Here is a 57,671-nt window from a genome sequence, read left to right on the forward strand (position 1 = left end):
TCCCGCGCGGTGTGCTTCCCCTTCTGGTGCTGCTGTTCTATCCGCGCTTCCCCGCCGCCAAGGCGGACCTGCTCCCGGATCGTCTTCATATGCTGAATCGCTTCTCGGTTTCCCACTGTCTTCACTCCTTGTTTCTCTACGCTACGCCCTCTTTGTTCATATGTCAAGATTATCAGACAATCAACATCTGATTTGCCGTCCTCCTTCCCCGAAGCCCCTCTTTATGAGGCCTTCAGGACCGGACCTTGAAATTTCGGGATTGACAACGGGGAAATATGATATATAATCCGTTTATCAGACAAACCAAATGACGGATAACCAGAGGTCCGGTTGCATGCACAACGCCTCTGGCTATTGAATACGAGGCAGCGGCTCAACACCCTGGCTGCCCGAAGATGAAAAATCACGGAGGATGAAACGATGAGTGCCTATCAAAGCCCCCTGCACGAAATGAGCCAGACAACCCCTACAGACTACTGGAACGATTCAAGCGCCACGGACGAATTGGAGTACGGGATACAGCACGGCGCGGTGGGGGCCACCACAAACCCTGTCATTGTGGTGGACGTCCTCAAAAAGAGCTTTTCCGACTGGGAAGGCCGCATCCGCGAGATCATCGGGGAACTCCCCACCGCCACCGAGGACGATATAGCCTGGAAACTGATCGATGAAATGGCCATAAAGGCGGCCAAATTGCTTGAACCTGTCTTCGAGAAGACCGGTGGAAAAAAAGGCCGCCTCTCCATGCAGACCAACGCCAAGTTCTATCGGGACGCCGAAGCGATGGTGAAGCAGTCCCTTCATTTTGCCCAGGTTATCCCGAATCTGAACGTGAAGATGCCCGTCACCGAGGCCGGTGTAAAAGCGATTGAAGAGGTCACCTATCACGGGATAAGCGTGAACGCCACGGTCTCTTTCACCGTTCCCCAGGCTCTTGCCGTGGCCGAAGCGGTTGAGCGGGGCCTGAAACGCCGCGAAGCCGAGGGACTGGACAACTCCAAAATGGCTCCCGTTTGTACCATCATGGTGGGGCGCACCGACGACTGGATGAAGGTTGTCACCAACAGGGAAAACATCATCGTGAACCCCGATTACCTGGAATGGGCCGGTGTCGCGGTCTTCAAGAACGCCTACCGGATCTACCAGGAAAAGGGCTACACCACCCGACTTCTGGCGGCTGCCTACCGAAACCACTACCACTGGTCCCAGTTCATCGGAGGCGACGTGGTTCTTACCATTCCCTGCAAGTGGGCCAAACGCTTTAACGGCTCCGACGTGACCGTGGAAGAGCGCATGAGCAAACCCGTGGATCCGGCGATCATCAAGGAACTTTCCTCAAAGATTGAAGATTTCCGCCGCGCCTACGAACCCGACGGGATGACCCCTGCCGAGTTTGACACCTACGGGGCAAACGTTCGCACCCTGCGACAGTTCATTGGCGGATATGCCGAGCTGTGTCAGATCATCCGGGATCTGATGATCCCGAACCCTGACAAATAACCTGACAAATACAAAGCCGGGAAGAGCCCAAGAGAATACGAGGAAAAGGACAGAATCATGAGCATAGTACAGGAAAAACTGGCCCGTGCGCGGGCAGCACAAAAGCAGATAGAACACTACTCCCAGGAAGAGATCGACGCCCTGGTGGCGGCGGCCGGCTGGGAGATCTACAAAACCGAGAGCGCCGAGGCCTGTGCCCGCCTTGCCCACGAGGAAACCGGCCTGGGAGTCTATGAAGACAAGCTCCTGAAGCACCAGAAAAAAATTCTGGGAACCCTGCGGGATCTTCACGGGGTAAAGTCCGTGGGCGTTCTTGAGGAAGATCCCGAAAAAGGTCTGATCAAGATCATCAAACCCGTGGGTGTGGTGGGAGCGTTGATCCCTGTGACCAACCCCACCTCCTCGGTGGGAGGAAACGGTTTGGCGATCCTGAAAAACCGCAACGCCGTTATCTTTGCTCCCCACCCCAAGGGTAAGGGATGCTCCGGCCTGGCGGCACAGAAGCTGCGCGACGGAATCCGGAAGGCTGGAGGCCCCGAAGATCTGGTTCAGTGGATCGAGGAGCCCACGGTGGATCTCACTCAGGAGCTGATGGAAGTGGTTGATCTGGTGGTTGCCACGGGCGGCCCCGGCATGGTGAAAGCCGCCTACTCCAGCGGAACCCCCGCCTACGGCGTGGGCGCAGGAAACGCCGTGGTGATCGTTGACGAGACAGCCGACAGAAAAGACGCTGCAAAAAAGATTGCCCTGGGCAAGACCTTTGATAACGCCACGAGTTGCTCCGCCGAGAACTCCCTGGTGATCGAGTCCTCGATCTACAGCGCCATGGTGGAAGAGCTGAAGCAGCAGGGTGGATACCTTTGCAACGCCGAGGAGAAGGCCAAGCTGAAAGCTGCCATGTGGCCCGACGGCCACACCCTGAACAGGGCCGTTGTCGCCCAAAGCGCCGGAAAAATCGCGAGTCTCGCCGGGTTCTCCGTTCCCGAGTCAACCCGGTTCATTATGGTGGAGGCCGGGAAGGTAGAACCCCAGGAACTCTTCGCCGGGGAGAAGCTCTCGGTGGTGATGACCCTCTGGAAATACAGCGGGTTTCCCCAGGCGATTCAGTTCGTTCAAGATATCACGGCTTTCTCCGGCTACGGTCACTCCTGCGGTATTCATACCACCCGGGATGACCGCATCATGGAGCTGGGCCTCCAGGCACCGGTAAGTCGTATCATGGTTCGCCAGGCCCAGAGCGCCGCCAACAGCGGAAACTACGATAACGGCATGCCCTTCTCTCTTACCCTGGGGTGCGGAACCTGGGGCGGCAACATGACCACGGAAAATATCGCCTACTGGCATTTCCGGAATGTCACCTGGGTGTCCAAGCCCATTCCCGCTGTTCTCCCCGACGAGGAGAAAATTTTCGGGAACCATTGGGCAACGCTGGGCCGATAGATTGTGCAGTATTTCCCGCAGGGCCTTTTCGGCAGGGCTCTGCGGGAACCTCCTGATCCCTACCCTGCCGTGCAGCAGGGTAGGGTTTTTTTTGGCCCTGACCATGGCCTTGACCATGGCCTCGCTCCAGGCGATCTGCGGTGGTCACGGTCAGAATTGTATGATAAAGTTTTATCGCGATTAGGTGTTTTGTATTCCTGCCGGCGGTTAATCGCTTACATTGATATTTTGGGGGATCCGATGGATTTGTACTCATCGACCGAGAACGCGCATATTTCGCAACAAACCGTTGTTGCCCAGGTTATGGCTCACCTCAAAGAAGTTATCGCCTCGGGAAAATACCGCCCCGGCGACCGCCTCCCCACGGAAAAAGAACTCTCCGAGATGCTCGGTGTGGGGCGATCTTCTGTTCGTGAGGCCATTAAGGTTTTTCAGCATCTTGGTGTTGTGGAGTCCCGGGCAGCAAAAGGGACATTTCTCCGGGAACGGGCAAACATCTCATCCGAAGCGATCGCCTGGGCTCTGCTCCTGGGGGATGATGACCTTCAGGACGTGATGGAACTGCGCGAAGCGATCGAAAGCGTCTGCTTTGCCCGCCTCACCCAGGAGCTTGCCAGCGGTTCCGATTCAGCCCGACAGGTGCTGAAAGCACTCCAGGAGCAAGTCTCCGTGATGGAACAGGCGGCGGCCACCAACCAGGTACAGGATCTGGTGGAGGCCGACTACCGTTTTCACGGCCACATTGTCCGGGCAGGCGGAAACCAGCTCTTCCGGGCGCTCTACTCCAGTCTCCACGCCTTTCTGAGTGAGGAGATCCGTTCGTCCTATACCGAGATGTCAGAACTTTCCGAGGCAGCCCGGGATCACGCCGAGATCGTGGAGGTCATCCAGAAGCGATCTCCCGAGCAATCCTGCCTGCGCCACCGGGAGCATTTCGAGCGCACCCGGAAGCTGCTCAAACTGAACGTATAGCGGCAGAAGCGCACCCCTCCTGTTCCGGCAGGAGTCCCTGAAGCCCCATGAGCTTCCGGGGCTCCATGGTGGTGATCGAGGAAACCCCCTGGCCGATTAAATCCTCCATGGTTTCCTTGTCGTTCACTGTCCAGACAGAAACCGGGAGAAACCGCCGGTGGGCGTAGTCCACCAGAAAGGGCTGGCACAGGCGGTGGTGAAGATTGATCCCGCAGCATCCTGCTTCGCGGGCGCTCCGGCAGGTTAATCGAGCGTAGGCCTCGTAATCCTCCATGGCTAGGGGAATGTCCTGGAGCTCCGAGGCGTTGAGCATCACCTGCAACCGGGGGAACTCCCCGGTGATCATCCTTGCCCACTCGGCGTTGCACCCCGTAAAGACCACACCATCCTCCAGGCTCCACGACGAGAGGAGCCTCCGAATATAGCCAAGGCTTCCGGGGTCTTTCAGATCAAGATTGACAAGACAGGACTTACCCTTTGCCAGAGAAAAGATCTCTTCCAGAGAAGGAAGCAACTCTGGCTCATCAGCCATGAAGGCCCGGGCCTCTTCGTAGGTGCAATCGGCAATGGAACGCCGATCGCCCCGGGAGTTGGTCAGCTCTTCATCGTGATGGAGCACGGGTATCCCGTCGCGACTGCTCCTGATGTCCACTTCTATCAGGTCAGCCCCCGCTTCTATTCCGGCAAGAAAGGACTCCGCCGTGTTTGCCCTGGTGTTCTCGCACCCTGTGTGGGCTGTAACCAGTACCCGCTGCGAATATTTCATAGAGACTGACCTCACTTCAAGCTCATGGAGAAACCCTGGGTTAGCTGCCGGTACACCAGGTTCGAAAAAACAAGAATCGGCAGCGACGCCATCAAACCAATCGCCATGAGTTCACCCCACTGGGTTGAGTACTCCCCGATATACCGCGAGATCACCACCGGCAGAGTGAGAAGCCGGGGCGTGCGTACAAAGAGCAGGGCAAAGAGAAACTCGTTCCAGGCGAGAATAAGACTGAAAATCGACGTGGCAATCACACCGGTTCTCACCAGGGGAGCCACAATAGAGACCAGAACCCTCCCCGGAGAAGCTCCATCGATCATCGCCGCTTCCTCGAACTCCAGGGGCAGGGACTTCAGAAAGCCGTAGATAATCCATATGGAGTAGGGAAGCGTATAGATCTGGAAGGCAATGATCAGCCCCGCCAGGGTGTTGATCAACCGCACCTGGTTAAAAACGGTAAAGAGCGGAACCGCCAGAACGATGGGAGGCAATATTCGAACCACCAGGACCCAGATCAGGAAGAGCCGGTTGATCTTCAGGGGAAACCTGAACCGCACCAGGGCGTAGGAAGCGAGAAAGGCCAGGACGATCGACGAAGCGGTTGAAGAGACTGCCACAACCACGGTGTTGTAGAAGTTCCGCCAGATCCCGGCAGAAAAGACGTTTCCGTAATTCTGCAGGGTCGGTGTTTGGGGGAAAAACGTGGGAATGGGGCTGATCACCTCCCGAGGGGTCTTCAGGGAGGTGTTCACCATCCAGTAGATTGGGGCAACAATGACTGCCAGAAAGGCCACCAGAGTGATCCAGAAGAGCGCTCTTTGCAGGTAGAAACGAAATCGGTACATCTCAGTCATCCTCCCGGAGCAGTTTTCGGACATAAAAGAGGGCAAGAAAGGAAACAAAGAAGAGCGTGATCACCGACGCTGCGCTGGCCCGCCCAAAGTTGAAAAAGGAGAAGCCCTCGCGGTAGATAAAGAAGGAGAGGGTCTGGGTCGCGTTGGCGGGCCCTCCGCCGGTTAATGCGTAGACCTTGTCAAAGAGCCGGAAGGTGTCCAGGGTTCTGAGCATGAGCACCAGCAGGATCTGTCCCGAAAGAATGGGCAGCGTTACCTTGAAAGCGATCTGGGAGGACCGGGCTCCGTCTATCCGAGCCGCCTCGAAGAGCTCCCTGGGAATGGAGCTCATGCCAGCCTGGATGATCAGGAAGGCAAAAGGGGTCCATTGCCAGATGTCCACCAGAATGATGGAAAAGAGGGCCATCTGTCTGTCCGTGAGCCATCCCACGGGGGCAACCCCCAGAATCCCCAAAAGATAGTTAAAGAGCCCTATCTCGTAGTGATAAAAGATCTGCCAGATAGCGCAGATCACCATGGTGGAGATGATCATGGGGAAGATGATCACCAGCGAAGCTGCCCGTTTTCCCCGGAAATCCCGGTAGAGCAAAAACGCAATAAGCACTCCCAGAAAAACTTCCAGAAAACTGGCCCCAAAGGTGAAAAGCACCGTATTCTGGAAGGATCGCTGAAAGAGTTCCTCGCCGATTATCCGGCTGTAATTTTCAAATCCGATAAACAGTCGCGATCCCGTGATAAAATCATACTCGTAGAAAGAATCGCGCAGAATTGTCCCGATTGGGTAGGTTGTCAAAAAAAGAATGATGATCAACGCCGGCGCAAAAATTGCGTAGAAAAAAGCGTTGTGGGCCAACCGATCTGTGTTTCTCATGGTCTGTCTATTCCTTTGGAAGTTCCTTTGGACGCCCCGGGAATCCTCTATGAAGGACCCGGTCGGGCTCCCCCGAAGAGGGGAGAGACCCCGGAGATCCTTTCCCGAGAAAGGAGACGCTCCGGGGTCAGGTATGAAAACGTTACCGCAGAATCTCCGTTACCCGCCGCTGGATCTGCTGCAGAGCCTCTTCGGCAGAAACCTCGCCCACCAGCGCACGCTGGAGATAATCACCGAAGGTGGTCTCTATCTGGGGCCAGTAGTCGGTTCTGGGACGTACGGATCCTGAGATCTGTCCCGCCAGCTGAGCCGGATACCAGGGATATTTTTCCTGGAGTCGGGAAATATGATGCACACTATGACGTGTGGGAGGAATCCCTGTCTCATCAGCCATCATTTCCTGCACGGGCGCACTGGTGAGATACTGGATAAAATCAAAGGCAGCATCGATGTTCCGGGAATCCCGGGGGATGCCCACCATCCAGGCACCGATCATGGACGAAGAGCCCTTGACCTGACCCGGATGAGCTGCGATCGAGACTTGTCCCACCACGTTCGACTGCTCGGGGTTTTCCAGATCTCCGATCCAGCCCGGCCAGACCTCGATAGCCATGGCACCGGCACCGGACATAAGCGCATCACGCACCTGGGTGGACTGGTAGGCGGTAACTCCGGCGGGAGCGTACTCGGCCAGCTCCAGAAAGAACTCCACCGCTGCCAGCGCTTCCGGCGTGTCAAAGGCAGGCTTTCCATCGACCAGAATATCGGCACCAAAGGCCCAGAAGAGCGGCAAGAACCCTGTCACGATGGGGTTGCCCTGGACACCGCGAAAGAGCACCGGCACGGTGTCGTCACCCTCGGCGGCAACACGCTGCGCGATATCAAGAACATCACTCCAGGTATCGATCGCGCTGTAGCCATAGCGTGCAGCAATATCGTGACGATAGGCAAAGAGAGCTACGTTTCCTACGTGAGGCAGGGCGTAGAGATCACCCGAGGGATGGGGATAGCGTCCCACGTTCACCATGTTCTCCACCAGATCGGGGTCGATCTCCAGACCCTTTTCCCGGTAGAGGGTGTCCAGATTCACAAGCCATCCTGCCTCCTGAATTCTGGGGAGGAAGGGGTCATCCACCAAAAGAACGTCGAACGCACCCGTTCCACCCCGAAGCTCGATAACAGTTTGCTCCATGAGCTCCGCCCCGGAGAGCTTGAGAATTTCAAAGCGCACATTCGGGTTCTGGCGGGTATACTCCTGCGTAGCAAGCTCCATGGCCGTTCCAAAGGCCCCGTCACGACCGGCAATAGTCAGGGTGGTAACCCCTTCTTCCCTCTTTCCGCCGGCAAAAACCGTTGCTGCACAAAGCATCAGCACAACCAGCACCAAACACATCCGTTTCATCACAGATACCTCCTCATGGATTGTTCCATATTGTAGGAAAATCCTACCATGACATAGTCAAGAACCCCAGAAAATACTTCCTGATTCTTAATAGCCTGATTTAGCGATATAACTATTAAACGTATATTAGCTTAATGACTATTTTCTTGCGTAATCCTTCGTATCGTGCTTCAATCTCTACATATGCGACATCACGCTGAAAAGAAACCCCAACGCCTGAAGCGTAAAGAGCTGGTTATGGGTGTCCTCTACCACTTCTCGGAGATCTTTGAATCCAGCGATGCTGAATCGATCTGGGATATCGCCATTCCCGTGGAGGATCTCTGCACCCATCTGAAAGACCGGTTCGGGGTTGAGTACAGCAGTAATCAGTGGGTATATACGCAACTGCGACGCTACGAGGACGAGATCGGAGCTCGGCTTTTTGAAAAGAAGGCCCGCCGCGATGTGAATACCTTCCGGGTTTCCCTCCACCGGGAGATGCTGGAGTTCATTCAAAAGCAACACCTCTACGTCCCTCAGAAGATCAAAGCCGCCCGGGGGGCTTACGACAAAATCCTCTCGACAATCCCTGCTCCGCAGGATACCTCCACAGGGGCCTCCTCCCGTGATATCTCGGTGCTTCTCGGGGCCGGGAGCACGGTGTATCATCTGGCAAGTATCTTCATCGACCATCAGCACAGCACCGACCGGACCTTCTCGCTGCACACCCATAATGCAGGGATTTTGCCCATGCTCCTGGGGCAGCACGTGGATCACCGAAAACTTTCAGTGGTAACCGCAGGTGGCGTTCTTGATCCGGTAACCCGCACAATTCTGGGGGACCCCGAGAAATCTTTCACCAGGAAGAGCTTTGATTTTATCGTGCAAGGCACCTCCCAGGTCTGGGGAGAGGATCTGTTTATCGAATCCCGTCAGGAGCAGCGGATCAAGCGGGCCATTCTTAACGATTTTGAGGGATGCAAAATCCTGGTGCTCACCAAACACGAGTTTCAGGACCATCCCATGCCCGGGGTGGAGCCCTACGGGAAGATCAGCGATTACGAGTACGTGATCGTGCCCCGCAGTATCCAGGATCACCCTCCAAAAAAACACGATCGGTGCTTTGAAGAATCTCTGGGCAAACTTGAACCGGAGATCATGAACTGGAATTACTGCATCCTCAAGGTCAAAAAGGATCACGAAAAAAACAGGGAGACAGCGGCAGGAACCGGGCTCCATGAAAAGACGTAAAATTTAGAATGACAAATGTCCAAACCCTGCTGTACAATAATATGTTCAGATAGTCTGATTATAATATACTTACGCGCGGAGGCCCTATGAACCATTATCTTGAAGAAGAAACCCCCATCGCGCAACGAACAGTAGTTGCGCAAGTCATGGCTCGGCTCAAAGACCTGATCGCCTCCGGACATTATCGGCCCGGCACCCGCATTCCCACAGAGAAGGATCTTGCCCAGATGTTCGGGGTGGGCCGGTCTTCAATCCGGGAGGCGATCAAGGTATTCCAGCACCTGGGGGTCCTGGAATCCCGCACCGCCAAGGGGACCTATGTCCGGGGGCGAGCCCACGTCTCGTCCGAGGCAATAACCTGGGCGTTGCTCCTGGGAGAGGACGATCTTCGCGATGTTCTGGAACTGCGCGAGGTGATAGAAAACATCTGCTTCAGCCGCTTGGGCGAATCCCTGACCAAGGCCGATCCAGGGGCGCTAAAAACCCTGGAGATGCTGGATCAGCAGATCCTCATCATGGAAGAGGCCGCAGAACACCACGAGATCAGCCGCATGGTGGAGGCCGACTACCGGTTCCACGAGCTGATTGTGGAGGCCGGCGGAAACAGGCTCTTCTGTGCCCTCTATGCAAGTCTCCACGCCTTCATGAGCGAGGAGATCCGGACCTCCTACATCAAGATGCAGGATCTTCACGAGGTTGCCCTGGATCATGCCGATATCGTGCGAACCCTTCGCCTGGAAGCTCCGGCAATAGCCCTCCGCCGCCATGGCCGCCACTTCAGAAGAATCAGAAAACTCCTGCACCTTCCTTCGACTGCCCCGGGAGGTTCCGCAGACCGGGCGCTTCCCGAGGCGACTGCACCCGAGGTAACTGCACCCGAGGCAGCGTCCCTGGAACCAACGGCTCTGGCAACATAAAGCCCCGACTGACCTCTCCGGCAATCTGTCCAGGAGGCTCGGGCCAGGTGTCCCTGTCCAGGCGGCTCTGTCCAGGCAGCTCTGTCCAGGCGGCCAAAAAAAACAGCGCCCCGGCCCGAGAGAGGCGGAGCGCTGCATTCCCATGGCCCCGGGATACACCCGGGGGGCAGGAATCTAGAAGAGTCGAACCTGCTTCAGGTGATCCTTCAGATCCTTGTGCGCAGCCTGAACGGTGGGACTCGCTGAAACTTCCGGAACCCCGACACGCCACCAGCTCTCGTACCCGTGAGTCATGGACTTCTCCGTGACTTTCACATCGATCAGAACGGGACCGTTCACCTTTTTTGATTCAGTCACGGCCTGGCGGAGCTCCTCCAGGGTGCTTACGCGATAGGCTGTAACGCCATATCCCTCGGCAATTTTGGCGTAGTCCACCTCCAGGTAGTCACCCAGGAGCTTTCCCTCCGGCCCCTGCCGCTTGCGCCACTCGTTGGCATAGCTGGAAATTCCCTGATTGGTCTGCAGGTTGTCGATTACCTGGAATCCGTGGTTATCAAAGAGCACCACCGTAAAGGGGACCTGCTCCTGCACAGCCGAGAGAAGCTCGCTGTGGAGCATGACAAACCCTCCATCTCCTACCAGGGAGTACACCCTCTGGTTCGGGAGCGCCAGCTGCGCACCGTAGGCTGCGTTGATCTCGTAGCCCATGCAGCTGAAGCCGTATTCCATGTGATAGGTATCCCGGTGACGGCATCGCCAGACCCGCTGCATATCTCCAGGAAGGCTTCCCGAGGCACTCACCACCACGTCCGAGGGATCCAGGAGCTTCTCGTTGAGTTCGCCCAGAACTCTGGTCTGACTGAGCCCCTGGGGATCTTCCTCGCTGTAGAGGCGGTCCACTTCCGTGGTCCAGGCCTCCCGGGCCTGGCTGACCTCGGTGGTGTAGGCGCTGCGGTATCGACGATCGCGAAGCTTCTGTGCAACCTGGTTCAGCACCTCCCGGGCATCGCCCACGAAGGACTCGGCGTCCATCTTGAAGGAATCGAAGGAGTTGATATTGATCGCTGCCACTTTGAGGTCCGGGTTCTGAAAAGCGATCTTGCTGGCCGTGGTGAAGTCCCCCAGGCGGGTTCCGACGGCGATGAGCAGATCGGCATCGCGGGCGATCACGTTTGCCGCCTCGCCTCCCGTTACACCGATACCGCCAAGGTTCCAGGCGTGATCCCAGGCGAGGGTACCCTTTCCTGCCTGGGTTTCCCCGAAGGGAAGGCCAAACTCTTCAGCGATCTTCCCGAAGGCCTCGCGGGCCTCGGAGTAGCGAACCCCGCCACCGCAGATCATGAGGGGTTTCTTGCTGCCTGCAACAAGATCGGTCAGTCGTTCCAGAGCGTTTTCCGGGAGCTGCGGCCGGTTCACCCGATGCACCCGCTTGCGGAAAAAGCTCTCGGGATAATCGTAGCTTTCAGCCTGGGTGTCCTGGGGGATTCCGATGGTGACAGCGCCGGTCTGGGCAGGGTCTGTGAGAACCCGCATGGCGTGAATGAGAGAACTCATGAGCTGCTCGGGACGCGATACGCGGTCCCAGAACTTGCTCACCGGTTTGAAGGCGTCGTTGGCGGTAACGTTCAGGTCGAACTCGTTCTCTACCTGCTGAAGAACAGGATCGGGCTGGCGGCACGCGTAGGTGTCGCCCGGCAAAAAGAGCACGGGAATGCGGTTTACCGTGGCCGTAGCGGCGGCGGTTACCATGTTGAGCGCTCCCGGACCTACCGAACTGGTTACTGCATAGATTTGCCGCCGGTTCTGCTGCTTGGCAAAGCCGATCGCCGCGTGGGCCATGGCCTGCTCGTTCTTTCCCTGGCGGAAAACCAGATTGTGCTCGGTTTCCACGATGGCTTCGCCTAATCCGACCACGTTTCCGTGCCCGAAAATTCCGAAAATTCCCTCGACAAACTTGTACTCCTGCCCGTCAGCTTCCAGATACTGGTTATCCAGAAAGCGCAAAAGCGCCTGGGCCATGGTCATGCGAACCGTTTTCATCGGCTTCTCCTTGGGGTATCGTTGAAATAGGGTGTTATTGTCCGTGTGTACCACGTCACCCGTATGTGCCGCATCACTTCTGTGCGGAACCTCTGCCGGTCCTTCTTCTGCACCGGTTCCTTCTCCCGACTGATCACGATCCCTGGTGATCCATCACCTCTTCAAGGGAGGCATCGGGCCAGATCGGGGCATCTCCATTCATCACCCAGGTGTGCTCTTCCTGAAAGATCCGGGAATCCGGCCCAAACCGGTCCTGGGGCAGATGGGGGATCATCCAGATGTAGTACATGGCGTAGCCCGGTGCCGCCGTCTGCGGATGAGGAACGTTGGAGTCGATCGTGACGGTGTCACCGTTGGTAACGCGATACACCTCGTCGCCCACTTGGGAAAAACCAAACCCCTGGGTGGGAAAAAACCGGTAGTGGTATACCTCGGGCTGGGCATGGACATGGGGGGGATAGCTGGACCATTTTCCGGGATAGTTGATCACCTCTCCCAGAACCATGCCGCTCTCGGGGGCCGTGGCCGCATCGAAGATGGTGCGAACCGTGCGGGTACTGGTATCCTGGAGCGTTCCCTCGCCGAAACGGTCCGAGCGGTATTCCCCGGGTTGCCAAAGGCGGGGAGCAAAGGCCTTTGTATTGCCCACGGACTGCAGGGCGATCTCGACGCCCTCGGGTCCCGCTGTAAGGGTTGCTTCGGCACCGGCGCAGAGATGAAGCGCCGAGGGGTCTTCGTCGAGGAGACTCCGGCGCGTACACTGGCTTGACCGGGCCGCCCCGCCCTCGCTCCAGGCGAAGGTTACGGTGCCTGTCATGAGCAGAAAGGCCCGTTCCCGGGGGTCGCTGTTTGTCCAGACTTCTCCGGGAGAGAGCCGCAGGATGGCGAAGTCCATCAGCATATCCTGATAGGGTCCGTCTTCTGCAATTATGTGATTCATGCCCGCAGATAACCGGGCTCCGCTTTGAATGATTGCCATGGTCTTTGCTCCTTGCTGGTGGTTACGCGCCCACACAGGCGCTATGGTAATATCAGATAGTCTGATATTACCATATAACCGGCACCAGTCAACCCCTGGCCTGCTTCCGGAGGCATGTCCGGGCCAGGGGCCGGGCACCACTCCGGGCACAGGGAGCCGGAACAGGCCGGCAGGACCGGGATATCCCGATCCTGCCTCCCTGCCGGGTTTGGTCCGGCAGATCTGCGCCGGGAGTTAGCGGACCTCGGAGATCTCCACCACCCGCTTCTCTTCCAGGGACTTCTTGGCGGCCATGGCCAGGTACATCGGCTCCAGGCCGTCGATACCGACCACGGGCGGAGTGGTTCCTTCGCGCAGAGCCTTCACAAAGGCCTCGGACTCGATCAGGAAGGATTCGTTGTACCGCTCCAGGAAGAACCAGAGGGGTTTCTCCTTGCGGCTTCCCTCGACACCGGTGATCTCGATGGTGGCAGGAAGGTCGTTTTCGGTGCGGGCCATCCCGGCAGATCCAAAGACCTCAACCCGCTGATCGTAGCCGTAGACAGCTTTCCGGCTGATGTCGATCACGGCGATCGCTCCGTTCTCGAGCCAGAGGGTCACCACGGCGGTATCGATATCACCGGCCTTCCCGATTTCGGGATCAACCAGCACAGCACCGGCGGCGGAAACGGCCTTTACCTCGGAACCCGAGAGAAACCGAACCATGTCCAGATCGTGGATCATCATGTCCAGGAAGATGCCGCCCGAAACCTTCACGTACTCCGCCGGGGGGGGCTCGGGATCACGGCTGGTTACCTTGATCATATGGAGATCACCCACTTTGTTGTCGAGAATGGCCTGTTTCACCGCTGCAAAGTTGTGATCAAAGCGGCGGTTAAAGCCGATCTGAAGGGTCACGCCCGCGTTCTTGGCAACTTCCAGAGCGTTCTTGACCTTTTCCACGTCCAGGTCGATCGGTTTCTCGCAGAAGATGTGCTTTCCTGCTTTTGCAGCATCCACCAGAAAATCGGCGTGGGTGTCGGTGCTGGAGCAGATGTATACTGCGTCCACCTTGTCGTGGTTCAGAACCTTTGCGGGGTCGGTGTAGCGCTCGGTGATACCCAGCTCATCGAGCCATTCTGTGGCGCGATCCACGTAGGGGTCTGCTACACACACCACTTCGACTCCCTGGACACGCTGGACCAGGTTTTTTGCGTGGACGTACCCGATCCGTCCTGTTCCAATCACACCAATACGAATAGAATCTTTTTTTTCTGCCATGTTTTCCTTCCTTTCGGCTTTATGGGTCTCATCGGCGTTCGCAGCCGGGGCTGCTTTCCCGAAGGATGAGCTGGGGCTGAAGCGCAACGTGTCGGGGCTGGTGGGCCCGGCCCCGACTTTTATCTTCGATCATCTCGATCAGACGCTCGCAGGTCATGAAGGCAACCTCTTCCGAGGGTTGCCGTACCGTGGTGAGCGAGGGGTGCAGGCTCTCTGCCAGAGGGATGTCGTCGTAGCCCACCACGGGAAGATCCCGGGGAACCGAGACCCCTTCAACGGTCAGGGCCTGCATTGCGCCGATCGCCATAAGATCGTTCATGGCAAAGAGGGCGTCGCACCGGTTTAGTTCTGCCTGGTGGGCCAGAACCAGACGAAACCCTCCCTTGATCGAGGGTTCGCCCGGGATGATCCGAATCTCCGCAGACGGTTCTGCCAGGGCCAGGGCTTTCTCCATTCCCCGCAGGCGCTGCTCGAACTCGAGCCCCAGGGCCGGATCCCCCAGGACGACGATCTTCCTGTGGCCACGGTTCAAAAAATGATCCCCCACCAGCATGCCGCCCTTCTCGTGATCCACATAGACCCAGTCCACGTCGGGACGGGGCTCGGGAGGCGGATAGTGAGAGAAGACGTAGGAGGTGCGCGTCTCCTGAAGGTAGTGCTCGGTCTCCCGCTCCAGGCAGGAGCCCATGATAATGAGACCGTCCACCTTTTTCCGCCGCACTATGCGCGTCACGTTGTCACTCCCGTCGAAACGGTTGCGCGCAAACCCCACGATGAGGTCGAGGCCGGCCCGTTCCAGGGCGCGCCGCAGGGCATTGTGGAGACCGCTATGGTAGAGTTGCATATGAAACTCGTCGTACTCGTCGGGAAGGATGACCCCGATGGTGCCCACGCTTTGAGTGACCATGCCCCGGGCCCCCGAGTTGAACTCGAACCCCCGGTCTTCGGCGATCGCCTTGATCCTGCGCCTGGTTGACTCCGCAACCAGGGGGCTGTCGTTGAGACTGCGGGAGACCGTGGAAACGCTGACCCGGGCAATCCTGGCGATATCCTTGATCGTCACCAGCTCTGCTCCGGGATGTTTCTCTCTTCGGGGTGCTTCACGATTGATCTGTTCATGGTCTACTCACGATACGTCACAGCTTAGGGCCGAATTCCCCGACAGTCAAGGAATTTTTTGCAAACGTTTCCAAAAAATTCCTTGCGCGTTCGGCTTCTTGGGCCTATACTGCTCCCAGACGCTTCGGCTGTGCTCCAGGATTGCAAGATCCCCGGCCACCGGAGCGCGTGGCCACGCCACCCGCAACAGGACATCACGGAAGGAGACCAGAGATGATTAAAGTAGGAAATGCCCCCTGCTCATGGGGCGTACTGGAGTTCGAGCTTGAGGGAGAGACCGCAGGATACGAGCAGTTTCTCAAGGAACTCAAGGATACAGGATACGAAGGAACAGAGCTGGGTGACTGGGGATATATGCCCACCGACCCTGCAAAGCTTCGGGAAGAGCTGACCAGCCGGGAGATCGACCTGGTAGGCGCCTTCGTGCCGGTGGCGCTCTGCGACGAGAACGCTCACGCCGAGGGGATCGAGGTGGGAATCAAAACGGCAAAGCTCATGGCCGATGCCGGTTTCAAGGATGCCTTTATCGTTCTGGCCGACAACAATGGCTCCGTTCCCGCCCGAACCAAGGCCGCTGGCCGGGTAACACCCGATCTGCTTCTCCCCGAGGAGGGCTGGAAGAACGTACGCGCCGGAGTTGAGTCCTTTGCACGCCAGGTGCGGGACAAGACAGGGCTGCGCACGGTTTTTCATCATCACTGCGCAGGTTATGTGGAAACCCCCGGTGAGATCGAACGCCTTCTGATGGATACTCCCGCAGACGCCCTGGGTCTGGTCCTTGATATGGGCCACTACCGCTTCGGTGGCGGCTATCCCGAGGCGGCAATCAAGCTCTTCTGGGACCGCATCCAGCACATCCATTACAAGGACTGCTCCGCAGCAGTTGCCGCTGCATCCCGGGAAAAGGGATGGGACTACTTCGAGTCGGTCCAGAACGGTGTGTTTTGCGAACTCGGCAAGGGCGTAGTGGATTTTGAGGCGATCACCCAGGAGATCCGCCGCCGCAATTACGAGGGCTGGATTGTTGTGGAGCAGGACGTTCTCCCCGGCATGGGAAGCCCCGTTGACTGCGCCCGGCGCAACCGGGAATACCTGAAGAGCCTCGGTCTCTAACAGAACCGGCTGTACAGCACCCTTTCCGGCGCCGCACCGTACCCTCCTTCGGTGCGGCGCCTTTGTCTGTCCGACCGCTATCAACATTTGAAGTTCTTTGCTATGCTTCCTCCATGATTCCCATTACTGTTGTAACCGGATTTCTTGGATCCGGAAAAACATCCCTGATTGCACATCTTCTGGATAACACTCCCGATCGTTCGATCGCGGTAATTGTAAACGATATGGCTGCCCGCAGCGTGGACGCAGCGTTCCTGCGGGGCGGAGAGCATATTGCCATGGAGTCCGACGAGATGGTCCGCACCATCACCGGGGGCAGGGTCGGCGCAGGCAAGCTGGAGCTTCTCCTGGAAGAGATCAGGGCCCTGGCGTCCCGGGAACATCCACCCGAGGCAATCCTCCTGGAAACCTCAGGAGGATCACCCGCTCTGGCGCTGGCCGAGGCACTCCGGCAAGAGGAAGATCTGGCAGAACGGGTGCGGCTCGACACCATCATCGCCGTTGCCGACGGTGGAGCTCTCTCCCTGTGGTGGAAGGATCGCCTGCTCCGGCCAGTCCTGACCGATCAGATAGCGGCAGCGGATCTGGTGGTGCTGAACAAACTGGATCGCTCCACGGTCTTCTCCCGTCTGGGGGCACGGCGGATTCTCAAATCGATCCGGCGGGATATTACCTGGGTATCGACGGAGTTCGGCAGGGTCGATCCGGAGTTGCTGATAAACACGGGCCGCCGGAAAAACCATCCCGCTCCCTCCAGGGCACACCTGAGCAACCCCAACCACTACCCCCTGGTTGCTCGCCAGCTTGAAGAGCTTCGCCCCTTCCATCCGGAGCGGCTTGATCAATGGCTGAACCAGGAATGGCCCGGTATCGTTCGCATCAAGGGGTTCGCCTGGATCGCCACTGATATGGATCACGTCTACGTGATCGATGCAGCAGGGCTCCAGCGGGAGATCGGACTGGAGGGCACCTGGTACGGGGCGCTTCCTCCCGGGGAGGTCCCCCAAAACGATCTGATCCAGGAGGCCCTGAAGAGAGGGCCCCACCAGGATCGGCAGCAATCCATTACGGTGATCGGGGTTCCCGAGGCGGTGGAGCGGGAGATGAGGAATCTCAGAAATGCTCTTCTGAGCGGGACCGAAATGGATCGGGGTGCCCGGGGCTGGGCCTCTCTTCCCGATCCGATCATGCCTCAGTTTTCCTCCGATCAGACTTCCGGGCAAGCCCCCGATCAGGGTCCTGCCTCGCCGGAGGATGCCCTGAAACCTCTTTCGGAGGAGATTCCCCAGGAAGCGCTCTCGCCGACCCCCTGATCCGCGCGTGCCTTACGCCCCCTGGTTTTTCCAGAGGGGCGCAAAACGCGCATCGTCTCTTGCGGTTTCTAGTTTTGACTTGCTGTTAGCTGTTAATCCAGGTAACGAGCCTTGGCCGCCAGGTGATCCCGAAAGGTCCGAGAGAGAACGATCTCGTTGTTGGTCTTGTGAAGAAAAAAGAGGTACGCCGTGTCAGCCGGATGAACTGCCGCCAGAATGGCATCCATTCCGGGGTTTCCGATCGGCCCCGGCGGGAGCCCGGCGTTCCGGTAGGTATTGTAGGGGTGCTGAACCGCTGTGTCGGCAAAGGTGGGCTGCCGCCGGTTTGTTCCCAGGACATAGTTCACCGTTGCATCCGATTCCAGGCGCATGCCGATCTGAAGGCGGTGCCAGAAGACCCCGGCCACATCGGGCATTTCCCCAACGCCTGCTGATTCTTTCTGCACAATCGAGGCCAGAGTGATCACATCGTGCAGACGCCGTCCCTGGTCGGCTATTTCCTGACGCAACCGGGGCGAGACACGGTTTCCGAAAGTTCCAAGCATCCTGCGAACCACGCTCTCGGGAGTGCTTTCGGGGAATACCCGGTAGGTTGCGGGAAAGAGATACCCCTCCAGGAGATCCCCCTCTTCCAGAGCCTCCAGGAATGCCAGGTCTCTGTAGCGTTCCTGCATTACCGCCGCCTGGCGAAATCGATCTTCCTCAAAGAGGCCGATCTCTTCCAGGTGGATCGCGATGTGTTCCAGGGTCCAGCCCTCGGGAATGGTGATGGTGATTTCCTCGAAGACGGCGTTCCCCGCCACAATTTCACGCATGATCTCCACGGGAGCAAAAACGGGCGAAACCTGGTAGCGGCCAGCCTGGAGGCGGGTCTGATATCCCTGGTGACGGCCGTACCACTCCAGCAACCTGGCGCTGGGAACAAGCCCTGCCGCAGCAAGCTCTCTGGAGACTTGGCGCAACCCCTGGCCGGGGAGAACTTCAACAATAATTTCAGGAGCTTCCTGGGCGTCTCCTGTCCAGAGAGGGCTGTAGAGTTGCTGCCTCACAAAGAAGAGCCCCCCTGCAACCAGGAAAACCAGCGCCCCGACGACGCAGGCCCCGAGAATGATGATCTTTTTCATGGAAGACGTATTTTACTCGCCTTGCCCTCAGGGTACAACCTTCCAGGAGTTTTTTTCTGAGGAACCAGAGACCGTTTACCAGATGCCTCAAGAGAGGTATCCTCAGAATCTGATGAACTGCCACAAAGGGAATCTTATGGATGAGGGAACTCCGATCTACGGCCATTCCCGAGGTTACCGGATGCTCTCGGCAGTAGCACTGGCCGGAGCACTTCTCTCGATCACAACCCTGGTCAACTCCAGTCGCCCGCTTCTTCCCTACGGGGGGGCCGCTGTGGCCTTCAGCGTGCTCTTTCTCTTTTCCTGGTACCAGGCGGCCCGGCGCTCGGTGGTCATGACCATTCGGGAGGATGGTTTCGCGCTCTGCGACCCCGCCGTCGCCCTGGGAATGCTCCGGTTCGAGGAGATCCAGGAGATTCGCATTTACGCGACCCTGGATCGGCCCAAGGTGGCCTTCCAGGTGCGGGAACCACGAACCCTGCGTTGCCGGGAACCGTGGCTACTCCGGCTCGCCCTGTTCCCCCTCTGGACGCTGCGCCGATACCAGATCGTCCTGGAGCTGGACCGCTTTAACGATCAGATCATGGCAATAAAAACCACCGCCCTGAAGGCGGGCATCCCCGTGGTGAGCGAACTGGTTTGATCCTATGATCAGGGAGGCACTACTCAAGACGGCACCCACCCGATGGGAGCGGTTCTCGGACCCTCTGGAGACGGTCTTCGTCCCCCCCTGCGAACCCCGGGAGGCAGCCTGGAGAGTTCCTGCTGCCCTGGCCCGGCTCGAGGATCGTGCCGAAAAACTGCATCTTCCGGCGGTGGGGTTTATCTCGTACGAAGCGGGTTGCGCCTACGGGCTGGCGGTACACCCGCCGGCAGAAACGCCCCTTCTGTGCTTTACCTTCTTTGCCAGCCGGGAGCCCTTTCATCCCGGGGACCCGCCCCGGGGCGAGGGCTACACCACAGGCACCTGGGAGCCCTCTCTGGAGGCTCAGGCCTACAGGGAAAAGGTTCTCCGGGTAAAGGAGTATCTCGCTGCGGGTGAGACCTACCAGATAAACCTCACCTTTCCACTGCGAACATCCTTCTCGGGCGATCCCCGAGCCTTCTTCTTCGATATCTGCGCAGCCCAGGGCGGTGCCTACGCGGCCTTTCTGGAGATGGAGGGAGGTCAGGCTCTCCTCTCGGCCTCGCCGGAACTCTTCCTGCACCGCCAGGGGACACATCTGCAGGCCCTCCCCATGAAAGGAACCGCCCGGCGGGGCCGCACTCTCCGGGAAGACCAGGTCCATCTTGAACGGTTGCGCCATTGCCCCAAGGAGCGGGCAGAAAACCTGATGATCACCGATATGATACGAAACGACCTGGGACGGATCGCCCGGATCGGATCGGTGCGGGTGCCGGAACTCTTTTCCGTCGAGCGATACCCCCGGGTGCTTCAGATGGTCTCTTCCGTGACCGCCGAGTCCGAAGCTACCCTGCCGGACCTCCTGGAAGCAACCTTTCCCTGCGCCAGCATCACGGGGGCCCCGAAACAGCGCACCATGGAGCTGATCCGCACCCTTGAGGATGAACCCCGGGGGATATATACCGGTTCCGTGGGAATCATAGAATCAGGCCGGCGATTGCGCCTCAACGTGGCTATTCGAACGGTCCAGGTTGATCTGGCCACAGGCACCGCCCGGTTTGGCGTGGGAAGCGGGATCGTCTGGGATTCGGATCCTCATCGGGAATACCAGGAGTGTGCCACCAAGGCATCAATTCTGAGAGTTCCGGACCCACCCTTTGCGTTGCTGGAAACGGTTCGATGGAACCGCCTCCGGGGGGTGACCCGCTTTGAAGGGCACCTGAAACGGGCCAGGGAGAGCGCCCGCTACTTCAATATGACCCTTCCCCGGGAGTTCCGGGATCACACCAGCCTTCACGAGGCGATCAGCGCTGCCCTTGAACCGCCCCGGGAGACCTCCCCGAAAGATCCCCCGCAGGTCTCCCGGGACTGGCGGGTTCGTCTTATCCTGGGGCCGCGCCTGGAGATCGAGGGGACTCCTCTGCCGGAGGCGACCTGTTCTCCCGCCGAGGGTCAGCCCGGGGAGCCCCTTCCCCGGCGGCGCACTGCCCTGGCCACAAGTCCTGTCTCGCCGGATAATCCCTGGCTGTACCACAAGACCACCCGGCGGGAGCTCTACGAACACCATCTGGCCTCCCGTCCCGAGGCCGGGGAGGTGCTCCTTTTTAATACCCGGGGGAATCTCACCGAGGGGTGTACCACCTCGATCTTTCTGGAACGGAAGCCCCCCCATGCGGCCCGGCCCTACCTGGCCACGCCGCCCCTTTCCGAGGGGCTTCTGCCGGGAGTGTTTCGGGAGGAGCTGCTCCATCCGCCTCCGGGACGCCGCCCCTGGACCCCCAAGGGGATGCCTCTGGTGGAGGAGGTTCTCCCACTGCGCCTGCTTGAAGAAGTCCTGCAGGGCAAGGTATCGCTCTATCTGGGGAACTCCCTCCGGGGCTGGATGAAAGCGACCCTTGACGATTCGGTCCCACTGCCCCCTATACTCGAGGACTATGAAACCCAGGACAATGCGCTCTAGAACCGTGAGCGAGGCCGGCGGAGCTGGCAGGACCAGACGGATCGCCCAGGCCCTTTCCCTCGCCCTTCCCTTCCTGCTCGTCCTCGCGCCGTCCCTGGCGCCACCCCTGGGGGCCGAGACAAGGATACCCCTGACCTACTTCGGGGACATCAGCTGCGCCCACTGCGACACGATCCTGGAGCGGACGATCCCTGCCCTGGAGGATTTTTTCGGCGTTACCTTTGCTGTAGATGCCTACGATATTCTGAACCCCCGGGAGGAGGCCCGAGCTACGGAGATGCTGGCCCGGATGGACACCTCCTATCGGACACCGCCGGTGCTTTTTATCGGCAACAACGCCTACCAGGGAAACTACGCCATAGAGAAGATGCTGCCCCGGGAGGTGATTTTCTTTCTTGACCGGGAGGAGTTCAGGCCCTTTAACCCGGAGGCCATGGAAACGCGCCATCCCGGCACCATCGCTGCGGAACAAACCGGGACATCGAAATCCCCCGGGGCTCCGGGAGTCCTTCGCTTCTTCTGGGGCGTGGGATGCCCCCACTGCGAACTGGCAAAGCCGCTCCTGGACCGGCTGGAACAGCGCTACCCCCAGATCCGGATAGAACGCTACGAGGTGTTCCAGGACCAGGGCCACCACCAGATATTTCGCGAGACCCTTAACCACTACGGTCTTTCCAGCGCGGGCGTGCCCCAGTTTTTCTTTGAGGACCAGGCCTGGCTCGGCTTTAACGAGACTATCGCCCGGCAGATTGAAGAGGCCCTTCAGGGGGGAACCCCCTCCAGGGAACTGACCCTGCCCTTTTTTGGAACCCTCACTCCTGAAGGCACCAGTCTTGTGGCGATAACAGCGGCGATCGCCTTTGTTGACGGGTTCAACCCCTGCTCGCTCTGGGTGCTGACGCTTCTGCTGGGGCTTATAGCGCACAGCCGGTCCCGCAGGCGGATCCTGCTGGTGGGAGGGGTCTTCCTTCTGGTAACTGCCACGATCTACGGGGCCTTTATTCTGGGGCTTCTGAATATCTTCACCATCGCCGGAGCGTCTCTGCCCCTGCGGATTCTGGTGGGAACCATCGCCGTGGGCATGGGGATCATCAACGGCAAAGACTTCTTTGCCTTCCATCGGGGTTTCTCCCTGGCTATTCCCCAGGCTTTTCGCCGCCCGATCACCGCAGCGACCAGGGCTCTGGCGGTTACCACGGCATCGCCTGCGGGACTTGCGGGAATGACAGCCCTCTTTGCCGGAGGAATTGCCTTGGCAGAGTTACCCTGCACAGCGGGATTCCCCCTGATCTGGAGCCGCACCGTCACCAGTGCAGCCGGGAGCCAGGGGCTCCCGGGAGGGTTTTTTGCACTGCTCCTGACCCTCTATATCCTGGTGTATCTACTGATCGAGATAGGGATTGTGAGCACCGCCCTGGTAACACTGAATCGCCTCCGCTTTGGCGAGGGCCAGGCCCGGTGGATCAAGCTCCTGGGAGGCACGGTCATGATAAGTCTGGGGGGCTTTTACCTGGCCGATCCGGAGATCGCCAACTCCCTCGCGGGGGTCGCCACAATCTTTGCCGTTGCCCTGGCGCTGGCGGGAACACTGGCGATGATCGGGTTTCTTGCGCCAGCGATCGTCAGAGCCCTGCGTCGGTTGCGGCCGAAACAGCCAGATCGGGCCGATCAGTGATGATTCCCTGAACCCCCCGGGCCAGGAGCCGCCGCATCTGATCGGGGTCGTTCACCGTCCAGACGGCAAAAAACACCCCCCGATTCCGGGCCGCCCGGACAAAACGCCTGGTTGCCACGGGGACAAGCCCGCTCCGGGGCGGGACAAGCAGGGCTTCCCCGGGAGGAGTATAGAGACCCTCCGAGAAAAACCAGGCTGCCGCCATGAAGGGGATTACCTCGCCCTGCCCCAGATGAGTCGCAAGGCGGAAATCGCGGGTCCGCACCTGCTGAAGCACCTCCTGGTGGAAACTCCCCAGAAGGGTTGTCTCCTCCCGGCGGAACTCCTGAACCAGATCTACCACCGCATCGGTCAGGGCCGGGTTTGATTCCTTGATCTCCACCACCATGAGAACCTCCCGGGGGAAGGACTCAAAGACCTGGCGAAGGGAAGGAACGACCACGCCGGTGTCCCGCAGGCTCTCCCAGTGGTGGGCGGCATCCAGCTTTTGGAGTTCCTTCAGGGTGAACGAGCGAACTCGCCCGGTGCCGTCGGTCGTGCGATCTACGGTCTCGTCGTGAATCACCACGGGTTCGCCCTCGGCCGTTCCGTGAACGTCCATCTCCAGAACGTCAGAACCAATTGCGAGGGCACCGCGAAAGGCCTCCAGGGTGTTCTCGGGCCACAGCCCGGACCCGCCCCGATGGGCAATAACAGCAGCCCGATCCTGGGGGAGAGCCTGGAAAAAGGGGTGAACCCGAACAGACCGGGCCGTAAGGGCCAGAGAGATCCAGGCCCCTCCGGCAGCCGAGATCAGCACCACCGCTGCCCATAGAAGAATCCGTTTCATGAGCCCCTTCTCCTCTTTGCAAAACCCTCTCTGGCATCGGTCCCCAGGAGAATACTGGCTGCCCCGCCGAGCAGGAATCCTGCCAGATCGGCCAGAATCATGAACCCCGAGCCGAGACCGGGGAAAAGCGCCACAGCGCTTCCCAGGACAAGTCCGATGATCACCCAGTAGGTCTCCTCGTGAAAGCGCGCTAAAAGCGCCGCAATCAGTTTGGAGACCAGCACCACTCCCGCTCCCGTACCCAAAGCGAAAATCAGGATCACCGGAATATTCAGTGAACTGAAGCCCTCACGCAAGGTTCCGTACATTCCCATAAGCAGGAGCAGAAAACTTCCGCTTACCCCGGGGATAAGCATGGCAATACTCGCGATAAAGGCCGCCCCGAACAGCAGTGCTCCCGTGGCCGGATCGATCCGGACGATCGGCGGCGCCACCTCGGGCCGGGGCGCCAGCCCCATCCAGAGAACCACCGCCAGGCCGACGCAGAAGAGCAGCACCGACAGGGGCCGCAGCGAGGATGAGCCTGTCCGTCGGACCAGGGCAGGGGCGCTCCCCAGGATCAGCCCGATGAACCCGAAGGTGGTAGGACCGGGAGCATGGACCAGGAGAACTCCCAGCATCCGGGCAAAGAGGACGCTCCCCACCAGGACTCCTCCCACCAGAGGTAACAGGAAGAGCAGATTCTTCCGCCATCCCCCGGGACTCCCGAAGAAGTTGCCAAAGGCATCGATCAGCTCATCGTAAATTCCGGTTATCACGGCAATTGTCCCGCCGCTCACACCGGGGATAATGTTGGCGGCCCCAATTGCCAGCCCTTTAAGGAAGTTCGCCGGCGAGAGAGGTTTCTTTTCAAAGGTCATGGTTGCGTCCTTGCTGCTCTGGCGGCTTTGGCGGCTTTGGCGGCTCTGGCGGCTCTGGCGACGCTGGCTGCTCCGGCTGGATCCCGGAGGCCGCTGCTTCTTCGGCCGCCCGCGGTTCCCCCGAGTCTCTCCGGGGGGGCTCGATCCTCACCCCCAGTTCCAGGTGATCGTACTGGGAAAAGAACTGGCGCGGCATCATCAGCTCCTGAACGCTTTCGATCGCGAAATCGTCGGTCATACCTGCAAGGTAATCAAAAACCACCTGCTCCGGAGCAGAGGCCTCCTGCTCGTAAAACCCCCGCATCTTCTCCAGGTAATCCCCGAAACGGACCGCCAGGGTGTTGTGCTCCCGGCGATACCCCTCCTGATCAAGACCATGGCGATCAAAAATATCCCGCAGGTAGGCAAAGAGGGTAGAGAGAATGCGCTCGAAATACTGGTGGTATCCCGTGAGAGCGGGACTGGTATAGATATGGCGGTAATTGAAATCCTTCACCTGGACAAAGGCTTGATAGAAATCGTCGGAAAAACCCACCACTCCCGATTCGAGAGAGGTCCTGATCAGATCGTTCACCAGGGCGTCGATGATCTCGGCGTTGCTCGTGCCCAGAAGCCGCTGCCCCTCCCGGGGAATGTCCTCGGGGCGCACCATCCCCAGCTGCATGGCATCCTCCAGATCGCGGCCCAGATAGGCAATTTTGTCGGCCATGCGAACCACCACGCCCTCCCAGGTAGAAGGGAAATAATCCCGGGTGGTGATCGCCGAGAGGTCTTTTATCTGGTGATCCGGCTGGAGCTGCTGCTCGAACTTCTCACCGCAGTGGTTGATTATACCGTCCCGAACGGCGTAGGTCAGATTGAGGCCGCGCCCGTGGTTCGCCAGATGATCAACCACGCGAAGGCTGTACATTTCGTGGCGAAACTCCTGGCCGCCCCGGAGCCGGGAGAGGATTCGCTCACCCAGATGACCAAAAGGAGAGTGGCCCAGATCGTGCCCCATGCCGATCGCCCAGGCCAGGTCGACATCGAGATGAAGGGCCCGGCAGATCCCCGCGGCGATGGTGGAGACATGCATCACGTGCTCTATGCGTGTGCAGATATGATCGTTGCGGGGGGCAAAGAAAACCTGGGTTTTATGCTTCATCCGGCGAAAGGCGTAGCAATGGATGATCGCCGTGGTGTCCCGAAAAAAGTGCCCCCGCAGATCCCTGGCATCGCCCGGCCGGGGAACCGGACGCACCCGCAACTCCTCGGGGCCGAGCGTATTCTGGAAAAAGAGATTTCCCTCTGGATTCACAAGTCTGCTCCTTGAAACGATGCCACCGGCTCCTTGAGACGATGCCAAAAGACCTTTACAGGACCACAGAGTAGCGGGAAACCAGGGAGAGGACAACCTGCCGGGGCGTCTCCCCGGGTCAGATCGCCCCTTCAGGGAACGTTACCGTTCCCGGGAAAGCGCCGAGGCCACGGCTGCCCCCGTGCGGGCGTTGTTGTAGACCAGTTGAATATTCGTGGCCAGGCTCTCTCCACCGGTGAGGTCTTTCACCCGGGAAAGCAAAAACGGCGTGGTCTCCTTGCCCGTGATTCCCTCTTCCCGAGCCTCCTCCAGAGCCTTCCCGATAGCCTGATCAATGACGGCCGGGTCCATTTCGTACTCCTTCGGCACGGGATTTGCCAGAACAACTCCACCCGAGAGACCCAGATCCCACTTGGTCCGCACAACCCGGGCCACCTCTTCGGGTGAGTCCAGGCGGTAATCCACGCCGTACCCGCTGGAACGGGTATAGAAGGCGGGAAAGTCATCGGTACCGTATCCGAGAACGGGCACGCCCTGGGTCTCGAGGTATTCCCGGGTGAGACCGATATCCAGGATCGATTTTGCCCCGGCACAGACCACGGCCACGCTGGTCCGTGCCAGCTCCTGCAGATCGGCCGATATGTCCATGGTCTGTTCTGCTCCACGGTGAACACCGCCGATTCCGCCGGTAACGAAGACTTCGATTCCGGCCAGGGCTGCCACGATCATGGTGGAGGCCACCGTGGTCGCGCCGTGCATGGACCGGGCCACAATGACCGGCAAATCCCGTCGGGATACCTTGGCAACCCCGGGAGTACTGGCCAGGAGCTCCACCTCTTCCTCCGTGAGGCCAGCCTTGAGGCGCCCCCCCACGATTCCAATGGTTGCCGGAACAGCTCCTCCCTGGCGGACCAGATCCTCCACGGTGCGAGCCATCTCTACATTCCGGGGATAGGGCATACCGTGAGAGATGATTGTGGACTCCAGGGCAACCACGGGCTGGCCCAGACGGATCGCCTCGGCCACCTGGGGATGAAGATCCAGGAACGACTGGTAGTGTGACGTTTTCATACAATGCTCCTTCAACATGATTATTTCTTTTTGCGTTTCACTTCGATACATCCGAGGAGAGGGCCTCCCCGGGAGGTGGAGACAGACCCTGGCCGGTGAGGATGCGCCGGGCCAGGGCGGATCCGTGGTGAACGCCCCGGGAAAACTCCTCACCCCGGAGAAAACTCTGCACCAGCCCTGCCAGAAAGGCATCACCCGCGCCGGTAGCGCTTACCACCCGGGACACCCCCTCGGGGCGTACCCAGCCGCTCTCCCGGGAGTTGAGGTAGTAGGTGCCAGCGCTCCCCCAGGAGACGGCCACGTTCTGAACCCCCGCCTGAAGCAGCACATCGGCGGCTCGCTCCAGATCGGCTTCGCTGGTGATCTCCACACCGGTGAGTTCCTGCGCTTCCAGGGCGTTGGGCTTGAGCGTATGGATCGCATCCAGCAGGGGCCGAAGTTTTCGGGCTTTCACCGACGAGACGGGATCGACAAAGACAGGAACGTCCTGGACAGAGCGGCACAGCACCTCGATCACCTCCTGATCGAGATTTGCCTCCACCACCAGGGCAGCGGCGTTCTCAATGATGCTCCGTTTCTGCTTCAGATACTCCCGATCCAGCACGCTGTTGATCGTGCCCTGGACGAGGGCCAGGTCCATATCGCCAGTCTCGTCGAGAATGGAGAGGTAGACCGCCGTGGAATGCTGCTGTGTCACCAGCAGGTGGGAGACATCGACCCCCGCAGTCCGGGATGACTCCAGAATCTGACGCCCGTGATCATCGTCTCCGACAACAGAGAGTAGTTTTACCGGCACCTCCAGGCGGGCCAGACTTTCGGCGATGTTTCGGCCAACCCCGCCCGGTGAAAGCAGGACACGCCCGGGGTTGGAGTCGCGGCGGCGCAGAGGCTGATCGGGATACCCCTGGATATCCATGTTGGAACCACCCACAACCACCACCGGGGGCGTCCCTCCCAGAATGTAGCCCCGCCCGGCAATGAGGCCCTTGCTGATGAGGCGGGAAATGTGGACGGCCACGGAGGAACGCTGGATTCCAAGGCGCTCGGCCAGAGCTTGCTGGGAAATCATGGGGTTCTCGGCGATGATCCGGAGAATCTCCCCCTCCCGGTTTGTCATGAGAGCTCCTTTCCCCCTCGCGGGAAACGATCGAAAGATAAACTGATGTTTAATAATAATCTTGTGCTTACGTCCTGTCAAGAAGGATTTCTCCGGGAGCCCTAAACCTCCGGAATCTGATAGAATCACCTCCATGGACAGAGAAACTTCGACAGCTCCTTCGGAGCCCCTGGTCACGACACCTCCCGGTGCGGTTATTTTCGACATGGACGGGGTCCTGATCGACAGCGAGCCCCTGCATCAGCAGGTGGAGCAACAGATTTTCAGGGAAGCAGGAATTTGCCTTTCGGCCCGGGAACACGCCCGGTTTCTGGGCATGAGCAGCCCCAATATGTGGGATCTGGTAAGAAGGAACTACGGCGTGAAAACCCCGCAGGAAGAGCTTCTTCAGCGGGAACAGGAGCTGTACCAGGCCATTCTGGAACAGCAGGGAGTCCCCCTTGTGCCGGGTGTTGAGGCCCTTCTGGAACAGCTCCAGTGCCGGGGGATTCCCCGGGCAATCGCCTCGTCGGCACCGATGGAGCAGATCGAGTATACCCTGGCCAACACCCCCCTGGGCCGTTTTTTTTCCGTCACCGTCAGCGGAGCCGGGTTGCCACGGAGCAAGCCGGACCCGGAGATATTCCTCCTGGCTGCGCGAGATCTGGGGTATGCCCCCGAGGAGTGTCTGGTGATCGAAGATGCGCCGGCCGGGGTGGCCGCTGCCGGAGCAGCCGGCATGACCTGCATCGGTTTTGCCAACCCCCATTCCGGAGAGGTGGACCTGAGCGCCGCCGACCGGGTCTGCCATTCAATGGAAGAGGTGGCGGCGCTGCTGAATCTGTGATCTCTGCACTGTTATGTCAGCCAGAGCACGACAGCACTGTTATGACCACACTGTCATGACCGCACTGACATGACTGTCATGTCAGCGAGAGCACGGCAACGCTATCACGTCAGCGCTGCCGTGCCCGGGGCCTCAGCCCCGGGTGATCTTGATCTGCCGGGGTTTTGCCTCGGGCTTCTTGGGCAGAGCCACCGAGAGAACCCCGTTCCGATAGGTAGCCTGGATGTTCTCCGGGTCTGCGTCCTTGGGCAGGGAGAAGCTCCGGTGAAACTCGCCAACCCGGCGCTCACGCAGGACATAGCGGGACTCTTCCTGGTTCTCTTCCTTCCTGGCGACATTCCGCTCTTCCTTGCGGGAGGCGATCACCAGCAACCCGTCCTCTACATGGACATCGATCTGGTCCTCGGAAATCCCGGGGAGATCAACCTCCACCAGATACTCCTTCTCTTCCACCCGGACGTCCACGGCCGGCTTGAAGGTATCCCAGCCGGGCGTGTTCGCGAAGACCGACGAGAAGAGCCGATCGAAGGAATCGAGCACTGATCCGTCGTTGCCTGCCACCGTCATGGGTCGTCGTACCGTTACATAGTTCATAGCGTACCTCCTGCTGGTTTTTGGTGCAGGTTCTCTGTATTTCGGCCGAGGCGGAGACCCTTGCGGCGTCTCTTCCGGTTCCTCGCCGTTGCTGCACCGTACAACAATAGATATGCATAAAGCGTGCCAACTTTTGAAATCGCCAAAGAAAAACAACACAAACTCTTTCAGCACAAGGAATTAAAAGATTTTTTCCAGGACCTGTCACGGAGAACTTTCGTGACAGGAATTTCCAGAACCGGGAGAACAGGGCAAAGATGAAACAGGGTCAAAAAAACCCTTTCAGGGTGGGTCAAAAAGACTCAAATCGAAAACCCAGCGGGGTCGGGATGGCTCCTTTTTGCCCGTTTCCCCCTTTTCCCGGCTGGCCGGGTTTTCCCGGCCGTTACCGGCGCCGGAGCAGGACGATATTCTCCACATGGCGGGTCTGGGGGAACATATCCACCGGCTGGAGGTGAGCTATCTCGTAGTTCGGAATAAACTCCCGGAGATCCGCCGCCTGGGTTCTCGGGTTGCAGCTGATATAAACAATCGTCTCCGGTGCGAGTGTTGCCAGGGCTTTCCTCGCCGCAGGGTGCATACCCGCCCGGGGGGGGTCCACCATCACTACTCGGGGAGCGCCCTCGCGACTGATCACCTGGGGAAGGATCTTCTCCACCTCTCCTGATTCAAAAAGGGCATTGCCGATTCCGTTGCCCCGGGCGTTTTCCCGGGCAGCCTCTACAGCATCTTCCACAGACTCGATGCCCACCACACGTCTGACCCGGCCCGCCGCGTAGAGGGCGATGCTCCCGATACCGCTGTAGAGATCGAAGAGGAGATCCTCCGGCCGGAGATGCGCCAGCGCCACCGCAGCCTGATAGAGCCTCAGAGCCTGCTCGGGGTTGGTCTGGTAGAACGCCTTGGGATGAATCCGGAGCCGCAGGTCGCCACACTGCTCTGTGATGAAGGGCTCTCCCCTCCAGAGCACCACCTGGTGAGGATAGATGCTGTCGTTTTTGCTGGTATTGACCACGTAATTCAAGGATGTAATCTCCGGAAAGGCCTCTCCCAGGGCCTGAAGAAGCTCCTCCCGCTGCTGTTGATCATCTTCTCCGAACATGATGGTCACCATGAGGTCCCCCGTAAGGGACGTCCGGATGATCAGCAGCCGCAAGAACCCCCGATGCTCCCGGGCATGGTAGAAAGAGTAGCCCCGTTCCCGAGCCAGATCCCCCAGAAAGGAACGAATCGCCTCGGAAGGATCGGGTTGCAAATGACACTCCCGCAGATCCAGAACACGATCAAAGCGGCCCGGAGCATGAAACCCCAGCCCCCGGCGGTCCGGGATCGCCTCGGCCCGAAGAATTTCCTCCTCATCGAGCCACCGTTCGGCCCCGAAGGAGAACTCCAGCTTGTTCCGGTACAGGAATTCCCGGGGTGAGGCAAGAATCGGGGTCATCTCCGGCAGAAGCTCTGTCAGCTCAGCCTCCCGAAAGGCCGCCTCCACGGTGCCCTGCTTCAGCAGAAGCTGGTCGGCGTAGGAGATATCCTGGAGAGTGCATCCGCCGCAGGAGCCAAAATGGGGACACCGGGGCTCCCTTCGGGGATGTGAGGTCTCGTGCAGGGCAAGAAGACATCCCTGGATTGTCCCTGCTTTTCTCCCCCGCACTCCCACGTCTATCAGATCCCCCGGCAACGCCCCGGGGACCGCCACGGACCGCTCCTGTCCATCGGACAATGTATGGATTCCCCGGCCGCGACCCCGGCTGTCCACCCGGGAGATTCGAATCCCCGTGAGTTCTCGTTTCATGGTTCCCCTCCTGGAGCGGTTGCACCCCTCCCCGGTTGTACCCGCCACTGACAGAAGTTGTCAACGACACCTGCCCACAGCCGTGGACACGCTCCCCCCGGGCCGGGAATAATCCCCCCGATGGATACAGAGATAGATACGGAACAGACAGAACCCCGGGATCTTCAGCAGGAAGAGCAGACACCGGAGATATCCCGGGAACGGCGGCTCGCCGAAATTGACCTGCTGCGGCGCTTTGTGACTCCCCGCCGGCAGGAACGGATGGACCAGGTCCTCTCGTCCCGGACTCGCCACATCACCGTCGCGGTGGAGGATATTTTTCAGCCCCACAACGGAAGCGCCATACTCCGCTCCTGCGATGCCTTCGGTGTTCAGGACGTGCACATCATAGAGAACAGAAATCGCTACCGTATCAATCCGGGGGTCGAGCTGGGCACCTCCCAGTGGCTCTCGGTGCATCGCTACGGCCTGTCCTGTACTGAACCGGCCGGCCCTGCCAAACCAGTCGATCCCGGAGAACCACCCAGGGCAACCCGGGCCTGCATACAGGCCCTTCGGGCCAGAGGCTACCGCATTGTGGCCACAACACCTCACCGCAAGGACGTAACACCCCGGGAACTATCTCTGGAAAAGGGCCCTCTGGCGCTTCTCTTCGGCACAGAAAAGGAGGGCCTCACCGAAACGGCCCTGGCCGAAGCCGACGAGTACCTGCGAATTCCCATGGTTGGCTTTGTGGAGAGTCTGAACATCTCTGTCTCGGCGGCAGTGACGCTCCATACCCTGACAGAACGATTAAGAGAGAGCACCCTTCCCTGGCAGATCTCCGGGGAGGAAAGGGAGCGGATTCTTCACCGCTGGCTCTTCGGGAGCGTCCGCCACGCCCGGGAGATCATCAGCCAGGAGTTACCCTCCGGTCAGGACAGGCTCTGAGAGCCTCCCTGAGAACGGCCTGACGGGAAATCAGCAACTCCTCCCAGGGAGGGGCCTCCCGGAGCGAGCCCTGGTTTCGGCGAAGGTGCTCCTGGAGCACCGCCACGTCCTCCAGATACATCTTCCGCCCCCGGCGCGAAAAGGCAGCGGAAATACGCATCTGGACCCGGGAGGAGTCGCCGCACCCGGCCTGGACCAGCACCGCCCGGGGTAGCTGTTGCAGGGCCGTCCGAAGCCAGGACAGGCGCGCCTCCTCAAGGGCCCGGGCCAGACGACCCGAGGCAATCTGTTTCTGCCATACCGACTGGAGCCGTTCCTGGCGGGGGGCTACGAAAAAACGCTGCACCAGCGCAGCCACCACCGGAGGAGGTCTCCGGCCGGGACTGTAAACTCGACGTTCCAAATCGCCGGCCAGCAGACCACAGGCCCGACAGAAAGCATCCCAGGGCTCCTGCCCGAACTCCTCCCGGGAACTGCGAAGCACCATCTGCTCCCAGGCGCGCCGTCCCAAGGCACCCCGAAGCTGCTCCCGCCCCGACCGGGGAAGCCCCCGCACGACCTGGATCATGGCCCGGTAATGATCCCCGCTTCGATAGGCTGTTTCTGCGAAGGTTCGGGCCGCTATTCCTCCCGACCCCAGCAGCTCTTCCACCGTTCTCAGGGCGTGGCGACTCTGTCGCTCGGTCTGTGTGCGAGGTACGGCAGTCACCATCCGGCTCAACCCGCCCTGCCGAAGGATACGATCACAGATTCGCACAGCGGCGCCCCGCTGCAGCGCCTCGAAGGAGGGCCTCGCTTCGGAATCTCCCTGGTCGCCCGGCATCAGAAGCTCTCCCAGAAACCGCTCCAGCGCCCCCTGGGGCCAGAAAACCCTCCACCCCGGCGATGATATCTGCACAAATCTCGATGCCAATCGGAGCGCCTGGGGGGAAATCCTGGAGAAGTCCAGCCTGGTCTGGTCCAGCTCGCCCGGCACTCCCAACCCCCGAAGGATATCCCGGACACGCACCATTCCCCGCCCCAGCGAGGCCTCGCTACCGTCCCCGCAGGGCGCGACGATCCAGTCTGCCTTCCCCATCCGGCACCGCCAGATCGTCGCCGCTCCACCAGCTTTCATGCGGGACAGATCTGCCCCGGCCAGGGCCGCTGTGATCTCCTGAACCCCAACGGAACGAACCTCGACCTGACCAGAGCCGGCCACACCGGCCAGGGAACGCCAGAGGATCGCCCGGTCTCCCGCCCAGGCAAAAAACGAAGCAGGCAGAACCAGACGGATCGCCCCGGCCAGAGGCTCCTCATCGGAAAAGGTACCAGAATCAGCCGAAACTTCTCCGTAGCCCCCTTGGGCGGCCAGAATCTCGCCAATTATGGCGCACAGGCCCTGCCCGCCTCCGGCGAGGGAGACTCCCCGGAGCTGCCGGAACGCCTTCCCTTGCCCCTCCGATGATGGTTCTCCCCCGGGAGGGGAAAGAAAGACTCCGGCAGTGCCAGGAGTCGCGGGAGGAGACGCCAGCACCCCCAGGGGAATCTTCACCCTGGATGAAGCAGAGCAAAGAACTTCATGAACCCTGCGAGGCCCCATATCCCGTTTCATCTCGGCATCCTCTGTACATCCTCGTTCATCCCGGATAATCCTGATTGCAACCCTATCACCGCAGGGAGGGAGAGAAAAGATCCCCCTCAGGATAAAAAGTTTTCGCCAACAGCGTTGACCCGAACCCCCTCTCCCGCTATCGTAGCTGGCATGACACCACGCGACGCCTTCCTGGCCGAGTTGCGGGACCGCACCACATTCCACCTGGAGAAGCTTGCCCAGGAAAGTGCCGAAACCTTCGGACGATACCTGAATCTTCCCGAAGCAGCACCCCGGATATACCGGCGCCTGGTGGAGGTCTATCAACTTGACGGAGCCCGGGAGGTGGCGGCCTGCATGATCGATCTCGCCTCGGGGGTCTTCTACCAGGGCGCAATTATGCTCACCGAACGGGAGTACCTGGGGCTGAAACTGATCCGGGACGAGTTCTCTTCGGATCTCCCCGAGGAGACAGCCCGGGAACTGCAGGATCTGGTCGATACCCTGGGAAGGTCCGACTCCACCTGAACCGGTGCATCGAAACGTGTCAGCCTGTACCACGCGCGATTATTATTCACTTTGAGAGGAGCAGCCGTGTTTTTCACACAAGAGCAAATCAGCAGCCTGCTCACAGGCGTCTCCGCTACGGCGAGAGACCGGGAACTTGAGGAAACCCTGACCAACCTTTCGCCGCGGCTTGCGGCAAAGCGAAATGAATACCGCCATTTCGGACCGTACTGGTGGTGGGTAAAACCCCTGGTCAAGCGGTTTCCGGGAGCACGGAAAAGCTGGCTTCGGGGATGTTACCAGGACACCTCTTTCCTGGACTCCGTCGATGCGGTCTCGCCGCTCCTGCCCTCGCTGGAAGAAAAAGAGGCCGGCCGCTGGCTTGCCTGGCTGGGGCTCCGCTACTACGAGGCCGAGATCGTCGACGAGACCCCGGCATCGTTGCATATCGTGGAACGCGCCAATAAAACGGTGATCGCCTACCGCATCTACGACGCCGACGCCAGCGAGCAGATGGACCTCTTCGGGGAAAATACCGATAGCAAGGAGGAGCTGGAGCAGTTTCTGGCAGATCCTGTGCGGTTCAGCGGCAGCGCCTGGCTCAAACGGGCCGATGCATACATCGAAGAAGGAGATCTCCTGCGCAGCTCCGCAGCGTTACGACGGGCTGTGGATCGTGCGATCGACGAAAAGGACCGCTCCACCGCATGGATACGCCTGGGCCAGGTCTTCCAGGAGCACCACCACACCCGGAAAGCGATCTTCTGCTTTCACAACGCCTGGGAACGGGACCGGGAGGGGTGGATCCAGGGGCTGATCGCCGAGGCCTATATGGAAGACAACCAGACCCATCAGGCCCTCAGTTGCTACGAGGCGGCGCTCCAGGCGATGCCGGGCAACCCCGAATATCAGGCGGGGGTGGAACGATGCCGCCGCCTGATCCGGGAACAACCGCAAGGGTTTTCCCTTGATCCGGACCATCAGGATACGAACCAGATCGGCCAAAACCAGGCGGCTCCGTAAATCCCCGTAAATCCCCGGGAATCCCCGGGGACGATGGACGATCCCTAAGCCCGATACGGCCACAAGGCCCGGGGATAGTCTCCGGCCTCGATCAGCGCACCAATACGGGCCACCACCTGGGGACGATCCTCCTGGTAGGTCACACCGAACCACTCGGAATCGCTGCGCAGAACCTTCATGCGGGCCTTTCCTGCGCGGTTTAGTCGGTTCATGCCGTAGGGGATATAAAACTCGCTCTTGGGCTCTCCTCCGCGATCCTCCAGAAACCCCCCGAACTCTTGCCAGAACTGGTCCATGGCGGCCGGAGTAAACCCGAAGAGGTTCATGCTCACCGGCTCCTGGCCCTGGAACCATTCCGCCACCTGATCCTGATCGTCCAGGCTGGCGATCCCCTGGTCGCCCTGCCGCACCAGCCTGGTGTGCTCAACAATTGAGGTGAGCCACCCCTGGTCATCGTGAGTCACAATACCCCGGGAGACCGTACCGTTTTCCGAGAGGGTTCGGTCCAGACGGTACCCCACCATGGCGTAGTCGCGATCGTCGGGAGAACGCTGCGAAAGGTACTCCGCCATGGCAACAAGCGCGGGACGACCGTAAAAATCATCGCCGTTGATCACCGCGAAGGGAGCATCCACACTATCACGGGCTGCCAGCATGGCGTGGCCCGTTCCCCAGGGCTTGCTCCGTCCCGGCGGAACCTGGGCCCCTCCCGGCAGATCAGAAAGATCCTGATACACATAGTCAACCTGAAGCTCCGGCGGGAACTTTCCTGCAAAGAAGGCCTTCACGTCCTCCTCGATCTCCCGGCGAATCACAAAGATCACCCGGTTGAATCCCGCCCTGATCGCATCGTAGATCGAATAGTCGATGATCGCCTCACCGTTCATACCCACCGGGTCTATCTGCTTGACCCCTCCGTAGCGGCTTCCCATTCCTGCAGCCAGAACAACCAGCGTTGGTTTCATCGTCGGCGCTCCTCGTAATATTATTTTCCTCACCGTACCGCAGAGGTCCCCTGCGTGTCACCGTACCTGGCAGAACCGCCCCCCCCCCTCTGGCAAGAGGATTCTTCCGTCGGGGTTGGTTTTGGCGGTGTCGCTCCGTTATACTCCCTGAGGGAGGAACCAATGCTCACCTACAAAAACCTTGATCAAACCAGGGCCTACCACCGGCTGCTGGAAACCCGGCCCTTTGACGTAACCAGCCTCACGGCCGAACGGGTAGAAACCTGCCAGACCCCTCTGGCGGCGGGACTCACCCTCTCCTGGGCAGCAGCACCCCTGGAAGAAAAAACCCTGGATATTCTGGAAGAACTGGCACAGGAGCAGCAACTTTTGGAAAAATATCGCGCCCTGGCCGAGGGAGAGCGCATGAACACCGGCGAAAACCGCCTGGTCCTGCACCATCTCCTCCGGGGTCAGCTCGGTGCGGAGGTCATCCTGGAAGGCAGAAACCAGCGCGAGTTCTACCTGGAACAGCAGAACCGGTTCAATGCGTTTGCCCAGAGCGTTCGCGACGGCTCCCGGAAGGGCTCCACAGGAAAACCCTTCACCACGGTGGTCCAGATCGGCATCGGCGGTTCTGACCTGGGGCCCCGGGCGCTCTATCTGGCCCTGGCCGACTGGGTCCGTGCGCACCGGGCGGAATCGGAGCCGCTCCTGGAGGCCCGGTTTATCTCCAACGTGGATCCCGACGACGCCGCAGCGGTCCTGGCCGATATCGACTTCGAGCGCACCCTCTTCGTACTGGTGAGCAAGAGCGGCACCACCCAGGAGACCCTCACAAACGAGCAGTTTGTGGCCGAGCTTGCGGCACGACGCGCTCCGGGACTGGACCTTAAAAAGCACACCGTGGCGGTAACCTCCGAAACCAGCCCCATGGCGCACAACGGGGGATATCTGGAGAGCTTTTTCATCGATGATTACATTGGCGGCCGCTATTCCGCCACCAGCGCCGTGGGAGGCGTCATTCTGGGCATCGCCTTCGGCCCCCGGATCTTCCAGCGCCTTCTCGACGGCGCCCACCAGGCCGACCGGGCCGCTCTGGAGCCAGATATCAGGAAAAACGCCGCCCTCCTGGACGCCCTCCTCGGGCTCTACGAGCGGAACGTCCTGGCCATGGCAGCCACAGCGGTCCTGCCCTACAGCCAGGCCCTCTCGCGCTTCCCGGCCCATCTGCAGCAGCTCGATATGGAATCCAACGGGAAGCGCGTTAACCGCCACGGCGAGGCCCTGAACTACCAGACGGGGCCCCTGGTTTTTGGCGAACCCGGAACCAACGGCCAGCACAGCTTCTACCAGCTTCTTCACCAGGGAACAACCCCGGTCCCCCTCCAGTTTATCGGGTTCCGCGACTCCCAGCAGGGCCAGGATACAACCTTCGAGGGCTCCACAAGCCAGACAAAGCTGAAAGCAAACCTGGCCGCCCAGATCGTGGCCTTCGCGAAAGGCCGGGCCCACGAAAACCCCAACAAACATTTTCCCGGAGGGCGTCCCTCCACCCTTATCGTGGGAGAGCAGCTCACCCCCGAGGCCCTGGGAGCACTCCTGGCACACTACGAGAACAAGGTGATGTTCCAGGGTCTGGCCTGGAACCTGAACAGCTTTGATCAGGAAGGGGTCCAGCTCGGGAAAATGCTCACCACAGAGCTTCTTACCGGCTCCCCCGGAGCGGAACTCCAGGCCTTTGCGCGGCTTCTGGGAGTCAACGCCGGATAGGCCACAAAGTGCAAAAAGAAGCATCAAAAAATTTGACAACCCCCGGGGGGTGTGCGATATTTAAAGTGGATAGGGAAGGTGGATCGGCCCCTTCCCGGGAGGGTAGAAGATGACGGAAGCGCCACCTAAAGAGGAAGGCTGGTCCTGAGCATGGCCCGGGGCCAGCGTTGTACGGGAGACATAATCTTCTTTTTCCAACCGCGTTTGCGGTAAAATCAAAGGATTCCAGATTGACTGCACGGTCATGGCGTGCATCAGCTGGGGTGTCAAAGGCCGACAGTCAGTGTCGGCCCTTTTTTTTGTCTTTTTAAATCGCCTGCCTGGTGATGTGCTTGGTCATCTGCCTGGCACCTGGTCATCTGCCTGGCACCTGGTGATCAGGTCCGATTTTCTGACCAATCATTCCTGACCACCTTCCGCCACAGGGCTCCCTAGCCCTGTCCGATCTGCATGGGCTGGTGGGTGGCCTCCAGAACATCCCGCCAGAGATTTCCCTCGCGATCCACCTGCTTGCGGCGCGACACCGCCACAGCCATGGGAATATGGACGAAGAAATCGTTCACAAGCCCCACGAGCATCCTGGTCCGTCCCGACATGGCCGCATGAACAGCGTTATTCCCCAGACGCGAGCAATAGACACTGTCCGTGGGGGCCGCCACGGCGCTCCGGATCATGTAGCTGGGATCGATATACTTCAGCGTAAAGGGCTTGCCCCGATCGGCAAAGTGTCGGGATATTTCATCCTTCAGAAAGAGGCCAATATCGACAAGCTTCCGGTTTCCACTGGCATCACTGCCCGATGAATCCGGAAGCAAATCCTGACCAGCTCCCTCGGCAACGATAATCACGGCGTGTCGTCGCGCATCGAGACGCCGTTCCAGAAGCCGCAGGAGCCCTCGATCACCCTCCAGAGAGAAAGGGACCTCGGGAATCAGCACAAAGTTTGCCTCATGACTCGCCAGGGCGGTATGCGCCGCGATAAAGCCACTCTCGCGTCCCATCACCTTCACCAGACCGATCCCGTTAATCGCCGAATGAGCCTCGGTGTGAGCGGCTGCCACGGCCTGAGCAGCTTCGGCCACGGCGGTCTCAAAACCGAAGGATCGCTCGATAAAACTGAAATCGTTATCGATCGTTTTGGGAATTCCCACGACGGTTATCCGCAGATTTCGCCGTTCGATCTCCTCGGCAATGGCCAGTGCTCCCTTTTGGGTGCCGTCGCCGCCGATCGTGAAGAGCATGTTGAGGTTCAGGCGCTCCAGCGCATCAACAATCTCTCCCGTTCGGGTTCCCCCGCCCCGGCTTGATCCCAGAACGGTTCCACCAATCTTGTGGATATCATCCACCACATCAGGATCCAGAGCAATCGTGGGCTCGGCCGTCTCGGGGAGAAGCCCGGGATACCCAAAACGAAGTCCCGTAATGCGCCGTACGCCGTAGCGATACCAGAGACACCGGGTGATTGCCCGGATAACATCGTTGATTCCCGGGCACAGTCCCCCGCAGGTGATCACCCCGGCGTGGACATGACCCGGGGAAAAATAAATATTCCTTCGGGGCCCCGCCACTTCAAGCAAACTCTGGCCCGACACGGGCTGCTCCGAAGCAGATCGGGACAGGGCAGGGTTAAAGATGATCCGCTCGTCGTCACCCACGTAGTTAGCCATGTCCGTTCCCTTTTCGCTGGCGTAGGGAATGGGCGATGGGATGGTTGCCTCGCCCAAGCGGGCAATCGAAAAATCGTGAGACACAAAACACTCCTTTCGGCGCAGATATATCAGTATCCACGCAGGCCTATACCGGAAGCACCAGTATTCACGAGGGCGCGAAAACTGTCCAGACGCGATCCGCCCCTCCCCTCCAGGGCATACTTGACCGCCCCGGCAGGACAGACTAGGCTCTGTATCCGTGAAGGTATTGGTAATTGGTGGTGCCGGCTATATCGGCAGCCACGTGGTGAAGGCGTTGCGCCGATCAGGTCACGCCATTACGGTTTTTGATAATCTCTCCAGTGGCCTCCGGGAAAACCTGCAACCCGACACGGCCTTCGTTCACGGAGACATCTTGATCCCCGCCCAGATCGAGGCAGCCCTGCAGGGCCAGGAGGCCGTGATTCATCTGGCGGCCTTCAAGGCGGCGGGAGAATCCATGGAATCTCCCGAGAAATACGCAATCAACAACCTGAACGGCACGGTGAACATTCTCAACGCCATGACCGCCGCAGGTGTAAAAGCCCTGGTGTTCTCTTCCAGCGCCGCCGTCTACGGGGAGCCGGAATACCTGCCGATCGACGAAAACCACCCCACCCGGCCGGAAAACTTCTACGGCTTCACAAAGCTCGAGATCGAGCGCCTTCTGGCCTGGTACGATCAGTTGCGGGGCGTGCGGTTTGCAGCGCTGCGCTACTTCAACGCCGCCGGCTACGATCCCGAGGGAGAAGTCTGCGGACTGGAGCAAAGCCCTGCCAACCTTCTGCCGGTGATCATGGAAGTTGCTGCCGGCCTGCGGCAGGAGCTGAAGATTTTTGGCACCGATTATGAAACCCCCGACGGCACGGGTGTGCGGGACTATATCCACGTGACCGACCTGGCCGACGCCCACCTGCGCGCCCTGGAGTACATCACCAGCAAGAACGCCTCGCTCACGGTAAACCTGGGAAGCGAGGCGGGCCTGAGCGTTCAGGAGATGGTCTCTGCAGCCCGGGAGATCACCGGGCAAGCCATTCCGGTCCAGGAGGTCCCCCGCCGCCCCGGAGACCCGGCCCGGCTGGTGGCTTCGGCAGCCCTGGCCAGGGACCTTCTCCAGTGGAGCCCCTCCTTCAGCGATGGCCCCACCCTGGTGCGTACAAGCTGGGAGGCCTACCGGAAACAGCACCCCCCGGGTTCGAACTCCCGGGCTGACCGCTAGCGGTCAGAGCGATGTGCCGGAGCAGCCTCAAACCCCGGGCAATGCCGGCCGGTGCTTTCGTACACCACCGCGCTGGGCATGCGCCGGGTCTGGACCCCAAAGAGGCGACAGGCCCGGGGAAACCGGGTGTTCCAGGTGACGGAAAAATGTCGGCACCGCAAACAGTTGGGCGCCCGATCGGGTGAAGTACCGCAGGATGAAGCAGGATCAGCCTCCCTGCCAGATGCCCCCCGTCCAGATGAAGAATACCTTGCCACGGCACAGACTATACCACAAAAAGCCCTCCGGCAAAAAGGACCAGAAGTGATGATACAATCAATATCTCCCGCCGAAGACGAGCAGCAGGCGAACAGGACCTACCTGGTGGGGTCCTTCACAACCGAGGAACGCTCCAGCGCCGAAGCCAGCCTCCAGGAAATGGAACGCCTCTGCAAAACGGCAGGCCTCCTGGTGGTGGGCCGGGAACTTGTCCGCCTGAGAGCCCCCAAACCGGCGCTCTATCTGGGAACAGGCCAGGCTGACCGCATCATCGCTAGCGCCGACGACGAGGAAGCCCGGATCATCGTCTTTGACCAGCCTCTCACGCCGGTACAAATGCGAAACTGGAGCCGCCGGGCCCAGCGGGAGATCTATGACCGCCACGCTGTGATCCTGGAAATCTTCGCCCGCCGCGCACGCACCAGGGAGGCGCAACTTCAGGTTGAACTGGCCCGGGCTGAGTACGCCCAGTCTCACCTGGCCGGGATGTGGCAGCACCTGTCCCGTCAGGGAGGAGGCAGCCGCCTGGCCCGGGGCGAAGGGGAAAAACAGATCGAAATGGATCGACGCCAGCTCAAAAAACGAGTCCTCACCGCCCGCAGAGCCCTGGATAAGGTGGGCCGTCAGCGGGCACTACGGCGGGAACGCCGCGAGGGAGTGCGGCGGGTTGCTCTGGTGGGGTACACCAATGCAGGGAAATCAACCCTGCTGAATGCCCTGGCAAACGCCCGGGTGCGCAGTGCCGATCAGCTCTTTGCCACGCTGGACCCCGTTACCCGACGCCTTACGGCGGGACCGGACCAGTCGGTACTCCTCACAGACACCGTAGGGTTTATCAGAAACCTCCCTCCGGAACTGATCAACGCCTTCCACTCGACCCTGGAAGAAGCCCTGGAGGCAGACCTCCTGCTCCTGGTGGTGGACGCAGCCGACCCGGAAGCCCCGCTGCAAATCAAAACCACCCAGGATATCCTGCAGAAACTGGGAGCCCATCTCCTGCCCCGAATCATCGTACTGAACAAAGTCGACACCTGTCCCGATATGGAGCAGGCAGAACTCCTCCTCCAGCCCTTCCTCAACCGGGACGATGAGGTCCTCCAGGTCTCGGCCCTCACGGGACGGGGTATCGAAACGTTGCGAACCCGGATACTCCCTCCTGCGCCAGACGCAGAAGCGGAGGCGCAGCCCGACCCGGTTGTCCTTGATCCCCACCAGTGATACGATTTCCGCCATGGTACCTCGTGGAATAAACTGGTATACCCATCGGTACCGATCTCCGGCGGGAGATCTCTTTCTTGCTGTAGATCGGCAAGGTGTTGTCCACCGTGCAAGTTACCGGGATTTCCGGGAGCTCCTGCCCCAGGGCTCCTGGGAGGACAACAAGTATGCCTGCGGTGAAGTGGAGTACCAACTGGAGCAATACTTCTCGGGGAAGCGGGACCAGTTCTCCCTGGCCCTGCATATGGAGGGAACGGAGTTCCAGCACGCCGTGTGGCAGGCCATGCAGAAACTATCCTATGGAAGCACTATCACCTACGGGGAGCTGGCACGAAAAATCGGCCGTCGCGATGCGGCCCGGGCCGTGGGAAACGCCGTGGGCCGCAACCCCATCGCGGTTATCGTCCCCTGCCACCGGGTAGTGCCCGCCGCAGGAGGCACCGGAAACTATGCAACCCGGACCATTCCGGCCCAACAGGGGCGCCGCGCAAAACAACACCTGATCGCACTGGAGCAGAAACAGGCCCGGTCAGGGAAGATCCCTCCTCCCTGATAAACTTCTGAACTGATAAACTTCTGAACTGATGAACTCCTGACCGGCCTATGCTCCGGGCGCTCAGGATTTTGCAGTATAGACCTGCAGCAACTGCACCAGGTAATAGAGCTGGCGGTAGAGAGCAGACATCTGCTCGCGCAGGTCCTCCTCGATGGCCGCGTCCAGCTCCTTCCAGTTGATAATCATCGAGGGCTCTTTCCGCTCCACATCGTCTACCAGAGCTTTCAGGTTTTTTCCGATAACGATCAGATTCTGGGCCGCCTCGGTAACCAGCCGTTCCGCCTCCTGATTGATCGTTTTCACCAGCTCCTTGAGCTGCTTCTGGGTGCCCGGGTCCCGTTCTACCACCCGTCCGGCAGCACGGCGAAGGCGCTGACCCAGCTCGCCTTCATCGGCCAGGCTGTCGTCAAGCTTGATGATCTGCTCCGATACAGCCAGAACTCCGTGGTAGGCATCGGAAACCTGCTGGGCCTGGACGCTGGTAACCCACTTTCCCCGGACGATCAGGAGATCCTGCACGATCTCGCGCATATCCTTCTTGAAGTAATCCAGAAGATAGGCTTTAAGATAATTCAGGGAATCGGTATGGAGGAACCCCTCGACATCGCTCTTCTGGAAGATCACGTTCGCCTTGGCAGTGTAGTTCTTGGTGCGGGCCACCACGGTGGTGCCGAAGACCTGATGAACCAGCTTCTCGATCCGGTTGTTTCGGCGCTCCTTTACCAGTTTCTGGAGCACTCCCTCGACGTTGGTCTTGAGTTCGTTCAGATAGGGCTCGACGATCCTGGTGTTGTGTACTGTCGGCTTGGCCACCCAATCGGGATCCTCCGCAGAATGCTGGACAATCCGCTCCAGGATCCGCGACTCCGAAACCAGGCGCAGGGTTTTAACCACCTTCTGCCAGGCGTCACGATCCACAACCTCAACACCTCGATAGGAGGAGAGCAGATCGAAGAGACGCTGCCAGTCCGTTTCCAGGGGCAAGCTATAGAGAAACTCCTGGAAATCCCGCAAGTCATCCACCACATATTCGGCATCGATCGAATCGAATTTTGGTTTGTAGCTGAAGGAATCCTCGCTGATGGCTGAATCGAACTTGCGAAGTGTGAAGTAGTAGTCGAAATTGCAGAACTGCACAAAGGCTCGCAGCTCGTTGTAGATCGCGTTGATCTCTTTCACACGGTTGGCATCGAAGGCACCCACAAAATCGATCAGGGTGTCCCGCACCTCCTCGGCCAGCTCCTTGACCTCCCGCGTTTTTGCCCGTTCCCGGAGGGCTCGCTCCTCCATTTGCTCTTTCAGCTCGTACTGGTGATCGGTCATGCGGGATTCAATAACAAGGAGCTTCAGCGCGCCCGAAGTATCCGAGGGTTGCACCAGTTTCCGCACGGCATAGACAGCCCGATAGGTATCGTAGAGCATCCGGGCCAGGGGAGCCTCCACCTGAGATCCCCGGGGCTTGTAAAACTTGAAACGATCCTTGGAGAGGCTCTTTCCAAGTGCCTTTAACGCACGCTTGCGATCCCGTTCGGGATCACCGAAGCCGAGAAATATCCCCAGGATGCGCTCAAGGATCCCATTTGGCCCGGAATCCTTTTCCGCCGCTCCCTGAGGTTTTTCTGTGCCCTTACGCTGAACTCCGTCTTTTGCCACCAGCAAACCTTACGCGATACTGACCTTTACCGTCAATTATGATATCGTTTATAGTTCGTCTATGAATAGTCTTGCTGTGGATCTCAACGCACGCCTGGAAGGGTCGGTGGTGATGCGTCTTTTTTCCGACCTGGGTAAGCGGATCTTCTTCCCCAAGGGGATCGTTGCGCAAAGTGCCGAGGCCCGCACACGGGGCGTTCGCTTCGATGCCACCGTGGGCATGGCCTACGAAAAGGGCGAGCCCATGACGCTCCCTTTGCTCAGAGAGCTGACCCAGCCCCTCTCGGCCCGGGAGGCCGTTCCCTATTCACCCACAGCAGGCATCCCCGATCTCCGCACGACCTGGCAGGATCTTCTGGCAGAGAAAAACCCTCTCCTCCGGGGGGTCAAAACAACCACCCCCGTGGTCGTTCCCGGACTCACGGCGGGCATCTCCCTCACGGCCGATCTCTTTGTGGACCCCGGCGATGTGGTGCTCATCCCCGACCTCTTCTGGGGCAACTACCGCCTTATCTTCGAAGAGCGTCGTCAGTGCCGCCTCCGGGAGTTTTCCTTTTTCAACGAGAACTACCGATTTAACAGGCGAGCCTTCGCCGACGGAGCCCGCGCCGCCGCAGGAAGCGGCAAGCTGGTGGTCCTCCTCAATTTCCCCAACAACCCCGCAGGGTTCACCCCCTCACCGGAGGACGTGGCCTTCATAAAACAAACTCTGGTGAACCTGGCAGAATCGGTACCGGTCCTGCTTATCGCCGACGATGCCTACTTCGGGCTCGTCTACGACAAAGAGGCCTACCCGTACTCAATCTTCGGAGAGTTTGCCCAGGCCCACCCCAACCTGCTGGCAGTGAAGATCGATGGCGCATCAAAAGAGGACTTCGCCTGGGGCTTCCGGGTTGGCTTTCTCACCTGCGGCTTCAAGGGAATAACCGATGACCAGGCAGAAGCGCTGGAGAAAAAAGTGGCCGGCCTGGTGCGCGGAACCGTGAGCAACTCCTGCACTCCGGCGCAGTCCGTGCTTCTGCGCCTCCTCAGAAGCGAAACCTACCAGGCCCAAAAACGGACTGCCCGGGATATCCTTCAAGCCCGCTACGAAACACTTCACCAGATTCTGGAAAACCAGGAAGCGCAGCAGCGAGCCCCCATGCTCAAGCCCCTGCCGTGCAACTCCGGCTATTTCATGAGTTTCTACTGCACCCCTCATAATGCCGAAGAGCTCCGTCTGGCCCTCCTTGATGCGGGCGTGGGCGTAATATCGGTGGGTCAAAGCTACCTTCGTGTAGCCTTTGCAGGCATCGACCAGGAAGATCTGCCGGAACTCTACGAGACGATCTTTTCCGTGGCGGAAGCGCTGGGAGAACAGCCAGGCCCGCACACAAACTTCCTGCAGGAATCCATCGAGGCATGACAAGGCCCCGTCTCCAGAAAACCGGCCGGACTGCCACCTGCCGGGGGCGCTTCCTGACGGCGGGGCTGGTTACGCCAGGGCTGACGGCAACCATTCCTCCGATCATCCCTCTGGTCATTCTTCTGATAATCCTTTTGGGAGGGTGCGGAAAACCTGCAGAGCCCCTTACCCTCTGGAGCAATCACACCGATGCGGCCCTGCTGGCAGAACTTTACCGCCACGAAACCGGCGAGCCCCTCCGGTTTCGCTACGTGGAGAATCTCACCGAGGCGCTCACCCAGCAACGTGTCGACGCCGATGTGGTGATCGGCCAGTGGGTAAACAACCCGCCCACCCGGGCGGTGATGATATCCCGGAAAGACGAGTCTCCCTGGACGCCTCTGGCCTTCAGCCTGGGAGCAATCGTCTTCAAGAACTCCCGCGCGCAGATAACCCGGCCCTTTGCAGTTACACCCGAAGAAATAGGAACAGCCCTGGGGCCGCAACCGGAGATGGCACGCCAGGCGCCCCCCCTGAAGTTCGCCCCCACTTCGAACCCCCGATTTCTCTACGAGATGGCCCGCATCGAAGGCATGGTACCGGAGCCTCACCCTTCCGGCGGCCCCCGGTGGCAGGCCGAACCCTTCGACAGGGCCTTTTCCGCAATCCGGGAGCGCCAGGAGCAGTGGAACGGCTCGGCCCGGGAGGAGCAGGACTACCGCACCCGGTACCTCTACGAACCCTGGTACCGTCAGCTTGAGAACAACCGGGTGCTCGCTGTGTATCTTCCCGCAGATGAACTGTTCGACTGGAGCTTTTTCGCCAGCGATTCCTGGGATTTTCGATGGCTCCGCCGTGAGGACGGCTCCATTCCTGTTCTGGAGAACCTGGTTTACGCCGGCATTCCCGCAAGAACCGCCCGGGAATCCAGGGCCAGGAAGTTCCTCCAGTGGATTACATCGGAAGAGACCCAGACGCGCCTTATCGATTACAAGATTGATCAGCGCATTGATACCTTCGGCTTTTTTGGCGGCTTCTCTATCCTGCCCGAGGTGAACGTCTGGATGACCCGGACCATCTACCCTCAGCTGGCGGGAAGAATTCCCGAGCCGGAAACACTCCATTTCCCCGGCGCCAGACCCCGCTACTGGGACGAAGCACGGGAGGCGGTGGTACTTCCCTTCCTGCTGCGCGAAGCGGATCTGGAGCAGGATTCCATCACCGAAACCACGCCAGGCGAACGCCTGGGCAATCTCTTGCTGCGCTGGTACGACCAGCGGGGCGATTGATCGCCGGTTTTTTTCGCCCCGACGACCACTAGGATTTGACAGTTCAACAATCTCAGCCTACACTGACACCCGATAAAATATTTTGGAGGTGCCCTATGGCAACGGTAGATTTGAAAAACATCAACAAGGTGTACGACAACGGGTTTCATGCAGTAAAAGACGCAAACATCCATATCAAGGATCGGGAGTTTGTGGTTCTGGTTGGTCCCTCGGGGTGCGGAAAGACCACAACCCTCCGTATGGTGGCAGGGCTTGAGGACATCAGCTCGGGCGATCTCACCATTGACGAGAAACGGGTCAACGACACTCCCCCAAAAGACCGGGATATCGCCATGGTTTTCCAGAACTATGCCCTCTATCCCCACATGACCGTCCACGACAACATGGCCTTTGGTCTGAAAATCCGGAAGTTCGACAAGGCAGACATTCAGGCCCGGGTCAACGAGGCTGCCCGTATCCTGGATATCGAGGCTCTTCTGGACCGCAAGCCCAAGCAACTCTCGGGAGGCCAGCGCCAGCGCGTTGCTGTGGGTCGCGCCATCGTGCGTCATCCCAAGGTGTTCCTCTTCGACGAGCCCCTCTCCAACCTGGATGCAAAGCTCCGCGTTCAGATGCGGGCAGAGATCTCCAGCCTTCACACCCGGCTCAACGCAACAATGATCTACGTTACCCACGATCAGGTTGAGGCCATGACCATGGGAGACAAGATCGTCGTGATGAAAGACGGGGTGATCATGCAGATCGGAGATCCCCTGACCCTCTACAACTATCCCACCAACCGCTTCGTTGCCGGCTTCATCGGCTCTCCCGCCATGAACTTCCTCACCATGAAAGTGACCGAGGAAAACGGCAAGCTCTACGGTGACGAGGGCAACTTCAAGATCGAACTCACCGGCAAAGTGGCCCAGGTTTCCAAGGACAAGGTCGGCAAGGAGATCATCTTCGGCATCCGTCCCGAAGACATGGTCTATGCTGCCGACGATGCCCCCGAAAACACAACCATAAGCGCTTCTGTCGAGGTGGTTGAGCCCCTGGGAGCGGAGATCCACATCTATGTGAACACCGGCAGCAACCAGCTGGTGGTGCGTGTTCCGCCCTCACATATGGTTCAGGTGGGCGATTCCATAAAGCTCACCCCCAACATGGAGAAGGTCGTGGTCTTCGATATCGAGACCGAGGAAGCTCTCAACATCGACATCGATCCTTTTCAGCAGTAAAAGGGCCCTCCCGCAGCGGCTGAGCCGTGGCGGGATTCCTTCCCCCACCAAACCGGTCGTGCCCGCCAGGGCAGGCCGGTTTTTTTGATTGCCTAGAACCGGGTTCCTGGCATATCATGGATGTACTTATGACAGCCCTGCCCTACGATCAGACAGAAACTCTCGTTCAATCGCTGAAATCAATCGAGAAAGACACGGAGAAGGTCTTTCTGGAACTCTCCCGCGCCCTGCCCGCCCTGGTTCAGGAGATGCAGCAAAGCCTGACCCGCTCCGATGACGCAATTCGGACCATGGCCGATACTCAAGGGGCCACCGCACCGGGGAGTTCCGGATCCAGCACCCTTCTGGCCGAGACGAACCGGGCGGTCCGGGACTGGGAATCCCGATTCCAGGCCCTTTCAGAGCGGGAGACAGCGCTCTTCGATCAGCTGCGATCGGCTGTGACCAGTCTGGAAACCATTTCCTCATCGATCGATCAGATCAAACTCGATAGCGAAGACATGGAAATCGTCTCCCTCAACGCCATGACAGTGGCCCTCAAGGCAGGGAACGCCGGACGAGCCTTCAGCTACATTACAGAGGAGCTCAAGCGTCTCTCCAACAAGACAATCGCCCTGAGCGATACCGTCTCCAAGGCTGGTAAGGATCTCATCAGCAGCTTTTCGGGGTTTGAGAATGAACTGGAGGAGACCCGGTCTGCCCAGGAGTCGTTCTTTGTCTCCTTCCAGACCCGCATGACCCAAAGCTTTGAAGATTTTGAACGCGCCGTGGAGAGCCTCATCACAGGGTCCCAGGAGTTACGGGATAAATCACGGGATCTGAAGCAACCGATCAACCGAATGATGGAAGCGATTCAGCTTCAGGATTTGATTCGGCAATCAATCGACCACATCATCATGGCCCTGGAAGTAATCAAGCCCGAGGAAACCCTTGAGGGCCGCTCGGAACTTCTCGATGAACTGGCTTTCCTCAGGCAGATTCCTCCTTTGGCAGAATCCCTGATCGAGGATGTGGCCCGCCAGATTGATGAAAGCCTGGGCACCTTCATGACCCTCACGGTGGATGCAGAAGAGCGCCTGGAAGAGCTGGACCGGGAACGGAAAGAGTTCGTGAGAGGAACGGTAGTTCTTCCCAACAAGGAGGAGATCTCCTTCGATGCTCTCATGACAGAGATCTCGGGGATCCTTGAAGAGCTGGTGAGCGATCTCAACACCAATCTCCGCCGAAAAGCCCACCTGCTCTCCCAGTCCGAGATGATCACCGGCAATGTGGAGGAGCTGCAGAATACCTTCCGCACCTTCCATACCCTGGTGAACCGCTTCCGCAGCATAGACATTGCAGCCCGGATTGAGGTGGCAAAACAGAGCGTCCTCCGCGCCATGGGCACAAGCACGGAGCACATGACAAAACTCACGCAAAAAATCGGCAACGACGTAGAAAGCTCACTGACCGTCACCCAGGAGTTTATCGAGTCCACAGCCACGGTCATGGACAATTACCGCACCCTCTACCAGGAGGAGGCCCGTTTTGCCGATACCTTCCAGCAGGACATGAAAGATCACTATCGCCATCTTGAGGCAAGCCGGGAACAGGTCAACAAGATTATCAGCGGATTCTCCCTCTTCACAGAGCGATTTTTTGCTGTTTTCAGGCAAAGCAAAGAGAACGGAAAAAAGCTGCAAAACACCAGCAGCGAAATTCGGCGTCTCAAGGAGCAACTGGCGGCCATGAGGCACACCATCGAGACCCGCTATCAGGAAGTCCTGAAAGAGGAGAACCTGGAGGACTGGACCATTGAGGACACCCGATTGCGGGAGATCATCGAACGGTTCACCATCTTCACCCACAAGCAACAAGCCGGGGAGCTCGCCGGGTTCACCGTGGAAGATGGTGTTGCCTCAGGCGATGTGACCCTTTTTTAAAAAAGCGGAAAGGGGCCACGCAACCGTGGGCCACCGGTATCACACAGTACACAACTGCCGGCTTTTTGCAGTATTATAGTGATATCCGGTTTTTATTTTGCCGGTTTTTATTTAGCAATGGTATTTGGCACGATGTGAAAAAAGACGATGTACACTCACTTTGATCAACGCTTTGGGTACACCACCTCGACAATCCACCCGGGAGAGTATTACTCCACCGGCGAAGACATCATAATCGCTACGATTCTCGGCAGTTGCATCGCCGTGGCATTCTACGACCCTGTAAAAATGCAGGGCGGGATGAACCACTTCATGCTTCCCGGCGAACTCCACAGCTCTGACTACTACCGGGAGTCATCGGGCCGCTACGGTATGTTCGCCATGGAGCTCATCATCAACGATCTCATCAAAAAGGGATCACGGCGGGAAAACCTGGTGGCCAAGGTCTTCGGTGGGGGCCATGTCCTTCACAATACCAGTAGCGGGCGAATCCCTGAAAGCAACATAAAGTTTGCCCTGGATTTTCTTGAAACCGAGAAGATTCCCGTTGTCAGCAAAGATGTGGGCGGCTACGAAGCGAGAAAAGTCCTGTTTTTTGCCCGGACATCGCGGGTACTGCTGAAACGCTACAAGGGACACATGATCAAGCCTGTGGAACGGGAAGAGACAGCCTACCTGGAACGGATCAAGAAGAAAAAAGACGATCAGTCCAAGGCTACCTTCTTCTGAACCTCCAGGCCCGCGCTTACCGAGCGGGCCTGAAAGAAAAGGCCTTTAAAAGCCGCAGGGCCTCACCGAGGGAACGCAGCGCTTCATCGGGATGAGGAATCTCCGCCACCCCCTGGGCCTCGGCGTGGGCGTAGAGGGGCCCAAAAGCAAGAACAGCCTTCCAGAGAGTGTTCAGAGCATCACCCGTCAAAGGCCCGGAGTACACCCTCAGGACAGATTCCTCCAGAAGCTGCTCCAGATTCTCCCGGGCCCGGGTAAAGCGATCCTCTCCTGCGGTACCAACCCCGTCTTCCCTCAAATCAAGGGATCGCTCCTGACCACTTCCCAGAACCGCCAGGAGTTCCGCTCCCCGCTGGAGCTCAAACCGCCCTCGCAGTACCTTGATGCGGAGACTGTCGCCCCCGGAAGCATTGCGCTCCACCTCCACCTCACCCCGACCCGAGAGGAGAGTCTCTCCCAGGGAGAGCAGGAGCTCCTGTCCCTGATCGTCGATCCACCGGACCCTTCCATGAAGCAACTCGAAGCGGGTTTCCGAAACCACGATCACCATCGACGCTGGAGATGCCTCGAGAAGCCCCTGATAGCCCGGCAGACGACGGATTTCCAGGGTCCGTCCCACGGGGGCCACCAGATCGTAGGGCTGAAGCGAAAAGGCTCGTCCCTGCCGGGGCAGTTCCAGAACTCCCGGCCGCACGAGCGTCCCCGCCTGGCCGTAGCGAACCACCCGCACCGTCTCGCCCCGAAGGCTCCCCCCCTGGAGCTCCCGAACAAAGAGGTCCAGCGTCTCCTGACGGGCAGGAACTCGCGGCGCCCGAAAGGGTGGAGGGGCTTCCTCCGCCCCCAGTCCGACAGGAACGCCTCCAGCTCCTGCAAAGAGGCACCACACCAGGAGAATCCCCGCGAAGGGCCTTCGTACGAAGGAACCGGGCCGGAACAACCTTCGTAATGTCACCTTTCCTTCTGCCATGAACGCCTCCATTGCAAGGTCTACCACGTTATCCCGCACCCCCGCTCGAACCCCTCGAGAGGCCGCATGATCGGCTTCAGGGAGGCGGACCGATCCGGAGCGCTCCGCTCCCGGAGAAAATCGCGCCAGACAGAGGAGCTCTCCATACAGAGATACACCGGTGCTGCAGGAAGGGCCTGGCGAAGCTGATCCCGCATGAACCGGTAGATTCCGGCACGCAACGGCTGGAGATAGCGCATCTTTCCGTCGCGGCATTGGACGAACTCCTCCAGAGCGTAGGGCCGTTCTTCTATCGCGCTGCGCAAGGACAAGGGATACCGGAGCGTTCCCAGACTCACCCACTCCACAGGAGCCGCTGAAAACTCTCCGAGAAGCTTCACCACCTCACCGTAAGCTTCGCGCCACCCGGAATGATATATTATCGGATCAAAATGGAACGCTAGGCGATATCCCTTCTCCAGGGCGCACCGGGCGGCGGCGAGCCGTTCGTTCAGGGTCGCTGCCCACCCCTCTTCCCGAGTCACCACGCCGGGCGGGTTCAGGGAAAACCCCACCACCAGGGACGATCCCCGAGGAACCTCGGGCAGATGCTCCACGTAATCGGTCTTGGTCTTCAGCTCGAACCGGAGATTGGGAATATCTGCAAAGGCCTCTACAAACTGGCGGGATATGTCAAAGAGGGGATCATAGAGGAGACTGTCACCCACCTCACCGGTCCCCACACGCACCGTCGCGCCTGGCCGCTCCCGGGCAAGGCGGCGAATCCGCTCAAGCTGGGTCTGGTGGGGCAGAAGGACCTCGAGAGTTCTGTTGCGAAGATAGCTCTGCATGATGCAATAGGTGCATCCCAGGGTACAGCCGACATAGGTGTTCAGGGTGAGATAATTGCAGCACCGGTGCCCCTGGGTGCCCGGACAGGGGCCAAAATCTGCGGGGCCTCCGGGACGCACCACCACGGTCTCGGCGCAAGCCACTTCGGGAGGCAGGGAATCCCGGGAACTCCCGGCCACTTCATCCCAGGAGCGTGAGGCGACAGGCAAATTCTGCCGGGCAATGCGCTGCTCCACCCTCTGCCGCAGGGCAGATCCCTCAACATCGGGGAGATCAGGGTGCCAGAGAATCGTCGAGAGGGTCTTGGAATAGTAGTTCCAGCAATTCATCCAGTTCATGCTCCATCTTCTGCACCGCTCCCAGGCGGCGCCGCAATTCGTCTACCGACCCCACTTCGAAAGATATCCGGTAGCGCGATCCCTCAAAACGGGGAGGTGGCTCCAGCCGGACACCGCTTCCCCGCAAGAGGCCCTGCTGAACCGCCTGGACAGCCCCCTCGAGGCGGCGCAACCGGGGATAGCGGCAGTTCAGAAGCTCCCGAAAGGCCTCCTCGGCCCGGCCCCCACTGCCAGCGTTTTCCCGGGAGAACGCTCGGAGAATCTCCTCGAGGGAGGCCTTCTTCCCTCCCCGGCAGAGGTCGTCCGCCGCTGTGAGGAACTGGCGACGACGGCTGAACGAGAGAGGCTCTGCCAGTTCCAGCACGGACCGCAGGAGCTCCCCGGGAAGTCCCGAGACCCGTTCAGCCGTCCGCATATCCAGAAGGTCCCTCTCCAGAGCTTCCTGCAGACGTTCCGGCAAAGCCCGATACCGCACTATCAAGGGCCCCACGGGCCGGGAGGGGCTCACCAGATCATCGGGATCGTCGGCGCCGATCTCGCGGGCTGCCTGGTAAATCCGGTCCATCTCGCGCCAGCTGTAGCGGCCGGCCCGGGCTTCCTGGGCCAGGGCCGTGCGCAACAGCGAGGAGTCACCCTTCTCCATATCCACCAGCACCGCCGGGAGGAGATCGTCCCCGGAGAGTCTCTCCAGAAGACAGTGCCCCCAGACCAGACAAAGCGGAGTCTCCACATCGGGTATCTCCCGGTCTGCCTGATCCGGCTCTTCCCTGCGGGAGTTCCCGTTGCGAAAGAAACCCGCCAGATCTTCCCGAGGCCGCCCTGCTTCGAGGGAGTCGGGCAAGAGAGCGATCACCAGGGGACGTATCCCTGCCACCGCTCCGGCTGAGTCCTTCCCCGCCGATGCATCACCGGGAGAAAGTTCGCCTGGAGGACGATCAAAGAGATCAAATCGGGGATCCGTCCCGGCGATCTTCCGTGCAACATCAGCCGAGACCAGGGTAATTCCAATTGATTGCACCATAGGTATCGCGAAGCATAGCAGGGACCCTCCTCGTTGACAACGACAGGAACAGTCCGTACCATGCGCCCCATGAGTGCCAGAAAGCGTATCCGGGCTGCCCTTGTGGGATGTGGAACTGTGGGAGGGGCAACGGCCCGCATCCTTCTTCAGGATAAGGAGCTGCTCCTGCGCCGCAGCGGCGTGGAGGTTGAGCTTGTTGCCCTGGTGGACAAATCGTTTGATCATGCCCGCAGCCTGGGGATCCCGGAAGATATCTTTCGCTCCGACCTGGACGAGGTCCTGGCCGATCCCACCCTGGATGTGATTATCGAACTGGCAGGAGGAGTGGAGTTTCCCCGAACCCTGATATCCCGCGCCCTGGATGCAGGAAAACATGTGGTCACGGCAAACAAGGCACTCCTGGCGCTCCATGGCCGGGAACTCTTTGCCAAAGCCCGGGAAAAGGGCCTTACCATCGGCTTTGAGGCCAGCTGCGCCGGGGGCATCCCCGTTATCCGGGCCATAACGGACGGGCTCCTGGCCAACGAGATCGACGCAATCTACGGAATTCTCAACGGAACAAGCAATTATATTCTCAGCGAAATGATCCACAAAGGCAGTTCCTACGCCGATTCCCTGGACCAGGCCCAGCAGATCGGCCTGGCCGAGGCAGATCCCAGCCTGGACGTCCAGGGCGGAGACACGGCTCACAAGATCGCCATCATGAGTTCCCTGGCCTTTGGAATCTCCCCGGAGTTCACCGATATACCCGTGTCGGGGATCGACAATCTCGATGAACAGGACGTGCTCGCCGGCAGGGATCTGGGGTACGTGGTGAAGCTTCTCGCCGTGGCGCACCGCACCCCCCTGGGCGTTGCCATGTGGGTGGGCCCTGCGTTCATTTCCCGGGAGCACCCCCTGGCCTGGGTGGAAGGCCCCTTTAACGCCGTGAGCATCTACGGCCACGCCGTGGGCCATACCCTCTTCTACGGCCGGGGAGCCGGAGGAGACCCCACGGCCAGCGCGGTAATCTCCGATATTCTGGGCCTTGCCCTGGGTATCACCCCTGCCCTCTTTGGCCACACCGGCTTTTGGCCCGACCGAAACGGCGAGACCCGCCAACTTCCCGCAGGAAGCGAAGAACTCAGGTTCTACCTGCGCATCATGGCCGTGGACAAACCGGGAGTGCTGGCGGCAATCAGCACCATCCTGGCCAGGGAGCAGATCAGCATTGCCAGCCTGCACCAGAACGAACAGGCCCGGGGGCAGGAGCTCATTCCGGTAGTAATCACAACCCACACCTGCACCCGGCAGGCCATGAACCGGGCCGTCCAGGAGATCAACGCCCTGGATATAACAGGTGCAGGGGCCGTTCTTCTGCCTATTGTTGACGAACATCCCGAGAAAATCAGTTGACATAACGGGGCCACATCCATACCGTTTGTTGGTATGAAATACCAAGAATTTACCGTGAGCCCCCAGATCCCCAAGGATCTCAAACCCCTGGAAGAGATCGCCCACGATCTGTGGCTCAGCTGGAACCACGACGCGCTCAACCTTTTCATCAGGCTTGATTTCGACGCTTGGGTAAAAAGCGGCCAGAATCCTGTGCGGATGCTGGGGCTGGTAAGCCAGGAGCGTTACGAAGCTCTCTCCCGGGACGATTCCTACCTGGCAGCCCTGCGGACCGTGGTGGATCGCTTTCGCCGGTATAAATCCGGAAAGGATACCTGGTATCGGGGCTCCCGCAAAAACACCATCGCCTATTTTTCCATGGAGTATGGTCTTGATGTGAGCCTCCCCATCTATTCGGGAGGACTGGGAATCCTCTCGGGGGATCACATGAAGAGCGCCAGCGATCTGGGGCTTCCCCTGGTCGGGGTGGGCCTTCTCTATCAGCAAGGCTACTTTCAGCAGTACCTCAACGCCGACGGGTTCCAGCAGGAAAGCTACCCCGAGAACGACTGGTACAATATGCCTGTCCGGAAAGTGACCCACAAGGACGGCACCGATGTAACGATCACCGTTCAGTTTCCCGCATCCCTTGTCACGGCCTGCGTCTGGGAAGCCCGGATCGGCAGGACCAGCCTCTACCTCCTCGATGCCAACGTGGAGCAGAACACTCCCGAGGATCGGCGGATCACGGCATCGCTCTACGGAGGGGACCGGGAGATGCGGATCAAACAAGAAATACTCCTGGGAATCGGCGGAATCCGGGCGCTTCGAGCCCTGGGAATCAACCCTGCCGTAACCCATATGAACGAGGGCCACTCGGCTTTCCTTGGTCTTGAACGAATCCGTGAGTACGTACACCACCAGGGAATGACCCGTCACGAGGCGATGCAAGCGCTCTGGCCCACCAATATCTTTACCACCCATACTCCCGTGCCTGCCGGAAACGAGCGCTTCGGCATCGATATGATGCACAAGTACTTTCACGCCATCACCGACGGCACGGGCTTCTCCTGGGAGGAGTTTATCGCCCTGGGCAGGGAAAACCCCGCCGATACCCAGGAGCCCTTCTGCATGACCGTCCTGGCGATCCGCCTGAGCGCCTATAACAACGGGGTAAGCAAGCTCCACGGCGAGGTTTCACGCCAGATGTGGCAGCAGATCTGGGAGACTCTCCCCCGGGAAGAGATTCCCATCGGCCACGTTACCAACGGCATTCATACCCGGAGCTTTCTCAGCCCCGAGATGAAAGAGCTCCTGGACCGCTACTTCGGCCCTCGTTTCGACGATGACCCCACGCACCTGGAAATATGGAAGCGAATGGATCGAATCTCCGACGAGGAGCTCTGGCGGACCCACGAGATCAGGAAGAACAAGCTGGTCTCGTTTGCGCGAAAGCGTCTGCGGCAGCAGCTTCTGCGGCGGGGGGCCAGCCAGGTTCAGCAGGCCTTTGCCGAAGAGGTGCTCTCTCCCTATACCCTTACCATCAGCTTTGCCCGCCGCTTTGCAACCTACAAGCGGGCAACCCTGCTCTTTCGCGATCCCGAGCGGTTGCGAAAACTCCTGACCAACCCGGACCGCCCGGTGCAGCTGATCTTTGCAGGGAAAGCCCATCCCCATGATATCCCGGGGAAAAACCTGATCAAGGATA

The 57,671-nt window shown here is 59.5% G+C and carries 48 protein-coding genes (1 of these 48 running past the window's edge); 25 read left to right on the forward strand and 23 right to left on the reverse strand.

The features are described from left to right. The first annotated feature begins 420 nt into the window (after positions 1-420). The 3 genes from BW950_RS05470 to BW950_RS05485 all read left to right on the forward strand — a co-directional run bounded on the left by BW950_RS05470 (position 421) and on the right by BW950_RS05485 (position 3,912). Entirely contained in the window at positions 421-1,500 is a 1,080-nt protein-coding gene (locus BW950_RS05470; protein ID WP_076488295.1) for a transaldolase family protein, read from the forward strand. A 57-nt stretch (positions 1,501-1,557) separates the two neighbouring features. After that, entirely contained in the window at positions 1,558-2,940 is a 1,383-nt protein-coding gene (locus BW950_RS05475; protein WP_076488296.1) for an aldehyde dehydrogenase family protein, read from the forward strand. Between the two features lie 240 nt (positions 2,941-3,180). Further along, positions 3,181-3,912 carry a FadR/GntR family transcriptional regulator gene (locus tag BW950_RS05485; RefSeq protein ID WP_076488298.1) on the forward strand — a complete coding sequence of 244 codons (732 nt, stop codon included), beginning with the start codon at positions 3,181-3,183 and terminating at the stop codon, positions 3,910-3,912. Here the strand turns inward: BW950_RS05485 and BW950_RS05490 are convergent. From BW950_RS05490 to BW950_RS05505, 4 genes are all read right to left on the reverse strand, one after another. Next, a complete protein-coding gene (locus tag BW950_RS05490; RefSeq protein ID WP_076488299.1) occupies positions 3,896-4,678 on the reverse strand; it encodes a glycerophosphodiester phosphodiesterase in 783 nt (260 codons plus the stop codon). The genes BW950_RS05485 and BW950_RS05490 overlap by 17 nt on opposite strands. Positions 4,679-4,689: 11 nt before the next feature. Then, positions 4,690-5,532 carry a carbohydrate ABC transporter permease gene (locus BW950_RS05495; RefSeq protein ID WP_234969028.1) on the reverse strand — a complete coding sequence of 281 codons (843 nt, stop codon included), beginning with the start codon at positions 5,530-5,532 and terminating at the stop codon, positions 4,690-4,692. Next, positions 5,525-6,403, reverse strand: coding sequence for a carbohydrate ABC transporter permease (locus BW950_RS05500; RefSeq protein WP_076488301.1), 879 nt, complete (start codon positions 6,401-6,403; stop codon positions 5,525-5,527). Before BW950_RS05500 ends, BW950_RS05495 begins: the two co-directional genes overlap by 8 nt. Positions 6,404-6,545: 142 nt before the next feature. Beyond that, positions 6,546-7,805: an extracellular solute-binding protein gene (locus tag BW950_RS05505; RefSeq protein WP_076488302.1), complete on the reverse strand. Its 1,260-nt coding sequence runs from the start codon at positions 7,803-7,805 to the stop codon at positions 6,546-6,548. A gap of 237 nt (positions 7,806-8,042) precedes the next feature. Between BW950_RS05505 and BW950_RS05510 the strand changes: the two genes are divergently transcribed. Both BW950_RS05510 and BW950_RS05515 read left to right on the forward strand, forming a co-directional pair. Then, entirely contained in the window at positions 8,043-9,038 is a 996-nt protein-coding gene (locus BW950_RS05510; protein ID WP_076488303.1) for a sugar phosphate isomerase family, read from the forward strand. 86 nt (positions 9,039-9,124) lie between these two features. Next, the gene (locus BW950_RS05515; RefSeq protein ID WP_234969029.1) at positions 9,125-9,955 is read left to right on the forward strand and encodes a FadR/GntR family transcriptional regulator; all 831 of its coding nucleotides are present in this window, start codon (positions 9,125-9,127) and stop codon (positions 9,953-9,955) included. Positions 9,956-10,129: 174 nt separating this feature from the next. Here BW950_RS05515 and iolD read toward each other — a convergent pair whose 3' ends face one another. From iolD to BW950_RS05535, 4 genes are all read right to left on the reverse strand, one after another. After that, positions 10,130-11,995 carry a 3D-(3,5/4)-trihydroxycyclohexane-1,2-dione acylhydrolase (decyclizing) gene (gene iolD / locus BW950_RS05520; protein WP_076488304.1) on the reverse strand — a complete coding sequence of 622 codons (1,866 nt, stop codon included), beginning with the start codon at positions 11,993-11,995 and terminating at the stop codon, positions 10,130-10,132. A 133-nt stretch (positions 11,996-12,128) separates the two neighbouring features. After that, positions 12,129-12,974 (reverse strand): 5-deoxy-glucuronate isomerase, encoded by an 846-nt coding sequence (locus BW950_RS05525; RefSeq protein WP_234969030.1) that lies wholly within the window; start codon positions 12,972-12,974, stop codon positions 12,129-12,131. 234 nt (positions 12,975-13,208) lie between these two features. Then, entirely contained in the window at positions 13,209-14,234 is a 1,026-nt protein-coding gene (gene iolG / locus BW950_RS05530; protein WP_076488305.1) for an inositol 2-dehydrogenase, read from the reverse strand. 28 nt (positions 14,235-14,262) lie between these two features. Next, the gene (locus BW950_RS05535) at positions 14,263-15,297 is read right to left on the reverse strand and encodes a LacI family DNA-binding transcriptional regulator (protein WP_083943759.1); all 1,035 of its coding nucleotides are present in this window, start codon (positions 15,295-15,297) and stop codon (positions 14,263-14,265) included. 269 nt (positions 15,298-15,566) lie between these two features. Here BW950_RS05535 and BW950_RS05540 point away from each other — a divergent pair, with 269 nt between their 5' ends. Both BW950_RS05540 and BW950_RS05545 read left to right on the forward strand, forming a co-directional pair. Next, positions 15,567-16,466: a sugar phosphate isomerase/epimerase family protein gene (locus BW950_RS05540; protein WP_076488307.1), complete on the forward strand. Its 900-nt coding sequence runs from the start codon at positions 15,567-15,569 to the stop codon at positions 16,464-16,466. Positions 16,467-16,579: 113 nt separating this feature from the next. Continuing rightward, a complete protein-coding gene (locus BW950_RS05545; protein WP_076488308.1) occupies positions 16,580-17,779 on the forward strand; it encodes a CobW family GTP-binding protein in 1,200 nt (399 codons plus the stop codon). Between the two features lie 92 nt (positions 17,780-17,871). Here the strand turns inward: BW950_RS05545 and mltG are convergent, their stop codons facing one another. Then, on the reverse strand, positions 17,872-18,903 hold the full coding sequence (gene mltG / locus BW950_RS05550; protein ID WP_076488309.1) for an endolytic transglycosylase MltG: 1,032 nt from the start codon (positions 18,901-18,903) through the stop codon (positions 17,872-17,874). Positions 18,904-19,015: 112 nt separating this feature from the next. Between mltG and BW950_RS05555 the strand changes: the two genes are divergently transcribed. From BW950_RS05555 to BW950_RS05565, 3 genes are read left to right on the forward strand one after another with little or no spacing between them, the layout of a single operon-like run. Further along, positions 19,016-19,546 (forward strand): hypothetical protein, encoded by a 531-nt coding sequence (locus BW950_RS05555; RefSeq protein WP_143559132.1) that lies wholly within the window; start codon positions 19,016-19,018, stop codon positions 19,544-19,546. 4 nt (positions 19,547-19,550) lie between these two features. Beyond that, a complete protein-coding gene (gene pabB, locus BW950_RS05560) occupies positions 19,551-21,488 on the forward strand; it encodes an aminodeoxychorismate synthase component I (RefSeq protein WP_076488311.1) in 1,938 nt (645 codons plus the stop codon). Continuing rightward, complete coding sequence (locus BW950_RS05565; protein WP_143559133.1) at positions 21,478-23,163, forward strand: glutaredoxin family protein; 1,686 nt, start codon at positions 21,478-21,480, stop codon at positions 23,161-23,163. Before pabB ends, BW950_RS05565 begins: the two co-directional genes overlap by 11 nt. On the opposite strand, the gene BW950_RS05570 is transcribed toward BW950_RS05565, so the two are convergent. From BW950_RS05570 to BW950_RS05590, 5 genes are all read right to left on the reverse strand, one after another. Continuing rightward, positions 23,111-23,992: a glycerophosphodiester phosphodiesterase family protein gene (locus BW950_RS05570; protein WP_076488313.1), complete on the reverse strand. Its 882-nt coding sequence runs from the start codon at positions 23,990-23,992 to the stop codon at positions 23,111-23,113. The two genes, BW950_RS05565 and BW950_RS05570, sit on opposite strands and share 53 nt — an antisense overlap. After that, positions 23,989-24,852 carry a DUF368 domain-containing protein gene (locus BW950_RS05575; protein WP_076488314.1) on the reverse strand — a complete coding sequence of 288 codons (864 nt, stop codon included), beginning with the start codon at positions 24,850-24,852 and terminating at the stop codon, positions 23,989-23,991. Before BW950_RS05575 ends, BW950_RS05570 begins: the two co-directional genes overlap by 4 nt. Next, positions 24,842-26,149: a deoxyguanosinetriphosphate triphosphohydrolase family protein gene (locus BW950_RS05580; RefSeq protein WP_234969031.1), complete on the reverse strand. Its 1,308-nt coding sequence runs from the start codon at positions 26,147-26,149 to the stop codon at positions 24,842-24,844. The genes BW950_RS05575 and BW950_RS05580 overlap by 11 nt, the downstream gene beginning before the upstream one ends. A gap of 141 nt (positions 26,150-26,290) precedes the next feature. After that, entirely contained in the window at positions 26,291-27,220 is a 930-nt protein-coding gene (locus BW950_RS05585; protein WP_076488315.1) for a pseudouridine-5'-phosphate glycosidase, read from the reverse strand. Between the two features lie 37 nt (positions 27,221-27,257). Next, positions 27,258-28,337, reverse strand: coding sequence for a PfkB family carbohydrate kinase (locus BW950_RS05590; protein ID WP_159438730.1), 1,080 nt, complete (start codon positions 28,335-28,337; stop codon positions 27,258-27,260). A 133-nt stretch (positions 28,338-28,470) separates the two neighbouring features. On the opposite strand from BW950_RS05590, the gene BW950_RS05595 reads away from it, so the two are divergent. Continuing rightward, on the forward strand, positions 28,471-29,163 hold the full coding sequence (locus BW950_RS05595; protein ID WP_076488317.1) for an HAD family hydrolase: 693 nt from the start codon (positions 28,471-28,473) through the stop codon (positions 29,161-29,163). A gap of 132 nt (positions 29,164-29,295) precedes the next feature. Here the strand turns inward: BW950_RS05595 and BW950_RS05600 are convergent, their stop codons facing one another. Both BW950_RS05600 and rlmD read right to left on the reverse strand, forming a co-directional pair. Next, complete coding sequence (locus tag BW950_RS05600) at positions 29,296-29,757, reverse strand: Hsp20/alpha crystallin family protein (RefSeq protein WP_083943761.1); 462 nt, start codon at positions 29,755-29,757, stop codon at positions 29,296-29,298. A gap of 385 nt (positions 29,758-30,142) precedes the next feature. Then, positions 30,143-31,549, reverse strand: a complete 1,407-nt coding sequence (rlmD, locus tag BW950_RS05605) for a 23S rRNA (uracil(1939)-C(5))-methyltransferase RlmD (protein WP_076488319.1) — start codon at positions 31,547-31,549, stop codon at positions 30,143-30,145. Between the two features lie 120 nt (positions 31,550-31,669). On the opposite strand from rlmD, the gene BW950_RS05610 reads away from it, so the two are divergent. Continuing rightward, a complete protein-coding gene (locus tag BW950_RS05610; RefSeq protein WP_083943762.1) occupies positions 31,670-32,479 on the forward strand; it encodes a TrmH family RNA methyltransferase in 810 nt (269 codons plus the stop codon). Here BW950_RS05610 and BW950_RS05615 read toward each other — a convergent pair. Continuing rightward, positions 32,442-34,073 (reverse strand): hypothetical protein, encoded by a 1,632-nt coding sequence (locus BW950_RS05615; protein WP_076488320.1) that lies wholly within the window; start codon positions 34,071-34,073, stop codon positions 32,442-32,444. The genes BW950_RS05610 and BW950_RS05615 overlap by 38 nt on opposite strands. Positions 34,074-34,223: 150 nt before the next feature. On the opposite strand from BW950_RS05615, the gene BW950_RS05620 reads away from it, so the two are divergent. Both BW950_RS05620 and BW950_RS05625 read left to right on the forward strand, forming a co-directional pair. Beyond that, entirely contained in the window at positions 34,224-34,580 is a 357-nt protein-coding gene (locus tag BW950_RS05620) for a hypothetical protein (RefSeq protein WP_143559134.1), read from the forward strand. A gap of 66 nt (positions 34,581-34,646) precedes the next feature. Further along, positions 34,647-35,582: a tetratricopeptide repeat protein gene (locus tag BW950_RS05625; RefSeq protein WP_076488322.1), complete on the forward strand. Its 936-nt coding sequence runs from the start codon at positions 34,647-34,649 to the stop codon at positions 35,580-35,582. Positions 35,583-35,626: 44 nt separating this feature from the next. On the opposite strand, the gene BW950_RS05630 is transcribed toward BW950_RS05625, so the two are convergent. Further along, on the reverse strand, positions 35,627-36,547 hold the full coding sequence (locus BW950_RS05630) for a nucleotidyltransferase family protein (RefSeq protein WP_076488323.1): 921 nt from the start codon (positions 36,545-36,547) through the stop codon (positions 35,627-35,629). Positions 36,548-36,709: 162 nt separating this feature from the next. On the opposite strand from BW950_RS05630, the gene BW950_RS05635 reads away from it, so the two are divergent. After that, positions 36,710-38,299, forward strand: coding sequence for a glucose-6-phosphate isomerase (locus BW950_RS05635; RefSeq protein WP_076488324.1), 1,590 nt, complete (start codon positions 36,710-36,712; stop codon positions 38,297-38,299). Positions 38,300-38,730: 431 nt separating this feature from the next. On the opposite strand, the gene BW950_RS05640 is transcribed toward BW950_RS05635, so the two are convergent. Further along, positions 38,731-40,050 carry an ATP-dependent 6-phosphofructokinase gene (locus BW950_RS05640; protein WP_094336458.1) on the reverse strand — a complete coding sequence of 440 codons (1,320 nt, stop codon included), beginning with the start codon at positions 40,048-40,050 and terminating at the stop codon, positions 38,731-38,733. 157 nt (positions 40,051-40,207) lie between these two features. Between BW950_RS05640 and galE the strand changes: the two genes are divergently transcribed. From galE to BW950_RS05655, 3 genes are all read left to right on the forward strand, one after another. Continuing rightward, positions 40,208-41,206: a UDP-glucose 4-epimerase GalE gene (gene galE, locus BW950_RS05645; RefSeq protein WP_076488326.1), complete on the forward strand. Its 999-nt coding sequence runs from the start codon at positions 40,208-40,210 to the stop codon at positions 41,204-41,206. 306 nt (positions 41,207-41,512) lie between these two features. Beyond that, entirely contained in the window at positions 41,513-42,682 is a 1,170-nt protein-coding gene (gene hflX, locus BW950_RS05650) for a GTPase HflX (RefSeq protein WP_076488327.1), read from the forward strand. A gap of 13 nt (positions 42,683-42,695) precedes the next feature. Beyond that, a complete protein-coding gene (locus BW950_RS05655; RefSeq protein ID WP_076488425.1) occupies positions 42,696-43,235 on the forward strand; it encodes a methylated-DNA--[protein]-cysteine S-methyltransferase in 540 nt (179 codons plus the stop codon). Between the two features lie 63 nt (positions 43,236-43,298). Here the strand turns inward: BW950_RS05655 and BW950_RS05660 are convergent, their stop codons facing one another. Then, positions 43,299-44,891: a DUF5312 family protein gene (locus BW950_RS05660; protein ID WP_076488328.1), complete on the reverse strand. Its 1,593-nt coding sequence runs from the start codon at positions 44,889-44,891 to the stop codon at positions 43,299-43,301. A 61-nt stretch (positions 44,892-44,952) separates the two neighbouring features. Between BW950_RS05660 and BW950_RS05665 the strand changes: the two genes are divergently transcribed. The 5 genes from BW950_RS05665 to BW950_RS05685 all read left to right on the forward strand — a co-directional run bounded on the left by BW950_RS05665 (position 44,953) and on the right by BW950_RS05685 (position 51,432). Next, positions 44,953-46,296 (forward strand): aminotransferase class I/II-fold pyridoxal phosphate-dependent enzyme, encoded by a 1,344-nt coding sequence (locus BW950_RS05665; RefSeq protein ID WP_076488329.1) that lies wholly within the window; start codon positions 44,953-44,955, stop codon positions 46,294-46,296. Beyond that, positions 46,293-47,564 (forward strand): hypothetical protein, encoded by a 1,272-nt coding sequence (locus BW950_RS05670; RefSeq protein ID WP_076488330.1) that lies wholly within the window; start codon positions 46,293-46,295, stop codon positions 47,562-47,564. The genes BW950_RS05665 and BW950_RS05670 overlap by 4 nt, the downstream gene beginning before the upstream one ends. A 95-nt stretch (positions 47,565-47,659) precedes the next feature. Then, complete coding sequence (locus tag BW950_RS05675; RefSeq protein ID WP_076488331.1) at positions 47,660-48,781, forward strand: ABC transporter ATP-binding protein; 1,122 nt, start codon at positions 47,660-47,662, stop codon at positions 48,779-48,781. 116 nt (positions 48,782-48,897) lie between these two features. Next, complete coding sequence (locus BW950_RS05680) at positions 48,898-50,703, forward strand: methyl-accepting chemotaxis protein (protein ID WP_143559136.1); 1,806 nt, start codon at positions 48,898-48,900, stop codon at positions 50,701-50,703. 147 nt (positions 50,704-50,850) lie between these two features. After that, positions 50,851-51,432: a hypothetical protein gene (locus BW950_RS05685; protein ID WP_076488333.1), complete on the forward strand. Its 582-nt coding sequence runs from the start codon at positions 50,851-50,853 to the stop codon at positions 51,430-51,432. Between the two features lie 16 nt (positions 51,433-51,448). Here the strand turns inward: BW950_RS05685 and BW950_RS05690 are convergent, their stop codons facing one another. The 3 genes from BW950_RS05690 to BW950_RS05700 are packed head-to-tail and all read right to left on the reverse strand — an operon-like array spanning position 51,449 to position 54,589. After that, positions 51,449-52,399: a hypothetical protein gene (locus tag BW950_RS05690; protein WP_076488334.1), complete on the reverse strand. Its 951-nt coding sequence runs from the start codon at positions 52,397-52,399 to the stop codon at positions 51,449-51,451. A 20-nt stretch (positions 52,400-52,419) separates the two neighbouring features. Then, positions 52,420-53,568, reverse strand: a complete 1,149-nt coding sequence (locus tag BW950_RS05695) for an SPL family radical SAM protein (protein ID WP_143559137.1) — start codon at positions 53,566-53,568, stop codon at positions 52,420-52,422. Then, positions 53,504-54,589, reverse strand: coding sequence for a hypothetical protein (locus BW950_RS05700; protein ID WP_076488336.1), 1,086 nt, complete (start codon positions 54,587-54,589; stop codon positions 53,504-53,506). Before BW950_RS05700 ends, BW950_RS05695 begins: the two co-directional genes overlap by 65 nt. 33 nt (positions 54,590-54,622) lie before the next feature. Between BW950_RS05700 and BW950_RS05705 the strand changes: the two genes are divergently transcribed. Then, positions 54,623-55,984, forward strand: coding sequence for a homoserine dehydrogenase (locus tag BW950_RS05705; RefSeq protein ID WP_234969032.1), 1,362 nt, complete (start codon positions 54,623-54,625; stop codon positions 55,982-55,984). Positions 55,985-56,017: 33 nt separating this feature from the next. Further along, on the forward strand, positions 56,018-57,671 hold the 5' portion of the coding sequence (gene glgP / locus BW950_RS05710; RefSeq protein WP_076488338.1) for an alpha-glucan family phosphorylase. It continues 890 nt past the right edge of the window; 1,654 of the gene's 2,544 nt are visible here — the first part of the coding sequence; the start codon lies at positions 56,018-56,020; its stop codon lies off the right edge, out of view.

The sequence above is a fragment of the Alkalispirochaeta americana genome, from assembly GCF_900156105.1.
In the GTDB taxonomy this organism is placed as follows: Bacteria; Spirochaetota; Spirochaetia; order DSM-27196; family Alkalispirochaetaceae; genus Alkalispirochaeta; species Alkalispirochaeta americana.

Excerpts from the sequence above, each read along its gene's own strand:
- BW950_RS05470 (WP_076488295.1), top strand. The coding sequence starts at position 421 with ATGAGTGCCTATCAAAGCCCCCTGCACGAAATGAGCCAGACAACCCCT.
- BW950_RS05475 (WP_076488296.1), top strand. The coding sequence starts at position 1,558 with ATGAGCATAGTACAGGAAAAACTGGCCCGTGCGCGGGCAGCACAAAAG.
- BW950_RS05485 (WP_076488298.1), top strand. The coding sequence starts at position 3,181 with ATGGATTTGTACTCATCGACCGAGAACGCGCATATTTCGCAACAAACC.
- BW950_RS05490 (WP_076488299.1), bottom strand. The coding sequence starts at position 4,678 with ATGAAATATTCGCAGCGGGTACTGGTTACAGCCCACACAGGGTGCGAG.
- BW950_RS05495 (WP_234969028.1), bottom strand. The coding sequence starts at position 5,532 with ATGACTGAGATGTACCGATTTCGTTTCTACCTGCAAAGAGCGCTCTTC.
- BW950_RS05500 (WP_076488301.1), bottom strand. The coding sequence starts at position 6,403 with ATGAGAAACACAGATCGGTTGGCCCACAACGCTTTTTTCTACGCAATT.
- BW950_RS05505 (WP_076488302.1), bottom strand. The coding sequence starts at position 7,805 with ATGAAACGGATGTGTTTGGTGCTGGTTGTGCTGATGCTTTGTGCAGCA.
- BW950_RS05510 (WP_076488303.1), top strand. The coding sequence starts at position 8,043 with ATGGGTGTCCTCTACCACTTCTCGGAGATCTTTGAATCCAGCGATGCT.
- BW950_RS05515 (WP_234969029.1), top strand. The coding sequence starts at position 9,125 with ATGAACCATTATCTTGAAGAAGAAACCCCCATCGCGCAACGAACAGTA.
- iolD (WP_076488304.1), bottom strand. The coding sequence starts at position 11,995 with ATGAAAACGGTTCGCATGACCATGGCCCAGGCGCTTTTGCGCTTTCTG.
- BW950_RS05525 (WP_234969030.1), bottom strand. The coding sequence starts at position 12,974 with ATGGCAATCATTCAAAGCGGAGCCCGGTTATCTGCGGGCATGAATCAC.
- iolG (WP_076488305.1), bottom strand. The coding sequence starts at position 14,234 with ATGGCAGAAAAAAAAGATTCTATTCGTATTGGTGTGATTGGAACAGGA.
- BW950_RS05540 (WP_076488307.1), top strand. The coding sequence starts at position 15,567 with ATGATTAAAGTAGGAAATGCCCCCTGCTCATGGGGCGTACTGGAGTTC.
- BW950_RS05545 (WP_076488308.1), top strand. The coding sequence starts at position 16,580 with ATGATTCCCATTACTGTTGTAACCGGATTTCTTGGATCCGGAAAAACA.
- mltG (WP_076488309.1), bottom strand. The coding sequence starts at position 18,903 with ATGAAAAAGATCATCATTCTCGGGGCCTGCGTCGTCGGGGCGCTGGTT.
- BW950_RS05555 (WP_143559132.1), top strand. The coding sequence starts at position 19,016 with ATGAACTGCCACAAAGGGAATCTTATGGATGAGGGAACTCCGATCTAC.
- pabB (WP_076488311.1), top strand. The coding sequence starts at position 19,551 with ATGATCAGGGAGGCACTACTCAAGACGGCACCCACCCGATGGGAGCGG.
- BW950_RS05565 (WP_143559133.1), top strand. The coding sequence starts at position 21,478 with ATGCGCTCTAGAACCGTGAGCGAGGCCGGCGGAGCTGGCAGGACCAGA.
- BW950_RS05570 (WP_076488313.1), bottom strand. The coding sequence starts at position 23,992 with ATGAAACGGATTCTTCTATGGGCAGCGGTGGTGCTGATCTCGGCTGCC.
- BW950_RS05575 (WP_076488314.1), bottom strand. The coding sequence starts at position 24,852 with ATGACCTTTGAAAAGAAACCTCTCTCGCCGGCGAACTTCCTTAAAGGG.
- BW950_RS05585 (WP_076488315.1), bottom strand. The coding sequence starts at position 27,220 with ATGAAAACGTCACACTACCAGTCGTTCCTGGATCTTCATCCCCAGGTG.
- BW950_RS05590 (WP_159438730.1), bottom strand. The coding sequence starts at position 28,337 with ATGACAAACCGGGAGGGGGAGATTCTCCGGATCATCGCCGAGAACCCC.
- BW950_RS05595 (WP_076488317.1), top strand. The coding sequence starts at position 28,471 with ATGGACAGAGAAACTTCGACAGCTCCTTCGGAGCCCCTGGTCACGACA.
- BW950_RS05600 (WP_083943761.1), bottom strand. The coding sequence starts at position 29,757 with ATGAACTATGTAACGGTACGACGACCCATGACGGTGGCAGGCAACGAC.
- rlmD (WP_076488319.1), bottom strand. The coding sequence starts at position 31,549 with ATGAAACGAGAACTCACGGGGATTCGAATCTCCCGGGTGGACAGCCGG.
- BW950_RS05610 (WP_083943762.1), top strand. The coding sequence starts at position 31,670 with ATGGATACAGAGATAGATACGGAACAGACAGAACCCCGGGATCTTCAG.
- BW950_RS05615 (WP_076488320.1), bottom strand. The coding sequence starts at position 34,073 with ATGAAACGGGATATGGGGCCTCGCAGGGTTCATGAAGTTCTTTGCTCT.
- BW950_RS05620 (WP_143559134.1), top strand. The coding sequence starts at position 34,224 with ATGACACCACGCGACGCCTTCCTGGCCGAGTTGCGGGACCGCACCACA.
- BW950_RS05630 (WP_076488323.1), bottom strand. The coding sequence starts at position 36,547 with ATGAAACCAACGCTGGTTGTTCTGGCTGCAGGAATGGGAAGCCGCTAC.
- BW950_RS05635 (WP_076488324.1), top strand. The coding sequence starts at position 36,710 with ATGCTCACCTACAAAAACCTTGATCAAACCAGGGCCTACCACCGGCTG.
- hflX (WP_076488327.1), top strand. The coding sequence starts at position 41,513 with ATGATACAATCAATATCTCCCGCCGAAGACGAGCAGCAGGCGAACAGG.
- BW950_RS05655 (WP_076488425.1), top strand. The coding sequence starts at position 42,696 with ATGGTACCTCGTGGAATAAACTGGTATACCCATCGGTACCGATCTCCG.
- BW950_RS05665 (WP_076488329.1), top strand. The coding sequence starts at position 44,953 with ATGAATAGTCTTGCTGTGGATCTCAACGCACGCCTGGAAGGGTCGGTG.
- BW950_RS05670 (WP_076488330.1), top strand. The coding sequence starts at position 46,293 with ATGACAAGGCCCCGTCTCCAGAAAACCGGCCGGACTGCCACCTGCCGG.
- BW950_RS05675 (WP_076488331.1), top strand. The coding sequence starts at position 47,660 with ATGGCAACGGTAGATTTGAAAAACATCAACAAGGTGTACGACAACGGG.
- BW950_RS05680 (WP_143559136.1), top strand. The coding sequence starts at position 48,898 with ATGGATGTACTTATGACAGCCCTGCCCTACGATCAGACAGAAACTCTC.
- BW950_RS05685 (WP_076488333.1), top strand. The coding sequence starts at position 50,851 with ATGTACACTCACTTTGATCAACGCTTTGGGTACACCACCTCGACAATC.
- BW950_RS05690 (WP_076488334.1), bottom strand. The coding sequence starts at position 52,399 with ATGGCAGAAGGAAAGGTGACATTACGAAGGTTGTTCCGGCCCGGTTCC.
- BW950_RS05695 (WP_143559137.1), bottom strand. The coding sequence starts at position 53,568 with ATGAACTGGATGAATTGCTGGAACTACTATTCCAAGACCCTCTCGACG.
- BW950_RS05700 (WP_076488336.1), bottom strand. The coding sequence starts at position 54,589 with ATGGTGCAATCAATTGGAATTACCCTGGTCTCGGCTGATGTTGCACGG.